Genomic DNA, 55,442 nt, shown 5'->3' with positions numbered 1-55,442 from the left:
CCAGCGGGTGGTCGTGCTGCCGTCGACGGCCTTCGCGCCGGTGTACGACGAGCTTTCGACGGTCGAGGTGGCAACGGGTTTTCCCTGCGACAGCAGGACATCGGCGGCCTGGGTGGTGGCGGCCGCGGCGATCGCGGACGGCAGCAGCACCACGGCGGCGAGCACGGGGGTGAAACGGGCTAAGGGACGTAGTCGGGTGGACGGCACGTCGCGCTCCTTACGGGCCTGGCGGTGGCTGGTGGGCTGCGGCGTCGGTGCAAACAGTTAGGAAAGTTTCCTAACTAAGCGGACTGTAACGAGAGGACGTTCCGGCTGACAAGACGTGTCTTGCCCTTGAATCGGTCAAGAGGGTGAGTTTTTCACCATTTCCCCTGCTCAGGGCATGTTCCGTTGAGCGGGCTACTGCCCCGCGCCCCGGGACCACCGCTGCTCAGCAGGGCCGCGGCGGCGCTTGAAGCCCTTCGAACACCGCGGCGATCAGCCGTCGTCCCTGGGCCGCACCTTCGTCGTTGTTCGCCACGCGCCACAGGAAGCTCATCAGCATGATGATGTCGGCGGGGTCGTGCCCCGGCGCGATGGTGCCTTCGGCCACGCACGCGTCGACGAGCTTCTTGACGGCCGCGGTGGTGGGCGCCCACGAAGCATCGATGAGCTCCTGGGCCGCGGCGCTGTGCAGGGCGTCCCCGAGGCCGTGCTTGATGCGGATGTAGGCCGAGAGCGTTTCGAACCACTCGACGAAGGCGGCCTTCGCCGAGGAATGCCGGGCCAGCACGTCGTCGGCGGTCGTCGTCAGGCGCTCGATGTCGTGCTGGTAGGCGGCGAGGATCAGGTCTTCGCGGGTCGGGAAGTGGCGGTAGAGGGTGCCGGCGCCGACCCCGGCGCGCTTGGCGACCTCGCTCAGCGGCACCAGCGGGTTCTGCGCGAACAGCTCGTGGGCGGCCTCGATGATCGCGACGCGGTTGCGCGCGGCGGCCTTGCGCTGGGTGCCATACGTCCCCTCGGTCATGCCCCGATCATGCCTCATCTTTGACATGCGGAGAATCCTCCGCTAGTTTCGGCGGCACATCCGGAGAATCCTCCGCGAGTTGCTTTCACCTGGAGAACACATGCGTTACGTGAAGCTGGGCGCCACCGGCCTGGACGTCTCCCCCGTCGCGATCGGTGCGATGTCCTACGGCGAACCCGACCGCGGCCACCCCGTCTGGTCCCTCGGCGAAGAGCAGGCCCGGCCCCTGATCCGGCACGCGCTCGAGGCCGGCATCAACTTCTTCGACACCGCGAACATGTACTCGAACGGGTCCAGCGAAGAGATCCTCGGCCGGGCGCTCAAGGACTTCGCCGACCGCGACGACGTCGTGATCGCCACCAAGCTCCGGCACCCGATGCGGCCCGGGCCGAACGGGCGCGGGCTGTCCCGCAAGGCGATCATGACCGAGGTCGGCCATTCGCTGCGGCGGCTGGGCACCGACTACATCGACCTCTACCAGATCCACCGCAACGACCACGAGACGCCGCTGGAGGAGACACTCGAGGCGCTCAGCGACCTGGTCAAGGCGGGCAAGGTGCGCTACCTGGGTGCGTCGTCGATGTTCGCGTGGGAGTTCGCCAAGGCCCTGCACCTGCAGAAGCAGCACGGCTGGGCGCGGTTCGTGTCCATGCAGGACCACTACAACCTGCTGGCCCGCGAGGAAGAACGCGAGATGATCCCGCTGTGCCTGGACGAGGGCGTCGGCACGATCGTCTGGAGCCCGCTGGCCCGCGGCCGGCTGGCCCGCGCCTGGGACGACGCGAAGTCGACCGCCCGCTCCAGCACCGACGGGGCCTACGCGGACCTGCTGTACACGCCCGCGGAAGAGGCGTCGAACCGCGCGATCGCGGAAGCGGTCGGGAAGGTGGCGGCCGCCCACGGGGTGAGCCGCGCGGCCATCGCCCTGGCGTGGCTGCACCGGCAGCCGGTCGTCACGGCTCCGCTGGTCGGCGCCGGTTCGGCCGGGCAGATCGACGATGCGGTGGCTTCGCTGGACGTTTCGCTCGGCGATGACGACGTCCGCGCTCTCACGGCGCCGTACACGCCGCGGTACGACTGGCAGGGCGTGTCCGACGAGGCGACCATGGCGGCGATCCGCGCCCGGGTCCCGGGCATGGCGCTCTGAGTTTCCCTTGCGGCACAACGAATCTGCGCTCTCCGGATGATCACCCGATTCAGCGATTCCGTTCGCACAGATGTTCGGTAGCTTGGGTCTATGGCTCCTTCGACCCGCCCCTTCGCCGTCCGGCGAAGACCCTCACCGCAGCAGTTTCCGGATCTCCGTCACGGCGGCCCGGCCCACCCGGTTGGCCCCGACCGTGCTCGCCGAAGGGCCGTAGCCCACCAGGTGCAGGCGCGGCTCGAGGACCACCCTGGTGCCGTCCATGCGGATGCCGCCACCGGGTTCGCGGACGTGCAGCGGCGCGAGGTGGTCGATCGCGGCGCGGAACCCGGTGGCCCAGAGGAGCACGTCGGCGTCGAACCGCTCGCCGCCGGGCCAGACGACGCCCTCGGGCGTGATCCGCTCGAACATCGGCCGCCGGTCGAGGATCCCGGCGGCGCGGGCGGCCCGCACCTCCGGCGTCACGGCCAGATCGGTCACGCTGACGACGCTTTCGGGCGGCAGCCCGGCCCGCACCCGTTCGTCGACCTTGGCGACGGCGTTGCGTCCCCAGTCCTCGCTGAAGGGCTCGTCACGCCAGACGGGCGGCCGGCGCGTCACCCAGGCGGTGGCGCGGGCGAGCGGGGCGAACTCCATGAGCAGCTGCACGGCGGAGGCACCCCCGCCGACCACGACCACCCGCCGGCCGCGGAAGTCCTCGGGTCCGGTGTAGTCGGCGGTGTGCAGCTGCCGGCCGGCGAAGGTCTCCTGGCCGGGGTAGCGAGGCCAGAAGGGACGGTCCCAGGTCCCGGTGGCGCTGACGACGGCCCGTGCGGCCCAGGACTCCGCCGGGCTGGCGACGACCAGCCGGTCCCCCGCCCGCGTCACGGACTGGACGTCGACGGGCCGCAGAACGGGAAGGTCGTAGACGCTTTCGAAGCGCGCGAAGTAGTCGGAGACGACCTCGGAGGCGGGCCGCGTCGGGTCCGGAGTACCGAACGCCATCCCGGGAAGGTCGTGAATGCCGTGCACTTTCCCGAGAACGAGCGACGGCCACCGGTACTGCCAGGCACCGCCGGCCCGTTTCCCGTGATCGAGAACGACGAACCCGCTCCGGTTGGCGAACCCGGCCCGCCGAAGGTGGTAGGCGGCGGACAACCCGGCCTGCCCGGCCCCGACGACCACAACATCCGTCTCGTGATCCGCGCCGCTCATACCGGTGTAAACGGCGCCGGCGCCGACGTATTTCGCGCCGTACATCACACCGATCGGCGCCGTCACACCGCGACGAGGGCCATCAGACACCCGCGTCAGCCACCTCGCGCCCGTACCTCACAACCTCAGCCCCGGCCAACCTCCTGCCGCCCGCCGACCAGCGCCGTTCCATCGCAGCCCGCACCATCACAGATACCTGCGTCAGCCTCGCAACCCGACCCCGGCCAACCTCCACCGCCCACGCCGGCCGACCCACTACCGCGGACCCACCTTCGCTGCCGTCACACCGCGACCCGGTTCCGGCCGGCCTCCTTGGCCCGGTACAGCGCCGCATCGGCGGTGCGGAGCACGTCATCGAGCAGCGGGCCCGCGTCGGGATACCGCGCGACCCCGATCGACACCGACAACCCGCTCACCCGCACGGTCCCGCCTCCCGTCGAGATCACCACGTTCAGCTCGCCCACCGCCACCCGCACCCGTTCGGCGACCGCCAGCACATCCGCGCGGCCGATGCCGGGCAGCAGCACCACGAACTCCTCACCGCCGAACCGGCCCACCGTGTCGCCCTGGCGTACCGAACCGGAGATCGCCACCGCGACCGCGGCCAGCACGTCGTCGCCGGTGAGGTGGCCGTACGTGTCGTTGATCCGCTTGAAGTGGTCCAGGTCGATCATCAGCACCGCGAAGCCCCCGACGGCGCCGCGGCGCTGGGCGCGGGCGTGCTCGCGTGTGGCGGAGTCGTGCCAGCCCGCGGTGTTGAGCAGCCCGGTCTTCTCGTCGGTGACGGCCGCGACCTGCAGCTGCTGCTTCAACAGCAGGTACCGGTGCAGCAACAGCAACGGCGCCACGACGAACACCACCAGCACCGGCTGCTCGACCAGCGCGAGGGCCGCGAGCCCGCCCAGGCAGAGGGTCGCCAGCTCGAACGCGTTGTCCTCCCACGTGCCGATCAGGTCGGCCGCCGAGCGCTGGCTGGTGTACAGGTAGATGCCGGCCGCCACCAGGCCGACGTTCACCAGCTCGAACACCGCGGCCGCCAGGCACAGCGCGAACAGGCCGCGCGGTGTCTGCAGCGGCGTCCCGTGCAACCCCAAGACAGCGAGAACGGAGGAAGCGGCAAAACACGAGAGCATCGCCCAAGCCGTGCTGGCCACGAACCGGTGCGCGGGGCGCGTGCGGACCTGTCGCCACACTCGCACCCACAGGTGCGTGTAGAGCACGACGGCCAGCAGCGCCACCCACGCCGGCGGGAGCAGGACGACACCGGCGAGGTACCAGACGGACGTGACGTTGATGTGCGTCTGCCCGCTCATCCACCGCCGCAACCGCTCGATGCGGCGCGACATCTCGGCCTGCGCCACCCCGAGCCCGACCAGCACGGCGAACCACCCGGGCCGCACCGGCCCACCGAACCCGGTGGCCAGCGCGGTCCCGGTCGCGACGACGGCGAGGAGTTCACAGCCGAGGGCGTAGGCGATCCAGCGGTTCTTCGCGCCACCCCACATCGCCCACCGCGCGGGCCACCCGGGCCAGGTCGAAAGCGCTCCCCGACGCACGGCGGCCTGCGCTCTCAAGAACCGAGGCCACAGACGTGACGAACCGCCATCGTGACGTACCCCTTGCGCGAAGTTCGGCCGACCAGGTAGCCCAGCGTAGCCGTTCCGGCGAGCCCCGTCGCCGGTCCGGGCGAATTGCGCCCGCCGCCAGCGTCAGAAGACCCGCGCAGGGTAGATCACCGCAGTTCAGCAGCCCACCGCCTGATCACCACCGGGGCACGCCGAGTCCTTCCCCCGCGCCGACCGACCAAAGCGGAGACTCACGCCCGCTGCCGTACCCGCCGAGGGCAGATCCGGCGCGTACCGGCCGCGGCCACCGCGACGCGGCGCCTCACTGGGGCCACCTCGAATGCGTCGCCTCGATGCGGTCAACTCGAATGCAAGTCAGCTCACTTGCGCAGTGCGCGGACGATCGCCACCAGGCCGAACACCGCGGCGATGCCCGCTAGCACCGGGACCACCCGCTTGAGCACCGACTGTCCCGCGTAGTCGAGCAGGTCGATGGCGTCCGTTTCCGGAGGTGCCGGGACGCTGTGCAGCGCCGGCCGGTCCGCCGCCTTGGGCTTCGGTTCCGTGTTGATCTCCGGCGTGGTCGGCGCAGCCTTGACCCCGGCCTGCGGCTTCGCAGCCGGTTGGGCCGCCGCAGCGGTCCCCTGCGCCGGGGCACTCCCGGGCGAGTCGTCCGCCGAACCTGCCTGTGCCGAAGTGCTCGCGGCCGAACCAGCGCTCCCGGCCGAGGCAGCCTGGGCCGATTCCTCTTGCGCCGAGATGCCCGCAGCCGAACCTGCCGCCGCCGCACCCGCCTGCGGCGATCCCTCCTGCGCCGAGGTGCCCCCAGCCGAACCCGCACCCGCCGAAGCCGCCTGCGACGCTCCCTCCTGCGCCGAGGTTTTCCCGGCGGCAGCTTGCGCCGAGGCCGAGCCCGCCTTCGCCGCAGTGCCCTCCGCCGAGCCGGCCTGAGCCGAACTCTCCTGCGCCGAGGCGCCGCCAGCCGAACCCGCCTGGGCCGAACCACTCCCCGCCGACTCAGTCTCTCCCCCGGGCGAGGCCAGCTTGCCCGACAGGCACCCGGCGAAAGTGTCCAGGATCTTCCCGCCCACCTCGCTGATCAGCCCCCGGCCGAACTGGGCCGGCTTGCCCGTGATCGACAGGTCCGTCGCCACCGCTCCGTGGGTTCCGCCGTCCGTCTCCGTCAACGTCAGCGTCACCGTGGCCGCCGCCGTGCCGGCTCCGCGGGAATCCTTGCCCGAGGCCTTGATCGTCACCTTGCGGGCGCTCTCGTCCTTATCGAGGAACTCGCCGTTCCCCTTGTACAGCAACGAAATCGGCCCCAGCTTGACCTTCACCGTTCCGCTGAACTTGTCGCCTTCGACCTTCGTCAGGGCCGCTCCGGGCATGCACGGAGCGACGCGCTCGGGGTCGACGACCGCCTGCCAGACCTCGCCGATCGGTGCCGGGACGGTGAATTCGTGGTCGAGCCGCACGGGCCGACCTCCTTCCTGAAGACGGACGGGTCCGGTGCCCACCCTAGCCGCCGCCGGGGCGACGGCCAGGGTGGCGAACCCGTGCGTCAGGCCCCGGCCGCCGCCGTGATCGCTCGGCCGGTCAGCACGCGGGCCAGGTGACGGCGGTATTCGACGTCGGCGTTGCTGTCGACCGGCGGATTCGTGCCCTCCGCCGCGTGCGACGCCGCCGCAGCGATCGAGTCCGCCGAAGCCTGGACGCCGACCAGGGCCGCCTCGACACCGGAGGCCCGGACCGGGGTCGAACCCATGTTCGTCAGGGCGACCCGGGCCTCCTCGATCACCCCCGCTTCGGTGCGGACGGTGACCGCGACCGCGACCATCGACCACGCCTGGGCGACGCGGTTGAACTTCTCGTAGTGCGCCCGCCACCCCGTGTGCTTGGGTACGCGGATCTCGACCAGGAGCTCGTCCGGGGCCAGCGCGGTGGTGAACAGGTCGCGGAAGAAGTCCGCGGCCGGCACCGTCCGGCGTCCCGACGGCCCGGCCACCACCAGCGACGCGTCCAGCGCGAGCACCGGCGCCAGCAGGTCGCCCGCCGGGTCGGCGTGCGCGATCGCGCCCCCGAGCGTGCCGCGGTGGCGGATCTGCGGGTCGGCCACCGTGTCGGTCGCCTCCTTGAGCAACGCCGCGTGCGAAGCGACCAGTGCGTCACGCTGCACGTCGTAGTGCGTCGTCATCGCGCCGATCACCAGCTCGTCGCCTTCCTCGCGGACGCCGCGCAGTTCCGCGACGCGCCCGAGGTCGACCAGCGTGGTCGGTGCGGCGAGCCGCATCCGCAGCACCGGCAGCAGGCTCTGGCCGCCCGCGAGGACCTTGGCGTCCTCGCCCGCCGCCGCCAGCGCCTGCACCGCTTCGTCCACTGTGGACGGGCGGACGTAGTCGAAGGGAGCCGGGATCACTGCGCACCTCCGGTGGCGTCGATCGAACCGAGGCCGCCACCGGCTTCGCCGCGGCCGGGGCCGCCCGCGTCGGTGGTGCCGTGCTGGATGGCGTGCCACACCCGCATCGGGGTCAACGGCATCTCGATGTCGTTCACACCGAACGACCGCACCGCGTCGACCACCGCGTTGACCACCGCCGGGGTGGACGCGATCGTGCCCGCCTCGCCGACGCCCTTGGCGCCGAGCGGGTTGGTCGTCGACGGCGTCTCGGTGCGGTCGGTGGTGAACGACGGCAGGTCGGCCGCCGACGGCAGCAGGTAGTCGGCGAACGTGCCGGTCGTCAGCGTGCCGCTCTCGTCGTGCTCGGTGCCTTCGAACAGCGCCTGCGCGATGCCCTGGGCGAGCCCGCCGTGCACCTGCCCTTCGACGATCAGCGGGTTCACCGCGACGCCGACGTCGTCGACGCAGACGTACGAGCGCAGCTTGATCCGGCCGGTCTCGGTGTCCACCTCGGCGGCGCACAGGTGCGTGCCGTGCGGGAACGAGAAGTTCTCCGGGTCGAACGTGGCGTCCGAGTCGAGCGACGGCTCCACGCCGTCGGGCAGGTTGTGCGCCGCGAACACCGCGAGCGCGACGTCGCCCATCGTCGTGGACGTGTCGGTGCCCTTCACGGTGAACTTGCCGCCCGCGAACTCGAGGTCGTCCTCGGCGCATTCGAGCAGGTGCGCCGCGATCGGCTTGGCCTTCGCGATCACCTTCTCCGCGGCCTTGACGACCGCGATGCCGCCGACGACCAGCGACCGCGAGCCGTAGGTGTCCAAGCCCTTGTGCGACGACTGCGTGTCCCCGTGCAGGATCTCGACGTCCTCGAACGCGACGCCCAGCTGGTCGGCGACGATCTGGCTCCACGCCGTCTCGTGGCCCTGGCCGTGCGCGGACGCACCGGTCGTGACTTCGACCTTGCCGGTGGGCAGCATCCGGATCGACGCGTACTCCCAGCCGCCGGCGCCGTAGTCCAGCGAACCGAGCACCCGCGACGGCGCCAGCCCGCACATTTCGGTGAACGTCGAGATGCCGATGCCGAGCTGGACCTTGTCCTTCGCCGCGCGGCGCTTCTCCTGCTCGGCGCGCAGGCCGTCGTAGTCGAAGAGCTGCTTGGCCTTCTGGGTGGCGGCCTCGTAGTTGCCGGAGTCGTAGGTCAGCCCGCACACCGTGGTGAACGGGAATTCCTCGTGCTTGATCCAGTTCTTCTCGCGCAGTTCCAGCGGATCCATGCCGAGCTCGACGGCGAGTTCGTCCATGATCCGCTCGATCGCGAACGTCGCCTCCGGGCGGCCGGCGCCGCGGTAGGCGTCGGTCAGCGTCGTCGTCGTGTACACGTTGGTGCACGCGAAGTGGTACGCCGGGATCTTGTAGATCGCGTTGAACATGAACGCGCCGAGGATCGGCACACCGGGGCCGACCAGGCCGTTGTACGCGCCGAGGTTGGCGAGCAGCTCGACCTTGAGGCCGGTGACCCGGCCGTCGCGGGTCGCCGAAATGGTGAGGTCCTGGATCTGGTCGCGGCCGTGGTGCGCGGCGAGCATCGTCTCCGACCGTGTTTCGTTCCACTTGACCGGCTTGCCGAGCTTCCGCGCGACCAGCAGCGCCATCATCTCTTCGGGCAGGACGCCGATCTTGCCGCCGAAGCCGCCGCCGACGTCCGGGGCGATGACGCGGATCTTGTGTTCGGGGATGCCGAGCGTCAGCGCCGACATCACGCGCAGGATGTGCGGGATCTGCGTGGCCGACCACATGGTGATCTGCGTGCTGGTCGGGTCGACGACGCAGGCGCGCGGCTCCATGAACGCCGGGACCAGGCGCTGTTGGCGGAAGCGGCGCTTGAGCACGACCTCCGAGGAGCTGATCGCGTCTTCGACGTTGCCGCCGGTGCCGGCCTCGGCCGAGTCGAACTTCCAGACCGCGCTCGTGTTGGTGCCGAGGTCCTCGTGGACGAGCGGGGCGCCCTCGGCGATCGCGGCTTCCATGTCGAGGACGACCGGCAGCTCGTCGTACTCGACGTCGATTTCCTCAAGCGCGTCGTGCGCTTCGGCGGACGAGCGCGCGACGACGACCGCGACGCCTTCCCCGGCGAAGTTGACCGTGCCGGCGGCGAGCACCGGACGGCGCGGGGCCTTCATGTCCGGCGTGATCGGCCACGCGCACGGCATGCCGATCGAGCCGTCGGGGTCGAGGTCCTCGGCGGTGTAGACGGCGATGACGCCGGGGGCGTCCTTCGCCGCCGACGTGTCGATCGAGACGATCTTGGCGTGCGCGAACGGGCTGCGCAGGACGGCCAGGTGCAGCAGGCCGGGCAGCGTGATGTTGTCGGTCCAGCGGGTGCGGCCGGTGATCAGCCGCTCGTCCTCCTTGCGGCGGCGGGACTTGCCGACTTCCGGTTCGATCGTCGCGGTCATCAGTCACCACCCACGCCGACGTGCTTGTTCTCGGCGATCCGCTCGGCTTCGGGCCCGGCGCCGGGACTCATGTGCTGCGCGGCGTCGCGGACCGCGCGGACGATGTTCTGGTAGCCGGTGCAGCGGCACAGGTTGCCTTCGAGCCCTTCGCGGACGGCCTGTTCGTCCGGGTCGGGGTTGTCGGCCAGCAGATCGATCGACTGCATGATCATCCCCGGCGTGCAGAACCCGCACTGCAGCGCGTGGTTGTCGTGGAACGCCTGCTGCACCGGGTGCAGCTTGCCGTCGCGGGCCAGGCCTTCGACGGTGGTGACCTCGCAGCCGTCGGCCTGCACGGCCAGCACGGAACAGGACTTCACGCTGTGCCCGTCGAGGTGGACGGTGCAGGCGCCGCAGTTGCTGGTGTCGCAGCCGACGACCGTGCCGACCTTCCCGAGTTTTTCCCGTAGGTGGCGCACGAGGAGGGTGCGGGGTTCGACTTCGTCGGTGTACTTCGTCCCGTCGACGGTGACGGTGATGCGCATCAGGCCTCCAAAAGCCGGCTCGGGAACGGCCTGCCCGACAGTGATCGGGCTCACAAACCCGAGCGTGCTACGCGACCTTCGCGTCGACAAGCCCTGATGTCACACGTTCAACTACCGGATCCGCAGATACGCCTCGACGCGGGAAAGCAACTCCGCACGTGCGGAAGTCCGGACGGGTGAACTTTGTCGGCCACCTGGATCAGTCAGCCGTGAATGCGTCCCGAGAGCTCGGCCAAGCGCTTGCCGCCGCCGCCCCACCGCAGCGCGATGATCTCCGCCGCGATGGACACCGCCGTCTCCTCCGGCGTGCGCGCGCCGAGGTCGAGGCCGATCGGCGACGACAGCCGTTCCAGCTCCACGTCCGTGATCCCGGCTTCGCGAAGGCGCGCGAACCGGTCGTCGTGGGTCTTGCGGGAACCCATCGCGCCGACGTAGCCGACGTCCAGGCGCAGCGCCACTTCCAGCAGCGGCACGTCGAACTTCGGGTCGTGGGTCAGCACCGCGATCGCCGTGCGCTGGTCGATGCGGCCCGCGTCGGCCTCGGCCTGCAGGTAGCGGTGCGGCCAGTCGACGACGACGTCGTGCGCGTCCGGGAACCGGCTGGCGGTGGCGAACACCGGCCGCGCGTCGCACACGGTGACCTGGTAGCCGAGGTAGGCGCCCATCCGGGCCATCGCGGCGGCGAAGTCGATCGCGCCGAAGACCAGCAGGCGGGGCGGCGGCTCGAAGGAGTTGACGAACACCGCCATCCCCTCACCGCGGCGCTGCCCGTCCGGGCCGTAGTGCAGGGTGCCGGTGCGGCCGCTGGCCAGCAGGCCGCGCGCGTCGTCGGCCACGGCGTCGTCCATCCGCGACGAGCCGAGCGAGCCCGCGGTGCGGTCCGGCCACACGATCATGTGCTCGCCGACCAGGCCCGCGCGCTCGTGCTCGATGATCGTGACGATCGCGACCGGCTCGCCGCCGCGCACCGACGCGACGACGTCGCCGAGCTCCGGCATCGACTCGCGGTCGACCGGCTCCACGTAGATGTCGATGATCCCGCCGCACGTCAGGCCGACCGCGAAAGCGTCGTCGTCGGTGACGCCGTAGCGCTGCAGCACCGGCCTGCGCCCGGCGACGACCTCCTGCGCGAGTTCGTAGACCGCGCCTTCGACGCAGCCGCCGGACACGCTGCCGGCGACCGTGCCGTCCGGGGCGACGACCATCGCGGCGCCGGGCGCCCGCGGCGCCGAGGAGAAGGTGGCGACCACGGTGCCGAGCCCGACCGTTTCCCCGTCGGACCAGCGGCGGAACACGTCGTCCAGTACGTCACGCATCGGAAATCTCCCCGAGCAGTCGTTCCAAGGTGGCCAGGGTGTGCCCGGCCAGGAGCCGGTCGATGTGGGGCAGCGCGGCCACGATGCCCGACTGGACCGGAGCGTACCCCGCGCGGCCGGCGTGCGGATTCACCCAGAATACGGCGTGCGCGAGCCGGCGCAGCCGCGCGAGCTGCTCGCCGAGCAGGCCGGTGTCGCCGCGCTCCCAGCCGTCGGAGAACACCGTGACCACCGCGCGACGAGCCACGCCGCGCCGGCCCCAGCGGTCGAGGAACGCCTGGAGCGTCTCGCCGAGCCGGGTCCCGCCCGCGAAGTCCGGCACCGCGGCGCCCGCCGCGAGCATCGCGCGCTCCGGGTCGCGCTGCCGAAGCTGGCGCGAAACGCGGGTGAGCCGCGTGCCGAGCGTGAACACCTCGACGGACGGCGGGGCGGACCGCGTGAGGACGTGGGCGAACCGCAGCAGGGCGTCCGCGTACGGGCTCATCGAGCCGGAGACGTCGATGAGCAGCACGACCCGCCGCGGCCGGCGGCCGCGCCGGGAGTGCACGAGTTTGACGGGTTCACCGCCGCCGGCCAGCATGGCGCGCAGTGTGCGCGAGGGATCGAGGCGGCCGCGCCGGGCGGGCGTCCGCCGCGCCGCCGGACGCTTCGGGAGCGCGGGCTTCAGGGTGGCCAGCAGTTCGCGGAGGTGTTCGCGTTCGGCGGTGGTCAGCTCGGCGAGGTCGCGGTGCCGCAGGACCTCCTGGGCGCTGGCGGCAACCTTCAGCTGGTCAGGACCTTCGCCGCCGTCGGCGTCCCCGCCCTCGGCCTGGCCCAGCGGGGCGATCCGCGCCTGCTTGGGCGCGGCGGCTTTCGCGCGCTGCGGAGTGCTGGTCTCGATCGAAAACCACTGGCTGAAGGCCTCTTCGTAGCACGGGAGGTCGTCCGGGCTCGAGCAGAGCGTCAGGCGCCCGGCCCAGTACAGCTGGGTGGGTTCGGCGACGTCGATCTCGGCGACGGCGGAGAGGTACGCCTGCACGCGGTGCGCGTCGCAGGCAACACCGGCTTCGCGCAGCGCGGCGGCGAACCCGGCGTAGCCCGCTACCGGATCGGAGACCGTGGTCATGTCTCCATTGTGCGCTTGGTTGGCGTCCCGGCGAGGAGTCGAACCTCGGACCTCGGCGTTCGTAGCGCCGCGCTCTGTCCTACTGAGCTACCGGGACGGGGCGGTCTGCGCGCAAGCCCCTCCCCGGGCAAGCACGCAGACCGCGCTCTTCGCGGCGGCCGACCCAAGGTAGCGGCGGGTGGGCGCGAAGAGCCTTCGGAAAGAAAAGGGAGTTTCAGCGGGCGACGCGGGAGATCGCGCCGCAGGGGTTCCGGTCTTGCCGTCGGGTCACGATCTCCTCCTCTCGGTGTGGCGTGCTGTGCTGAGGAAAAGAATGCCCGAGCCCGCCATGGAGTGGCAACGGAATTAACCGCCCCCCGATTGTCCTTTATGGACAGTCGTCAGGCGAAGAGGGCGTCGAGTTTCGCCCGGACTCGGTCGAGGTCTTCGCTGTACTTCAGGACGGCTCCGAGCGTCCGCGCCGCCGTCGCCGCGTCCAGCTCGTCGCGCTGCAGAGCGAGCAGAGCCCGCGCCCAGTCGAGCGATTCCGCCACTCCCGGCGGTTTGAGCAGGTCCATGGCGCGGAGCCGGTGCACTGCCTCGGCGATTTGCCGAGCCAGGACTTCGCTGGCCTGCGGGATCCTGCGGCGCAGGATCGCGACCTCCCGCACCAGGTCCGGGTGTTCGAGCCAGTGGTAGAGGCAGCGGCGTTTGAGGGCGTCGTGCACCTCGCGGGTCCGGTTGGAGGTCAGGACCACCAGCGGGGGTTGCTCGGCGCGGACTTCGCCGTACTCGGGGATGGTCACGGCGTGTTCGTCGAGCAGCTGCAGGAGGAAGGCCTCGAACTCGTCGTCGGCGCGGTCGATCTCGTCGATCAGCAGCACGCACGGGGCGTTGATCAGGGCCTGCAGCAGCGGCCGGGCCAGCAGGAACCGTTCGGTGTAGAGCGAGCGCTCCGCGGTTTCGACGTCGAGGTGCCCGTCCCCGGCGGCTTCGAGCGCGCGCAGGTGCAGGAGCTGGCGGGGGAAGTCCCATTCGTAGAGCGCCTGGGCGGCGTCGATGCCTTCGTGGCACTGGAGGCGCACGAGCGGGCGCTCGAGCGCGGCGGCCAGCGCCAGGGCGAGTGACGTCTTGCCGGTGCCGGGCTCGCCCTCGCAGAAGAGCGGGCGGCCCATCCGGAGGGCGAGGAAGCCGGCGGTGGCCAGCCCGTCATCGGCGAGGTAACCGGTCGCGTCGAGCGCGGCGGCGAGGTCTTCGGGCGAGTCCGTCACGCTCTCGATCGTAGGTGCTCACGCGGGACCCGCCAGATCAGCGGGCCGATCGACGTCCCGGCCGCTGCCGAGGTCACCGCACTCGACGAGGGTGAGGTCGTCGCGGGTGGCGAGCCAGTCGCGGGCGCCGCGGTCGCCCCGGGCGGTATCGGCGATCTCGCCCCACCACCGGCGCCCGAGCAGCACGGGGTGCCCGGGCACCCCGTCGTAGGCGGCGCGGGCGACGGTCCCGGAGGTGGCCCGGGCGGCGACGCGGGCGAGGATGTCCGGCCCGACCCAGGGAAGATCGACGAGGTGGACAAGCGCGGCGGCCCGATCGCTGCGCTCGAGGGCGCCCAGGCCGGCCCGGAGGGAAGCGCCCATGCCGCTCGCCCAATCGTCGGCCACCACGACTTGGCCGGGATCGGGCAGCAGGGCGCGGACTTCCCCGGCCGACGCACCGACGACAACCCGGACGGGATCACACCCAGCGGCGGCGAGGGTGCGGAGGGCACGGAGGACGAGAGGTTCCCCGTCGAGCTCGACGAGGGCTTTGGGCCCACCGAAGCGCCGGCCGGCCCCGGCGGCGAGAAGAAGCCCGGCGACGGGAGTGGTCATGGGACGAGTCTGCCGCGCGGATGAGCCCGACGGCCACGGGCATGGCCCGCGGCGGGCCCGGTGGTGCTCGGTCGGCTGCGACGGGTTGCGGGGCGGCGGCTCGGCTTGGGGCCCGGCGATGGCTACTCCGCGGCTGGAGATATCGGCTAGCCCGCGCTCGGGCGAGCGTGAGACAGCAGCTGGGCCTTCAGTGCCGCAGTCGGCGGCTCGGCCACCAGCGCCGGCCGGTCCGCGGCCGACGCCGTGCCGACCGCGCGCACGCTCGGGCGACCGGTTCGGGCCTCCGGTGCCGCAACCGGCCGCTGCACTGCGCTTGCCCTCGACCGCGGCATCCTCGGCTCGGCGGCGGGGCGGCCCTTGGGAGCGGCTCAGCCGCGGGCGTGGCTCGGGGCCGCGATGGCCAGGTCCGCTTCCATGGCCCGGGCCGTCTCCAGGAGCGGGGGGACCAAGTCCTTCCGCACCGACTCCGCGGTTGTGCGGCTGGCGTGGGTCGAAAGGTTCACCGCGGCCACCACGCGGCCCGTGCGGCCTCGGATCGGGGCGGCCACCGAACGCAACCCCTCCTCCAGTTCCTGGTCGACCATCGCCCAGCCCTGGGCGGCCACCTTGGCCAGTTCCGTGCGCAGGCGGTCGGGGGCGGTCAGCGTGTGCTGGGTGAGGCGGTCCAGCCTCGCCACCGCGAAGTACTCCTCCAGCTCCGCCTCGCTGAGCCCGGCCAGCAGGACGTGGCCCATCGATGTCGCGTACGCCGGGAAGCGGGTGCCCACGTTGATGCTCACCGTCATGATGCGGGAGACCGCCACCCGGGCCACGTACACGATGTCGGTGCCCTCCAGCACCGAGACCGAGCTCGACTCGTGCACGCTCGCGGACAGGTGCTCCAGGTGCGGCTGGGCCACCTCCGGCAACGTCATGCTGGACAGGTACGAATAGCCCAGCTCCAGCACGCGGGCCGTCAGGGAGAAGTACTTGCCGTCGGTGCGGACGTAGCCGAGGTCGGTCAGGGTCAGCAGGAACCTCCGCGCCGCCGCGCGGGTGAGGCCCGTGGCCCGGGCCACGTCGCTCAACGTCAGCTCGGACGCTCCCGCGTGGAACGCCTTGATCACGGCCAGGCCGCGCTCCAGCGACTGCACGTGGTGGGCACCACGGTGCGCGGGTTCGCTGTCCAGTTCGACTTCGAACTGCGGCCTCGTCGCGTCCATGCCCGGCACCCTATCCGGCGTCGGCGGGCCGGGCGCTCGGCTCGCCGAGCTCGGCCAGGGTGCGCTGCGCGATGGCGAACGCCGCGTTCGCCGCCGGGGCGCCGGCGTAGACCGCCGTGTGCAGCAGGACCTCGCCGATCTCCGCTGCCGTCAGGCCGTTGCGGACCGCCGCGCGGACGTGCATCGCCAGTTCGTTGTGCGCCTGCAGCGCCGTGAGGGCCGCCAGCGTCACGCAGCTGCGTGTGCGGCGGTCCAGGCCCTCGCGGGACCACACCGAACCCCACGCGCCTTCGGTGATGTAGTCCTGGAACGGGCGGCTGAAGTCCGTCGTGCCCGCGACCGCGCGGTCGACGTGCTCGTCGCCGAGCACCTCGCGCCGCACCTTCATGCCCTGCTCGTGGCGGTCCGTCACGCTCGCTCCAAGTGATCCAGGATCAGCCGGCCGAACCGGGCCGGCTGCTCGTAACTGCCCAGGTGCGCGGCGTCCGCCACGACCTCCAGCCGCGCGCCGGGGATGCCCTCGGCGATCGGCCGCGCGTGTTCCTCCGGCGAGGTGGCCGGGTCGTCCGCCCCCGCGATCACCAGTGTCGGCGCGGTGATCTTCGGGAGCAGGTCCAACAGGTCCATCCGCTCGATCACGCCGCAGCAGGCCGCGTAGCCCTCGGCCGGGACCGCCGCGATCATCGCCCGGAGGAACTCCGCCCGGTCCGGGTGCCGCTCGGCATACCCGGGGGTCAGCCAGCGGCTCACCCCGGCCGCGGCCACCGCCGCGGTGCCCTCGGCGCGGACCGTGCGGGCCCGCTCCGCCCACATCTCCGGCGGACCGAGCTTCGCCGACGTGCAGCAGAGCACCAGGCTCGCGACGCGGTCGGACGCGTGGACGCCGAGCCAGATCCCGGTCATGCCGCCGAGCGACAGGCCCACCAGATGCGCCCGCTCGACGTCGAGCTCGTCGAGGAGGGCGAGCACGTCGGCGCCCAGGTCCTCGAGCTCGTAGGGACCCGGCGGCACCGGCGACGCGCCGTGCCCGCGCGTGTCGTACCGGACCACCCGGAACCCGCGCTCCACCAGCGGCGCGACCTGGGGTTCCCACATCCGCAGGTCGCTGCCGAGCGACCCGCCGAGCACCACCACCGGCCCGTCCTCGGGTCCTTCGACGACCCGATGCAGCTTCACGGCACTCACGGCGTCACACCCGGAAGAAGACGGTCTCGCCGTCCCCCTGCAACCGCACGTCGAAGCGGTAGCCGTCGTCGGTCTTCGCGGCGATCAGGGTGCCGCGCCGGTCCTCCGGGACCGTCGCCAGCACCGGGTCTCCGGAGTTGTCCTGGTCCGCGAAGTAGATCCGCGTGACGACCCGGTTCAGCAGGCCGCGCGCGAACACCGAGACGTCGATGTGCCGCGCCTGCGTGGTGCCGCCCTCGCCGGGCACCACGCCCGGGAGCACGGTGTGGATGCCGTAGGTGCCGTCGGCCTCCGTCGGGCAGCGGCCGAAGCCGCGGAACTCCCCGTTCGCCGCGCCGCGCGGGTCGTCGGGGTGGCGGAAGCCGCCTTCCGGGTCGGCCTGCCAGGTCTCGATCATGGCGTCGGGGACCGGGTCGCCGTTGCCGTCGCGGACGGTCCCGCGGATCCAGAACGCCCCCGGCGTGCCCTCGGGCACGACGTGCGGGCCGTCGGGCCAGGGCAGCCCGATCGACAGGTACGGGCCGACGGTCTGCGACGGGGTGGGCAGCAGCTTGGTCATTCGTCCTCGTCCTCTTCCTCTTCCTCTTCGAAGACCGACGCGTCGCGCCCGCGCAGCACGATGTCGAACTGGAAGCCGAGCGCCCACTCGGCCTGCGTGATGGTGTGGTCGTACCGCGAAACCATTCGCTGCCGGGCCTTCTCGTCCGGGATCGAGTTGAAGATCGGGTCCTGGGAGAACAGCGGGTCGTCCGGGAAGTACATCTGGGTGACCAGGCGCTGGGTGAACGCCGAGCCGAACACCGAGAAGTGGATGTGCGCCGGGCGCCAGGCGTTGTCGTGGTTCTTCCACGGGTACGCGCCGGGCTTGATGGTGGTGAAGGTGTAGCGGCCGTCGCTGTCGGTCAGGGTGCGGCCGACACCGTCGAAGTTCGGGTCGAGCGGGGACGGCCAGCGGTCGCCGGTGTGCCGGTAGCGGCCGCCCGCGTTCGCCTGCCAGATCTCGACGAGCGAGTCGCGCACCGGGCGGCCGTCACCGTCGAGGAGCCGCCCGGTGACGATGATGCGCTGTCCCTGCGGCTCGCCGGCGTGCTGCCGGGTGAGGTCGTTGTCGTGCTCGCCGAGGCGGCCGGGGCCGAGCAGCGGGCCGGTGACCTCGGTCAGCATCTGCGGCAGGAGGACGAGGTCCTGCTTCGGGTGCCGCAGCGCCGTCGAGCGGTAGCCGGGGTAGCCCAGCGGCGGGTGCGTGCCTTCGGGGTCTTCCCCGTAGCGCGGCAGCCTGGATTCGGTCGGAGTGGCCACGTTTTCTCTCCCTTACCGGCCTTCGAGGACGACGGCCAGCCCCTGGCCGACGCCGATGCAGATGGCGGCGAGTCCCCAGCCACCGCCGCGGCGGTGCAGGTCGTGCGCCAGGGTGCCGAGGATCCGGCCGCCGGACGCGCCGAGCGGGTGCCCGATGGCGATGGCGCCGCCGTGGGTGTTCACGATCTCGGGGTCGACGTCCTTCCAGTCGCGCAGGCACGCGAGCGACTGCGCGGCGAAGGCCTCGTTGAGTTCGACCGCGGCCAGGTCGTCCCAGCCGATGCCGGCACGTTCGAGGGCGATCTCCGCCGCGCGGACCGGGCCGATGCCGAAGACGTCCGGGTCGACACCCGCCGCGCCGCGGCCGGCGATCCGGGCGAGCGGAGTGGCGTCGAGGCGGCTCGCGGCCGCTTCGTCGCCGAGCAGGAGAGCCGAGGCGCCGTCGTTCAGGGGGGAGGCGTTGCCCGCGGTGACGGTGCCGTTCTCCTTGCGGAACACGGGCTTCAGCTTGGCGAGCTTCTCGGGGCCGGAGTCCGGCCGGATGCCTTCGTCGCGGGCCAGGTCGACGCCCTCGACCGGGACGACGAGGTCGTCGTAGAAGCCCTCGTCCCAGGCCTTGGCGGCGTTGACGTGGCTGCGGGCGGCGAAGGCGTCCTGCTCGTCGCGGCCGATGCCGTAGCGCTCGGCGAGCTGTTCGGTGGACTCACCGAGGGAGATCGTCCACTGCGCCGGCATCGCCGGGTTCACCATCCGCCAGCCGAGGGCGGTGTTGTAGAGGGTCTGGTTGCCCGTGGGGAAGGCCTTCTCCGGCTTCGGCATGACCAGCGGGGAGCGCGTCATCGACTCGACACCGCCGGCGACGACCAGCGAGGCATCGCCGGTCTGGATCGCGCGGCTGGCCTGGATGGCCGCGTCGAGGCCGGAGCCGCAGAGGCGGTTGACCGTGCTGCCCGGGACGGTGGTGGGCCAGCCGGCGAGGAGGGCGGCCATGCGGGCGACGTTGCGGTTGTCCTCGCCCGCGCCGTTCGCGTCGCCGAGGGTGACTTCGTCCACTGTGGACGGATCGAGGTCGTTGCGCTGCTGGAGCGCCTTGAGGACCCCGGCGGCGAGGTCGTCCGGGCGGACACCGGCCAGTGCGCCGCCGTAACGGCCGAACGGGGTGCGGATCGCGTCGAGGATGTAGACGTCGGTCATGCGTTCGCCTTCCGGGGTGCCGGGGTGCTCGGGTGGGTCGGCTCGGTGGGGTTCGCTTGTGGCGGCACCCACCGGCTCGCGGGAGTGGTCATCGGCTCACCCTGCCACGCCTTCGGCCGCGCGGGGTGGTGATGCCCTCGCCTCCCGGGGTGGGTGGCCGTTGCGCGGCCGCGCGGTCGGAGCGGGAGCCGTCGGGTCATGCGCCGGCCTTTTCCAGGGTTCGCAGGACCGTCAGCTCCTGGTCGGTCGGGGCCGGGGTGGTCTTCACGTCGTCCGCGACCTTCAGCTTCCAGCCCGTTGCCGCCAGGACCTGGTCCAGGTCCACCCCCGGGTGCACCTCCGTCAGGGTCAGCTCGGCCGTCTCCGGATCCGGGCGGAGGAGGCCCAGGTCCGTCACCACCAGCGTCGGGCCCCGGCCGGGGAGGCCGAGCTTCTCGCGGTCGCCCTTGCCCGTTCCGTGGCCGAACGACGTCACGAAGTCCACCTTCTCCACGAACGCCCGCGGGTTCTGGCGCAGGACGATGAACACTTCGCCGCACGAGGCGGCGATTTCCGGGGCGCCGCCCGCACCCGGCAGGCGGACCTTCGGGTCCTGGTAGTCCGAGCCGATCACCGTCGTGTTGATGTTGCCGAACTTGTCGAGCTGGGCCGCGCCCAGGAAGCCCACGTCGATGCGGCCCGGCTGGAGCCAGTAGTTGAACACCTCGGGCACGCTGATCACCGCGTCCGCCGTGTCGGCCAGCTCGCCGTCGCCGATGGACAGCGGCAGTCGGGACGGCTTCGCGCCCAGGCAGCCGGATTCGTAGATGAGCGTCAGGTTCGGCGCGTGCGCGCGGCGGGCGAGGTTCGCCGCCTTGCTCGGAAGGCCGATCCCGACGAAGCAGGACATGCCGTCGCCGAGGGCGCGGGCGGCCGCGACGCTCATCATCTCGTCGGCCGTGTACCCCGCGCTCATGCCTTCACCCCGGTCAGCTCGTTCAGCCACTTCGTGAACTCCTCGCGGTCCCGCCCGACCTTGTCCCACGCCTGGTACGCCGCGTTGTCCCGCTCGTAGTACCCCGCCGCGTACGACGGCTTCGCGCCGCCGGGGACCTCGGCCACCGCCGTGACCACCCACGCCGGGAGCACGACCGCGCCCGGCCGGGGCTCCAGCTCGTCGACGATCTCCTCGACCGTCACCAACGACCGCTTCGCCGCCAGCACCGCTTCCTTCTGGACACCGGTGATGCCCCACATCTGGACGTTGCCCGCGCGATCGGCGCGCTGCGCGTGGACGATCGAGACGTCCGGGTTCAGCGCCGGCACCGCCGTCAGCCGTTCGCCGGTGAACGGGCAGGTGATCGGTTTGATCGTGTCCGTCTGGGCCGGGAGGTCCGTGCCCGTGTAACCGCGCAGCACCGCGAACGGCAGCCCGGAGGCGCCGGCGACGTACCGGTTCGCCATGCCCGCGTGGCTGTGTTCCTCGATCTCCAGTGGCACCGGCCAGTCGTGCTGGACGGCGTCGCGGAACCGGTGCAGCGAGCCGACGCCCGGGTTGCCGCCCCAGGAAAAGATCAGCTTGCGGGCACACCCGGCGCCGATGAGCTGGTCGTACACGATGTCCGGCGTCATCCGCACCAGCGTGAGATCCCGGCGCCGCTGCCGGATGATCTCGTGTCCGGCCGCGACCGGGATGAGGTGCGTGAACCCTTCGAGCGCGACGGTGTCGCCGTCGTGCACCAGCCGGGCCACGGCCTCCTCCAGCGACAGCAGCTCCGCCATCACACCCTCCGCACTGTTCGCATGACGCACACTCGTTCTGCCACCGAACATAGCACGGTGCGCCGCCACCCGACCAGACGTCTTCCACCCATCGGATGACGCACGCACGTCGAAGGGCCCGCCAGTCGATCCGGAGTAGGCGCGAGCTCAGGTCCCGGCGACGAAAAGGCTCTGGACGGCCACGGCGGCCGCGCCCCGCGCCCACTGCTCGAACGGCAGCGGCCGGATCACCAGGCCGCACCGGGCGGCGCTGCCGAACGCCTGGACCGCGAAGGTCCGGCGGATCTGTTCCTCGAACAGGTCGTAGGCGGCGACACCCTCGCCCGAGACGACCACGCGTTCCGGGCCGAACAGGTTGACCAGCGCGGCCAGCCCCAGCCCGATCGCGTGGCCCGCCCCGGCGAAGACCTCCCGAAGCGGTTCGTCGCCGCTACGGGCGCGCGCCACGGCGTCGGCCATGGACAGCTCCGGCTCCCCCGCGACCTGCCGCGCGCGCGTCAGGATCGCTTCGGTGGACGCGATCGCCTCGACGCAGCCCCGGCCGCCGCAGTGGCAGGCGGGGCCGCCGTCGACGACCGGGACGTGCCCGAGTTCGCCGGCGACCCCGTGCACGCCGCGGACCAGCGCACCGTTGACGACCAGCGCGCTGCCGATCCCGGTTCCCACCGTGACCAGCGCGAACGATGACGCCCCGACCCCTTCCCCGAACCACTGCTCGGCGACGGCGAGGGCCTTGACGTCGTTTTCGAGGGTCACGGTCAGCCCGGTGGCCTCCGCGAGGAGCGCGGCCAGGGGGACGTCCCGCCAGCCGAGGAACGGGGAGTACCGGACGACGCCGGACGCGCGGTCGACGTCGCCGGAGACCGCGACACCCAGGCAGTGGGCGCGCTCGCGGAGGTGGCCGGAGAGCAACTGTCCGACCAGATCGGCCAGCGCACCGACGACGTGGTCGACGTCGTGGCTCGTCAGGGCGTGGCAGGCGCCGGTCCGGACGTCGGCACGCAGGTCGGTGACCACGCCGATCAGGTCGTCGCCGGTGATCTTGACGCCGACGAAGTACTCGCGGTCCGGCCGGATGGCCAGGGGGTTCGCCGGGCGGCCGGCCCCGGGGCCGGTGCGGCCTGCGGAAGCGAGTTCTTCGAGGTAGCCGGCTTCGATGAAGGGCCGGGCGGCCTTGGTGACCGCGGCCGAGGAGAGCCCGGTGCGGCGGGCGACGTCCACGCGGGACACCGGCCCTTCGGTCAGGACCGTGGTGAACACGGTCGCGGCCGCGGGGCTGGTGATCGGCGCCCTTGCCGGGGCACTGCGAGGCATGGCCGGAAGGGTAGAGAAATATAATTAACTTCGTCAAGAATTTATTTATCCGCTGGTCAGCCTTACGCTGTCCCGCATGCCGCTCGTCGAACACGACCCCGCACACCGGCTCTGGCTGCTGCGCACCCCCGAGAGCTCCTACGCCTTCCGGCTGGACGCCGACGACCGGCCGCGGCACGTCCACTGGGGCCCGCCGCTGACGCTGGCCCAGGCCACGCAGGTCACCGCGCGGCGCAACCCGGCCGACAGCAGCTTCGACGAGCCCGGCGACGAGCGGCAGGAACTCCCGGCCGAGGGCGGCGCGTTCTTCGGCGTCGCGGCGCTGGCCGTGCGGTACGCGGACGGGACTTCGGCGCTCGAGTGGCGTTACGACGGCTTCGCGCTCGAAGACGGCGCACTCGTCGTGCGGCTCGCCGACCGGCACTACCCCCTGCGGCTGTCCCTGCACTACCGCGTCCGCGGCGACGTCGTCGAACGCTGGACGTCGCTGCGGCACACCGGTTCCGGCGAGCCCATCGCCCTGCTGCGCACGGATTCCGCGTCCTGGACGCTCCCCCGGCGCGACGGCGCGCGGCTGAGCCGGACGTCCGGGGCGTGGAGCGCCGAGTACGGCGTCCTGCGCGAGCCGCTGCCGGTGGGCGAGACCACGCTCACCAGCCGCCGCGGCACCTCCAGTCACCAGGTCGACCCGTGGGTCATGCTCGACGCGAGTGACGCGACGGAGACCGCCGGCGAGGTCTGGAGCAGTGCGCTGGCGTGGAGCGGGAGCTGGCGGATCACCGTGGAACACACGCACACCGGCCGCGTCACGTGGACCGGCGGGTTCGGCCACGAGCACGTCGCGTGGCGGCTGCAACCGGGCGAGACGTGGGAGACGCCGGTGTTCGCCGGGCTCTACGCGGCCGACGGCTTCGGCGGGACCAGCCGTCGCTGGCACGCCTACGTCCGCGAGTTCGTCCAGCCGCACCCGGACGAGCTGCGGCCGGTCGTCTACAACTCCTGGGAGGCGACCGGCTGGGACGTCGACGAAAAGACGGAGACCGAGCTCGCCGCGGCGGCCGCCCGGCTGGGGGCGGAACTGTTCGTCATGGACGACGGCTGGTTCGGCGCCCGCACCGGCGATTCGGCCGGGCTCGGCGACTGGGTCGCCAACGAACAGCGCTTCCCGGCCGGGCTGCGGCCGCTCGTCGACGCCGTGCACGCGCACGGCATGCGGTTCGGGCTGTGGGTCGAGCCGGAGATGGTCAACCCGGACAGCGACCTCCACCGCGCGCACCCGGACTGGGTGCTGCACATGGCCCACCGCTCGCGGACGACGTTGCGCAACCAGCTCGTGCTGAACTTCGCGCGGCCGGACGTGGCGGACTGGGCGCACGAGTGGCTCGACCGGCTGGTCGGCGAGCATGGCATCGACTACCTCAAGTGGGACATGAACCGCGCGTTCACCGAAGCCGGCTGGCCCGAGGCGGGTCCGGACGCGCAGCGGCTGTGGGTCGGCCACATCCGGGCGGTGTACGCGATCCTCGACCGGCTGCGCGCCGACCACCCGAACCTGCGGATCCAGGGCTGCGCGGGCGGCGGCGGACGCACCGATCTCGGCATCCTCGCGCGCACCGACGAGATCTGGGCGTCGGACAACACCGACGCCGCCGACCGGATCACCATCCAGCACGGCTACGGCCAGCTCTACCCGCCGGGCACGATGTCGGCCTGGGTGACCGACAGCCCGAACCCGGCGACGCGGCGGGAAGCGCCGCTCGGCTTCCGGTTCCACGTGGCGATGGCGGGCGTGCTCGGCCTGGGCGGCGATCTGCCGCGCTGGACGCCGGACGAACTGGCCGAAGCGGCGTCGCTCGTGGCGCTGTACAAGGAGATCCGGCCCGTGGTGCAGCACGGCACGCTGTACCGGCTGGCGGATCCGGCGACCTCGGCGCTGACGGCGGTGCAGTACGTGCTCGGCGATTCCGTCGTGGTCTTCTGCTGGCGGCGGCCCGCGGAGTTCGCGCGGCCGTTCACCCCGCCGCGGCTCACCGGGCTGGATCCGGCGGGGCAGTACCGCGATCAGGACGGCGTCGTGCACCACGGGGCGGTGTTGCTGAGCCACGGTCTGGCCGTCGACTTCCCCGGCAGCGGGTACGCGAGCGCGGTGGTCCGGCTGACGCGCGTGGGCTGAATCGTCGGTGGCTTGGCCTAGGCTGTCGTCGTGGCCAAGATCGCGGTGACCCGGTGGATTCCCGACGACGCGGTGCAGCTCCTCGCCGAGGCAGGCGACGTGGCGGTGTCCCCCGCCGACCGTCCGCTGACGCCCGCGGAACTGCACGAGTTCGTGGCCGGGGCGTCGGCGGTGGTCGGGATGCTGCACGACCGGCTCGACGGCGCGCTGGCCGACGCCGCCGGTCCGGGGCTGAAGGTGGTCGCGAACGTCGCCGTCGGGTACGACAACGTCGACGTCCCGGCGCTGGCTTCGCGCGGCGTCGTCGTCACCAACACCCCAAGCGTGCTCACCGACGCGACCGCCGACCTCGCCTTCGGGTTGCTGCTCGCCGTCACGCGGCGCCTCGGCGAGGGCGAACGGCTGCTGCGCTCGCGCACGCCGTGGTCGTTCCACCTCGGCTTCCTGCTCGGCTCCGGGCTGCAGGGCAAGACGCTGGGGATCGTCGGGTTCGGGCAGATCGGCCGGGCGGTGGCCCGCCGGGCGACGGCGTTCGGGATGACGGTCGTCTACTCCGGACGGTCCAAACAGGACACCGAAGCCGAGTGTGTGCCGTTCGGGGAGCTGCTGGCGCGTTCGGACGTCGTCTCGCTGCACTGCCCCCTGACGCCCGAGACGCGGCACCTGATCGACGCCGCCGCGCTGCGGGCCATGAAACCCGGCGCGTACCTGGTGAACACGACCCGTGGGCCGGTCGTCGACGAGGCCGCGCTGGCCGACGCGCTGGAGGCCGGGGAGATCGCCGGCGCGGCGCTCGACGTGTTCGAAAAGGAACCCGAGGTCGAACCGCGGCTGCTCGGCCGGGACGACGTCGTGCTCAGCCCGCACCTGGGTTCGGCGACGGTCGAGACCCGCACCGCGATGGCCGTGCTGGCCGCGCGCAACGTCGCGGCGGTGCTCGCCGGGCGTCCCCCGCTGACGGAGGTGAAGCCGTGACCCGTGTCGTCATCGCGCCCGACAAGTTCAAGGGCAGTCTCACGGCGGTCGAGGCCGCGGAGGCGATCGCGCTCGGCGTGCGGGATGCCCTTCCGGACGCGGAAATCGTCACGTGCCCGGTCGCCGACGGCGGCGAAGGCACCCTCGACGTGCTGGAAGCGGCGGGCGCGCGGATCGTGCGGCTGACGGTCCGCGGCCCACTGGACGAGCCGGTCAAAGCGCGCTACGCGGTGCTGGACGGCACGGCGTACATCGAGTCGGCGCGCGCGTGCGGCATCGAATTCGTCGAACCCTCGCCGTCGACGGCGCTGGCCGCGCACACCTGGGGCGTCGGCGAACTGCTGGCGGACGCGCTGGTCCACGGCGCGCGGCGGCTCGTGCTCACGGTCGGCGGCACGGCGAGCACCGACGGCGGGGCCGGGATGCTGGGTGCGCTGGGCGCCGGCGTGCTCGACGCGTTCGGCGCGCCGGTCGGCCTGGGCGGCGGGACGCTGACCCGGGTGGCTTCGACGGAGCTGACCCCGGTGCGGGAACGGCTGGACGGCGTGCGCGTGGCGGTCGCGACGGACGTGACGAACCCGTTGCTGGGGCCCGAAGGCGCGGCCGCGGTGTTCGGGCCGCAGAAGGGCGCGGGGCCGTCGGAGGTCGCGGTGCTCGACGAGGGCCTGACGCGGTGGGCGCACGCGCTGCAGGTGGGCGGCGCCCCGGACGTCACGCGGGTGCCGGGATCGGGCGCGGGCGGCGGGGTGGCGGCGGCCGCGATCGCGCTCGGGGCGAGCGTCGAGTCCGGGTTCGACCTCATCGCCGGGCTGACCGGGGTCGATCAGGCGCTCGGCGGGGCGGATCTGGTGATCACGGGCGAGGGATCGCTGGACGAGCAGAGCCTGAACGGCAAGGCCCCCGCGGGGATCGCCGAGCGGGCGCGCGGGATTCCGCTGCTGGCGCTGGCGGGCCGCATCCGGCTGGACGCGGCGGGGCTGGCGCGGTTGGGGGTGGTGGGGAGCAGCGCGTTGATCGACCACGCGCCTTCGCTGGACCACGCCCGGATCCATGCGGCGGAGTTGCTGCGGGAACGGGCCGCGGAGCTGGTTCGCGCTTGGCGGGAGGGGTAGCGAGGGAAGAAGTTCCGGGAGAAGGAAGCTTCCCGGAGCCGGCGCCGGAGCCGCCCGCGAAGGCGGAGACGCGAGGGCGGCCGGGCCTTTCGCACCCCATGAGGCGAAAGGCCCGGCCGCCGCGTCTCAGCTCGTGTGCTGGGGCAGCACGGCGAACGCCACGCCGCCCGCTTCGTCCTCCTGGACGTCGAGCACCTTGTCGTCGAGCAGGGCGGCTGCCTGGGGCTCGAGGAAGACCTTCGGGCCTTCCGCCTCCCCCAGCACGCTGTCGCCTTCTGCCGGTTCCGGGGCCACCGACAGCGCCAGCTGGGCGCTTTCTTCGTCGGCGTTCTGGACCGCCAGGCGGAGCCCGGACTCGCCTTGCCCGTCGTTGGTCAGGGCGGTGATCGCCTCGGCGGCGGCTTCGGTCACGGTCAGCATCTTCGGCCTTCCCTTCGTCGCGGTCCGAACAGCCCCACGCTGGGGGCGCCGGAACGGGCGTGCAGGCTGAGCGGATCAGCCCTCGCGGGCGGCGCGGATGGCGTCCGCCACCGATTCGCCCGCGTAATCCGTCGTTTCCCGGCGGCCCTGGTTGGAGTTGCGGCGCGGCATCGTCTCTTCCGGAGCCACCGGCTCGAAGTCCGGGGGCGCGTCCTCGATCGACTCGTCGAGCTCCGCCGCCGGCGTCGCCGCGAGCGGGCGCTCCGGGACGGGCTCCGGCTCGATGTCCGGCACCTCTTCGGCCAGACGCTGGTCCATCGGCTCGCCTTCGCGGATCTCCCGGGGTGTGGTGCCGAACCGGTCGGCCGCACTCCAGTGCTCGGGCGGCTCGATGCCCTCCTCGAGCGAATCCACGCGCAGCTCATCCTCGTCCAGCGCCTCGCTGGGGCTCAAGCTCTGGGGTTCGGCCGAGTCTCGGTCACTCACTGGCCCTCCTGGCGCGTCGGGAACTGTCTTCACCGCCTGACCTACCCCGGCCGGCGGGCCCGCGAAACCCCGCGGTGTCGCCGGGATCACAAATCTTCAACGGGTTTAACACATTCACAAGTTTGTGAACGCGAGGTAGGTTGGGATCATGGCCACCACCAGGTGCGCACCGGAGCACCGGCTGCTCGCCACCGATCCGGACCGCCACCACGAGCTCGGCACGCACGCGGCGTGGTACGTCGTGGCCGGCGTGATCACCACCGGCCTGCAGGCCGTCCTGTTCCTCGTGCTGCACGACGAGCTCGGCTCGCAGGTGGCGAACCTCGTGGCGATCGCCCTCACCACGGTCGGCAACACCGAGTTCCACCGCCGCGTCACCTTCGCCGGGCGGCCCAGCAACGCCGGGAAGCGGCACCTGCAGGACCTGCTCACCTTCGGCTTCTACGCCCTGTACGGCTCGGCCGTGCTGGCCCTGCTCGACGTGTTCGTCGACCGGCCGACGTCGTGGGAGGAAACCGGCACGCTGCTGCTGGCCAGCCTGGTCGGCGGGTTCGTGCGGTTCGCCGTGCTCCGCTGGTGGGTCTTCGCGCACCGCGCCGAACCGGCCACGGCCGCGCACACCGGCTAGCGTCTGCGGACGTGGCGTCGGACGACATCAAGCGGGACGACCCCAAGCGGGACGACCCCATGCGGGACGACATCGGGCCCCACGCGGGCGGCACCGAACCGGACTACCGCTTCACGCTGGCCAACGAACGCACCTTCCTCGCCTGGCTCCGCACGGCCCTCGGCCTGTTTGCGGGCGGGGTGGCGGTGCACCAGCTGGTGCCCTCGCCCGCCGCGGCGAGCACGGTGCTCGCCGGCCTGTGCGTCGCGCTGTCCGCCGTGCTCGCCGCGACCGCGTACCCGCGCTGGCGGCGGGTCCAGATCGCGATGCGGGCCGGCGAGCCGCTGCCGCGCAGCTGGATGATCCTCGTCCTGCCCGGCGGTCTGCTGGTCCTCATCGCCGCCGCGGCCGTGCTGCTGGTGGTCTCGTGAGTGACACGGAAGGCAGCGGACGGTGACGGCCGGGAAAAACCGCCCGGGCGGCGGACCTTCGCGGCGAGCCGGCCGGCCGGGGGCCGACGAACACGGCCGCGGGACGCGAATACCGCCGGTTCGCGATTATCGTGACGTCAAAAGTACCGACACGCCGTTCGGGACCGGGTCGTGACCTCGCGAAACGGGGCGCAGGCCCAGCGCACCGGGCTGGCCTGGCGGCGAACCGCGCTGGCGGCCGCCGCCTGCACGGTACTGCTCCTGCACTCCGCCGCCCAGCGCCATTGGGGTGGCGCCGTGGTCCCGGTTTTGCTCGCCGCGGGGACATCTGCCCTGCTGGCGGCCATCGGGATGCACCGCGAACGGGCCTTGCGCGCGGCCGAACCGGGACCGCCGAGCCGGCTGCTGCCCGCCATCGCGTCGCTCGCCGTGACCGCGACGGCCACTTCCGTGGTCGTCTTCCACTGACGAGTGAAGTCGGCACATCCTGAAACCGATTAATCGCAATGTGCGGGCGCGGGTCGCGGGAACATCACGGTCCCTACTGCTAACGGGGTATTGGTCGTTGAAATCTGGACTGACCCGCCTGGACGTGTTTACGATTACCCTGCGTCGCACGGACCGCAGATCCGCCCCGATTCGCCGGAGCCTCTGCGATGGATCAGTTACGGAGTGTTGAACCCCCGGCAGCGACGGTCGAGGGTCGGCCGGGGAGACGACCATGACGGCACCGCCGAGGACCACCGAAGAATCCGCTTCCAGCGTTCGCGATTATCGCACCCCCGAGTCATTGCCCCGCCCGGGCGGACGGCTCACCAAGGAGGACCTGGACCCGCTCGTCAAGGACGCGGGCGAGGGCAACCCGGCGGCGATCCACTCGCTGCTGCAGATGATCGAGCCGGTGGTGGTCCGCTACTGCCGCGCACGCATGGGCGGGCGCGACCTGTCCTACCTGTCGGCCGACGACGTCGCCCAGGAAGTCTGCCTCGCCGTGCTCAAGGCCCTGCCCGACTACCAGGACCGCGGCGGCTCCTTCCTCTACCTGGTGCACGCGATCGCGGCCAACAAGGTTGCCGACGCCTACCGCGCCGTCGCCCGCGACCGCTCCGAGCCCGTCCCCGAGCTCCCCGAGCGCCCGCTGGTCGCCGGCAACGAGCCCGAGTCCCACGCGCTGCACCTGGACCTCGGGGCGCGTCTCGGCCGGCTGCTCGCCGCCCTGCCCCGGGTGCAGCAGGAGATCCTGACCCTGCGCATCGCCGTCGGCTTCTCGGCGACCGAGACCGCCGAAGCGCTCGGGATCTCCCCGGGCAACGTCCGCGTGACGCAGCACCGGGCCCTGACCCGGCTGCGCGGCATGATCCGCGACGACGACTTCTGAGACCACATCGCGGGCGGGCGGGGCGACCTCTTCTACCCCCTGGAGGAGGTCGCCCCGCTCGCGTCCAGCCCGTACACCGCGCGGGCGTTGTGCTCGAACACGCCCAGCCGTTCGGCGTCCGACAGCGAGCCCGTGAGGGCGATCGCCGCGTCGAGGACCAGCTCGTAGGACGCCGCCAGTTCGCAGACCGGCCAGTCGGAGCCGAACAGCAGGCGCTGGGGACCGAACACGTCGAGCACGTGGTCGACGTACCGGCGCAGGTGCCCGACCTCCCACCCGGACCACTCCGCCTCGGTGACCAGCCCGGACAGCTTGCACACGACGTTCTCGCGCGCCGCCAGCGCGGCCACGCCGGACGCCCACGGCTCCCACTCCCCCGCCGCGATCGGGGGCTTCGCCGCGTGGTCCAGGACCAGGCGCAGCCCCGGCAGCCGCAACGCGACTTCGGTCGCCGCGGGCAGCTGGGCCGGGCGGACCAGCAGGTCGTAGGCCAGGCCCGCGGCGGCCACCGCGCTCAGCCCGGCCACCACCTCGGGACGCAGCAGCCAGTCGTCGTCCGGCTCGGCCTCCACCTGGTGTCGGACGCCGACCAGCGGGCCGTCGAGCGCGGCCAGCCGGTCGGCGACGTCCGGGGCCGTCAGGTCCACCCAGCCGACCACGCCCGCGATCACCGGCTCCGCGGCCGCCGTCGCGAGGAACTCCGCCGTCTCCTCCGCCGAGGACACCGTCTGGACCAGGACGGTGGCGTGCACGCCCGCCGCCTTCGTCACCGCGCGCAGGTCGTCGACGGTGTACGGGCGGCGGATCGGGTCGAGGGCCGCCCCCGCCAGCCACGGGTACTCGCGCCGCCCCGGGTCCCACAGGTGGTGGTGGGCGTCGATCACGGGACTCCTCCGTCGATGACTACGTCGGCGCGCAGCAGGCCCGCGTCGATCAGCTCGGTCCACAGGGCAGGCGGGACGGCCGCGCGCGCCCGCCGCGCGTTCACCGCGACCTGGTCCGGATCATGCGCGCCGACGACCACCGACGCCACCGCGGGATGCGCCATCGGCAGCGCCAGCGCGGCCTCCGGCAGCTCGACGCCGTGCCGTGCGCAGATCTGGGCGATCCGCCCCGCCCGCTCGACCAGCTCCGCGGGCGCTTCGGCGTAGTCGTAGACCCGCCCCGGCTCCGCGGTCGCCAGTATCCCGCCGTTGAACGCCCCGCCGACCACCACGCGGACGCCCCGCGCGGCGCACAACGGGAACAGCTCGTCCAGCGCGGGCTGGTCGAGCAGCGTGTAGCGGCCGGCCACCAGCAGCACGTCCAGGTCGGTGCGGCGGACGAACTCGGCCAGCATCGGCGCCTGGTTCATCCCGGCACCGAACGCTCGAACGACCCCCTGGTCCCGCAGTTCGCGCAACGCCGGGAACGCCCCCGAAACCGCCTCCTCGAAGTGGTCGTCGGGGTCGTGGACGTAGACGACGTCGACGCGGTCGAGCCCCAGCCGCGTCAGGCTGTCCTCCAGGGACCGCAGGACGCCGTCGCGGCTGAAGTCCCATCGGCGCCGGTACGCGGCCGGGACGGCGAAGCCCTGGTCGTCCCGCTGGCCGGCGCCGTCCGGGTTGGGCTCCAGCACGCGGCCGACCTTCGTCGAAAGCACGTACTCCGCCCGCGGGTACTCGCGCAGCGCGGCGCCGAGCCGGGTCTCGGACAGGCCGAGGCCGTAGTGCGGGGCGGTGTCGAAGTAGCGGATGCCCTCGTCCCACGCGCGCCGGACGGTCGCGGCCGCCGTCTCGTCGCTGATCGCGTGGTACAGGTTGCCCAGCTGCGCGCAGCCCAGGCCGAGCGGGGACAGGGAGAGTTCCAACGCGGTCACTCCTTCTCCGGGCGTTCCCGGGCCGGACCGAGGCCGGTGTCTTCGAGGACGTGGCGGGGCCCGGGACTGTTACGCCCGGGTTCGAGCCGGGTGGGCGGGGCCGGGCGGGCGGGGACCACCCTTTGCGGTGGGCGCTGGTGGGTCATCACCACTCCTTCACCGGGACGTGGCACGCTGGGGAGCACCACCGAAACATCCGAGGTTTGTTGCAGGGAGGGCGGACGCGATGCCCGTCACCGATGTCGCGATCGACAAGATCAAGGACATGATCATCTCCGGCGAGCTGGCGCCGGGTGACCGGCTGCCGAAGGAGGCCGAGCTGGCCCAGCGGCTCGGGCTTTCGCGCAGTTCCCTGCGGGAAGCCGTGAAGGCCCTGTGCCTGATCCGGGTGCTCGACGTCCGCCAGGGCGACGGCACCTACGTCACCAGCCTCGAGCCCAACCTGCTGCTCGACGCCATGACGTTCGTGGTCGACTTCCACCGCGACGACACCGTCCTCGACTTCCTGGCCGTCCGCCGGATCCTGGAACCGGCCGCGACCGCGCTGGCCGCGCTGCACATGAGCGACGACGACATCACCGACCTCGGCCGGCTGCTCGGCGAGCTGGAGGACTCGCCGACCGTCGAGTCGCTGGTCGCCAACGACCTGCAGTTCCACCGCAAGATCGCCGACGGCTCCGGCAACCCCGTGCTCTGCTCGCTGCTCGACAGCCTCTCCGGGCCGACGGCCCGCGCCCGGATCTGGCGCGGGCTCACCCAGGAGGGCGCGGTCGCGAAGACCCGGGAGCAGCACACGGCGATCTACGAGGCCATCGCGGCGCGCGAGCCGGAACTCGCGCGCTCGTGGGCGACCGTGCACGTCGCCGGGGTCGAGCAGTGGCTGCGCAACGCCCTGGGCACCGCGGACGACCCGACGGTGCCCGAGCCGGCCGCGGAAGCCTCCTGACAGTGATCCGATGATCACCGGCTGACCATCACGTCTGGGGCTTTCCACCCGCGTACCGGGCGATGATCAGCGCGATCAGGATGATGGCGCCGTAGATCGCGCCCTGCCACTCCGCCGTGACGTGCGCGTAGTTGAGCAGGCTGGACACCGACGACAGCAGCAGGACGCCGGTGAGGGCGCCGACCAGGGTGCCCTTGCCGCCGTCGAGCGAGACACCGCCGATCACCGCCGCCGCGAACACCTGCAGGATCATGCCGGATCCCTGGTTCGCGCCCAAGGCCCCGACGTACCCGGTGTAGGCCAGACCGCCGATCGCCGCGAGGACCCCGGCGACGACGAACACCGCCCACGCGATCCGGTCGACGCGCACGCCGGCCGCCCGCGCGGCCTGGCGGTTGCCGCCGATCGCGTACAGCGCGCGACCGACGCGGTGGTAGCGCAGCACCCAGCCCGCCACGGCGAACAGCAGTGCGGCCAGCCACACCGACATCGGCAGCCCGGCGAACGTCGTCGTCGCCAGGTTCGTGAACGAGTCGGGCAGGTTGAACAGCGTCTTGCCCTTCGTCGAACCGACCTGCACCCCGCGCAGCACGGTGAGCATCGCCAGCGTCACGATGAAGGCGTTCAGCTTCAGCTTCACGATCAGGAAGCCGTTGACGAACCCGACCAGCGCCCCGCACAGCGGGATCACCAGCAGCCCGATCGCGGCCGGCAGCTCGACGCCGAAGCCCGCGGACGCCGCCGGGATCACGACCATCGCCCCGAGCGCCGGGGCCAGGCCCATCGTCGATTCCAGCGACAGGTCGAACTTGCCGGTGATCAGCACCAGCGACTCGCCGAGCACGACCAGCGAGAGCGCCGCCGACGCGGTCAGGATGCTGACGATGTTGCTCCAGCCGACGAACGTGTCGTCGACCAGGCCGCCGATGACGAACACGACGACCAGGGCGGGCAACAGCGCGAGTTCACGCAGCCAGACGGCCTTGCGCCGCCGGGGAGGCGCGGGCAGCTGCGCCGTGGGGGAGGTCATCACGTCGGTCACGAAAGCTCGACTCCTTCGATGTCGGCCACGAGGTCGCCGTCGGACCACCCGGCCTGGTGTTCGGCGACGACGGCCCCGGCGCGCAGCACCAGGACCCGGTCGCTCAGGCGCAGGTCGTCGAGCTCGTCGCTGACGATCAGCACCGCCTTGCCCTCGGCGCGCACCCGGTCGACGACCGCGAGCAGCGCCTCCTTCGACTTCACGTCCACCCCGGCGGTCGGGTTGATCAGCACGACCACCCGCGGGTCACCGATCAGGGCCCGCGCCAGCACGACTTTCTGCTGGTTGCCGCCGGACAGGTCCGACACGGGCTGCTCGGCGCTCGCGGCCACGACGTCGTAGTCCCGCAGAGCTTGCAACGCCCGCGCGAACCGGGTGCGCGGCGACGCGATCCCGCCGCGTCCCAGTCTGTCCAAAATAGACAATGTGGCGTTGTCGGCGATCGAGTGCTCCAGGACGAGACCTTCGTGGTGCCGGTCGCGCGGCACGCACCCGATGCCCGCCCGGATCGCCGCCGGGATGTCGCCCGGCCGCAGCGGCGAGCCGTCGACCCGGATCGTGCCCGCCGACGGCGTCCGCAGGCCGTAGACCGTCTCGGCGACCTGGTGCTTGCCGCTGGCGTTGCTGCCCGCGAGGCCGACGACCTCGCCGCGGCGGAGCCGGAGGGAGACGTCCCGGAAGCCGTCGCCGGACAATCCCGCCACCGAAAGGATCTCGGTGGCGTCCGCGTCGAGGGCCTCGCGGGAGGCGGCGTCGCGGACCGAAAGGCCGCCCGGCTCGCCGGTCATCGCGTCGACCAGTTCCGCGCGGCCCACCTCGGCGACCGGCGCGGTGAGGACGTGCTTCGCGTCGCGCAGCACGGTCACCGCCTGGCAGACCTCGTACACCTCGTGCAGGTGGTGGGAGATGAACAGGAACGTCACCCCGCCCGCCTGCATCTGGCGCATCCGGTCGAAGAGCCGCTCGATGGCCTGGCTGTCCAGCTGCGCGGTCGGCTCGTCGAGCACGATGAACCGGGCGCCGTAGGACAGCGCGCGGGCGATCTCGACGAACTGCCGGTCCTCGACCGACAGGTCACCGGCCGCGGTGTCGACGTCGACGTGCACGTCCCACGAGTCGAGCAGGTCACGCGCCTTGCGGCGCAACGACTTCCAGCCGATTGCGAACCCGCCACCCGCCTGCCGGTTCAGGAACAGGTTCTCGGCCACGGTGAGCTGCGGGACGACCATCGCGTGCTGGTACACGCAGGCGACGCGCGCCTTCCAGTCGTCCTGCCGGGACGGGGGCGGGGCCGGCTCGCCCCCGAACTCGACGTGCCCGGTGTCCGTGGCGGAGAGACCGGTGAGGATGGAGACGAGTGTCGACTTGCCGGCCCCGTTGCGCCCGACGAGCGCGTGCGACTCGCCGGGGTGCACGGTGAGGCTGACGTCGTGCAGCGCCACGGTCGGGCCGTAGCGCTTTCCGACGCCGTGCGCGCTGACCACCGGAACGGCGGATTCGCCGGCGGGCAGCGCGGTCACAGGTTGTTCCCCCAGAGGGCCTTGTCGTCCACGTTGGCCTTCGTGATGACGGGGGCGGGCAGCTGGTCCTCGAGGATGCCGGGGCTGATCTCGACGATCGTGCTGCCGTGGTCGGTCGGCCCGGCCTTGAACGTCTCGCCCGCCATGGCCTTCTTCAGCCAGTACAGGCCGTACTTCGCGTACGCGTCGGCCGGCTGGGACACGGTGGCGTCCAGCTCGCCGGCGCGGATCGCGGCCAGCTCCTGCGGGATGCCGTCGTTGGACACGAGCACGATGTGCTTCGGGTCCCCGACCGGGAAGAACAGGTTCTTGCGCTTGAGGGCCTGCTCGGTCGGGGCCAGGTAGACGCCGCCGGCCTGCATGTAGACGCCCTTGATGTCCGGGTTCGCGGTGAGCATGCTGTCCAGGCCGGAGGACGCCTTGTCGGCCTTCCACTCCGCCGGGATCTCCAGCACCTGGATGCCCGGGTACTTCGCCTTCATGCAGTCGCGGAAGGCCTCCGAGCGGTCGCGGCCGTTGACCGAGGCCAGATCGCCCATGATCTGCACGACCTTGCCGGACTTGACCTTCTCGCCGATCGCGTCGCAGGCCTTGGTGCCGTAGGCCTTGTTGTCGGCCCGCACCACCATGGCGACCTTGCCGCTCTCGGGGGCGACGTCGACCGCGACGACCGGCACGCCCTTGTTCTCGGCCTGCTTGAGCCCGGCGACGACGGCCGCCGAGTCCAGCGGCGTCACGACCAGGCCCTTGACGCCCTGGTTGAGGAAGGTGCCGATGTCGGTGATCAGCTTCGCGGGGTCGCTGTCGGCGTTGACCGTCGGGAGGACGTCGACCCCCTCCTCCTGGGCCATCTTCGGCACGTAGTTGTTGTAGGCCTGCCAGAACGGCGAGGTCAGCAGGGGCAGCGTGGCGCCGACCTTGCCGCCGGCACCACCGCCGGCCGCGGGCGCCGCGGCGTTGTCCTTCGTGGACCCGCACGCGGCCAGCACCAGGCCGCAGACGGCGGCCGTGGCGGCCACCTGGATCACCCTATTGCGCACCGCATCCTCCTTGATGACAGCGGAAATCAGTCGTGGTGAACGGGTCCGCGCGGGCGGAGACCGTACATGCCGCCGTCGACCGCCAGCGCGGTGCCGGTGGTCGAGGCGGAAAGCGGGCCGGCGAGGTAGCCGATGGCGTTCGCGACCTCGTCGGCGGTGACCAGCCGGCCCATCGGCTGGCGGGCCGCGAGGGCCGCGCGTTCGGCCGCCGGGTCGTCGGCGGCGTCGAGGAGCCGGCCCACCCACGGCGTGTCCGCCGTGCCCGGGCACACGCAGTTGACGCGGATGCGGTCGGGCAGGTGGTCGGTCGCCATGGCCAGGGTCAGCGAGAGCACCGCGCCCTTGCTGGCCGAGTAGAGCGCGCGGTCGGGCAGGCCGGCCCAGGCCGCGATGGAGCAGGTGTTGACGATCGCCGCGGACGGCGAGTTCTTCAGGTGCGGCAGCGCGGCGCGGGCGACCCGGACCATGCCGACGACGTTGACGTCGAACACGCGGTGCCACTCGTCGTCGTCGTTGGCCGTGACGTCGCCCTGCGCGCCGATCCCGGCGTTGTTGACGAGGATGTCGAGGCGTCCGAAGCGCTCTACGACGGCATCGATCGCTTCGCGGACTTCCCGATCGGAAGAGACGTCGCAGCGGAAGCCGCCGTCGCCCGGTTTCAGGTCCAGCACGGCGACTTGCGCGCCGCGCCCGGCCAGCAGCGTGGCGACGGCTTTGCCGATGCCCGAGGCGCCTCCGGTGACGGCGGCCACCAGGCCCTCGAATTCACTCACGTGCGGTCTCCGTCCACTCGGGACCGTCCGGGAACCGGAACCGGCGCAGCGTGGCGTCGTGCATGCGCGCGGAGAACCCGGGTGCGGTCGGGGCGAGGTACCGGCCGCGCTCGACGACGGCCGGGTCGGTGAAGTGCTCGTGCAGGTGGTCGACCCACTCGATCGAGCGGTCCGCGTCGGTGCCGGACACCGCCACGAAGTCGAACATCGACAGGTGCCGGACGAGCTCGCAGAGCCCGACGCCACCGGCGTGCGGGCACACCGGGACGCCGAACTTGGCCGCCAGCAGCAGGATCGCCAGGTTTTCGTTGAAGCCGCCGACGCGGGCGGCGTCCAGCTGCAGGACCGAGATCGCGTCCGCCTGCAGCAGCTGCTTGAAGACCACGCGGTTCTGGACGTGCTCGCCGGTGGCGACCCGGATCGGCGCAAGCGCTTTCGCGATGGCCGCGTGGCCCAGGACGTCGTCCGGGGACGTGGGTTCCTCGATCCAGTACGGGTCGTACGGCGCCAGCGCGGTCATCCAGGTGACCGCGGCCGAGACGTCCCAGCGCTGGTTGGCGTCGACGGCGATCCGGACGCCGGTGCCGACCGTCTCGCGGGCGAGTTTCATCCGCCGGACGTCGTCCTCGAGGTTGCCGCCGACCTTGAGCTTGATCATCCCGAAGCCGTCGGCGACGGCCTGCTCGGCCAGCCGCACGAGCTTGGCGTCCGCGTACCCCAGCCAGCCGGGTGAGGTGCTGTAGGCGCGGTAGCCGTTCGCCTGGAGCTGCTTCTCGCGCTCGGCCCGGCCGGGCTCGGCGGTGCGCAGGATCTCCAGGGCCTCGGCCTCGGTGAGCGCGTCGGTGAGGTACCGGAAGTCCACGAGCGACACGAGTTCTTCGGGCGTCATCCGCGCGGCGAACTGCCAGACCGGCAGGCCGGCGCGGCGCGCGGCGAGGTCCCACGCGGCGTTGACCACCGCCCCGACGGCCATGTGCGCGACCCCCTTTTCCGGGCCCAGCCAGCGGAACTGCGAGTCGCCGACGAGCGTGCGCGAAAGGTCGCCCAGCGCGGCCGCGTCCTCGGGGACGTCCCGGCCGACGACGTGCGGGGCGAGCGCGCGGATCGCGGCGGCCTGGACGTCGTTGCCGCGGCCGATGGTGAACGCGAGGCCGTAGCCGTCCGGGCCGCCGTCGGCGTGCAGCACGACGTACGCGGCGGAGTAGTCGGGATCGGGGTTCATCGCGTCCGAGCCGTCCAGCTCCCGCGACGTCGGGAACCGGACGTCGAGGACCTCCATGCCGATGATCTTCGCCATGGTCAGGCCCGCCGCGCGGTCTGGCGCTGGCGCCCGAGGCCGTCGATCTCGAGCTTGATCACGTCGCCGTCACGCAGGTAGGGCTTCGGGTCGGGCTGCCCGAGCGCGACGCCTTCCGGGGTGCCGGTGTTGATCAGGTCGCCGGGCCGCAGCACCATCACCTGGGACAGGTGGTGGACGATCTCGGCCACGGAGAAGATCATGTCCCTGGTCGAGGAGTCCTGCTTCTTCTCGCCGTTGACCCACAGCCGCAGGCCGAGGTCCTGCGGGTCGGCCACTTCGCTCGCCGGGACCAGCGCCGGGCCGAGCGGGTTGAAGTTCTCGCAGGACTTGCCCTTGTCCCACTGGCCGGTGCGGAACTGGAGCTCGCGCTCGGATACGTCGTTCGAGACGACGTACCCGGCGACGTGGTCCAGGGCTTCGTCGACGCTGTCGAGGTAGCGGGCGGTCTTGCCGATGACGACGCCGAGCTCGACCTCCCAGTCGGTGCTCACCGACCCGCGCGGGATGAGGACGTCGTCGGCCGGGCCGACCACGACGTCCGGCGCCTTCATGAAGACGACGGGCTCGGTCGGCGGCGTCGCGCCGGTCTCTTCGGCGTGGCGCCGGTAGTTCATGCCGATGCAGACGACCTTGCCGGGCTGGGCGATCGGCGAGCCGGCGCGCAGGCCCTCGACGTCCGCTCGCGGCAGCTCCCCGGCGGCGAGCGCGGCGGCGATGCGCGCGATCCCGTCCGCGGCGAGGAAGCCGCCGTCGATGTCGGCGGTCAGGCCGCCCAGCTCGTAGGTCGTGCCGTCGTCGGCCCGCACGAACGGACGCTCACTTCCCGGCTCCCCGAGGCGCACAAGCTGCACGGATATTCCCTTCACCCACATCGACTAGACATCCGATGTATATCGCAGTCGCGGCCGTCGATCCAGAGCCATCGCCGAAAGGAGGCAAAATTGATCGGATCAGTGTCGGTGCAGGGCCGGGTGACCACGGCGTGTCACCGGTCACAGCCGGAATAGCGCCGGCGGCCGCCCCGCTGGTCAGGGGTGAGGAGCGAAAGGACGTGCATGACCACCACGGCGGAACCTACCGCGCCGAGCCGGCGGGCGCAGCTGAAGTTCGTCCTCGTCCTGGGCGGCCTGACGGCGTTCGGACCGCTGTCGATCGACATGTACCTGCCGGCGCTCCCGCGGATGGCAGCCGACCTGCACGCGGCGGACAGCACGGTGCAGCTGACGCTCAGCGCGTTCATCGTCGGGCTCGCCCTGGGCCAGCTGGTGCTCGGGCCGCTGTCGGACGCCGTCGGCCGCCGCCGTCCGCTGCTGGTGGGGCTGGCGCTGTACGTCGTGGGCTCGGTGCTGTGCGCGGTGAGCCCGGACGCGTGGCTGCTGGTCGCGGCGCGGCTCGTGCAGTCCCTCGGGGCCGCCGCCGGGATCGTGATCGCGCGCGCCACCGTGCGGGACCTGTTCTCCGGCACCGCGATGACGAAGTTCTTCTCGACGTTGATGCTGGTCAGCGGCCTGGCCCCGATCCTGGCCCCGCTGATCGGCGGCCAGCTGCTCACCTGGACGTCGTGGCGCGGGGTGTTCGTCGTGCTGACGGCGTTCGGCGCGCTGCTGCTGGCCGTGGTGGTGTTCTTCCTGCCGGAGCCGTCCCCGGTGCGGTCCCCGCTGCGGCTCGGCCGGGTGATGCGGACCTACGGGCGGCTGGCGCTGGACCGTTCGTTCGCCGGGTACGCGCTGGCGTCAGGGCTGCTGTTCGCGTCGATGTTCGCCTACATCTCGGGCTCGTCGTTCGCGTTGCAGGGCGTGTACGGCCTCAGCCCGCAGGCCTACAGCGTGGTGTTCGGCGCGAACGGCGTCGGCATCGTGCTGGCGGGCCAGCTCAACGGCCGCCTGGTGGGCCGGGTTCGCGAGCGCGCCCTGCTCCTCGCCGGCTTGCTCCTCGGCGTGACGGGCGGCGCCTTGGTGCTGGCTTCGACGCTCTTCCGGGCGCCGCTGGCGCTGCTGCTCGTGTCGCTGTTCGTGCTCGTGTCGAGCATCGGCTTGGTGATGCCGAACGCGAGTTCGCTGGCCCTGGCGGCGCAGGCCCGCTCGGCCGGGGCCGCTTCGGCGTTGCTGGGGGTGCTGCAGTTCGTGGTGGGCGCGGCGGCGACCCCGCTGGTCGGCCTGGGCGGCCCGGGGACGGCGGTGCCGATGGCCGCGACCATGGCGGGCTTCGCGGCGCTGGCACTGGTCGCCTACCTGGCCCTGACGCGGCCCGCGGTCACCGCCTGAGCAGGCGTTCCAGCTCGTCGCCGGCCGGTTCGTGGCCGGCGTCGGCGATGCGCTGCAGCGCCAGGAGGTCTTCGGCGGCCACCGCGCGCCGGGTGAGCAGTGCTCCGGCGTGGTCGCAGCCTTCGTCCAGCAGCTCGCTCAGCTCCTCGACGTCCCCGCGGGCGTCGGCGAGGTCGGCCAGCCGGTCGAGCGCGGTTTCGTTGCCCTCGTCGGCCAGCGCGCGCAGGGTCTCGTGGTCGGTCATGCGGCCAGCATGCAACGTTGCCCCTGGGGCAAGGTCAAGTGCGAGGATGGCGGGGTGCTCACCATCGGACAGCTCGCCGGGTACGTCGGGGTGACGACCAAGACGATCCGCGTCTACCACGCGAAGGGCCTGCTCCCCGAGCCGGAGCGCGACGCGTCGGGCTACCGCCGCTACCGCGCGGCCGACGCGGCCGAGCTGATCAGGATCCGCACGCTCGCCGAGGCCGGCGTCCCGCTGGCCCGCATCCGCGAACTGCGTTCCGGCGACGGGCTCGCTCCGGCGCTGCGGCAGATCGACGAGGACCTCACCGCCCGGATCGCCGACCTGCAGGCCACTCGCGAACGCCTGCACCGGCTGGCGTCCGGCCGGTTGTCGCCCCTGCCGGACGAGGTGGCGGCGTACCTGGCCCGGCTGCCCGGCCTCGGGTTCGGCGATCGCTGGGTGGCGCTGCAGAACGACTTGTGGCTGCTGGTGTTCGCCACCCACCCCGAAACGGCACACCGCAACTTCCGCGACCAGGCGGCGATGCTGGCCGACCCGGCGCTGCTCGCGCTGGTCCTCGAGTACGACCGGGTGCACGACCTCGACCCGCACGACCCGCGCGTCGACGCACTGGCCGCGAAGCTCGTTGCGGCCACCCGAGCGCGTTACGGCGCGGAACTGCCTGCGTACGACCAGGGTTCGGCGATCCCGGCGCTGGTGCAGGGCGCGGTCAACGCGTCGTCACCCGCTTGGCGGCGGCTCGACGCGCTGATCCGCGCACACCTCACACCAGGGAAGCCAGGTCCGCGGTCTTGAGCTGCTCCGCCGTCACCTTCCGGCGTCCGTCGACCAGCGCGCCGAGTGCGTCCCCGTCGTCCCACATGTTCACGTTCATCGCCGCCGCCACTTCGCCGTCGCGCAGCCAGAACGCCGTGAACTCGCGGGCGGCCAGGTCGCCGCGGACCACCAGTTCGTCCGCGGCCGGGTCCGCCAGGCCGCGGTACTCGCAGCCCAGGTCGTACTGGTCGGTGAAGAAGTACGGCGAGGCCAGGAACGGCTCGTTCGCCCCCAGCAGGTTCTGCGCCACGTGCGTGCCCTGGTCCTTCGCGTTCGCCCAGTGCTCGACCCGGATCCGGCGGTCGTAACGCGGGTGGAAGTGGGCCGCGATGTCGCCGACCGCGTACACGTCCTCGGCCGAGGTGCGCAGGGCCGCGTCCACCGCCACGCCGCCGTTGTCCGACAGTTCCAGGCCCGCTTCCCGGGCCAGCTCGACCCGCGGGGCCGCGCCCACCGCGACCAGGACCACGTCCGCCGTAAGCTCGTCGCCGTTGCCGAGGCGGACGCCGCGGACGCCGTCCGGGCCGCCGGTGATCTCGGCGACCTGCTCGCCCAGGCGGTAGTGGACGCCGTTCGCCACGTGCAGGTCGCGGAACACCCCGCCGATCGTCTCGCCGACCACGTTCGCCAGCGGCACCGGGACCGGGTCGACGACCGTCACCTCCGCGTGGTGCGTCCGGGCCGCCGCGGCCGCTTCGGAGCCGAGCCAGCCCGCGCCGACGATCACCACACGCTCCGCCGCCGTGAACGCCGAACGGAGCTTGAGGGCGTCGTCGAGGGTGCGCAGCGTGTACAGGCCGGGCAGGTCGCCGCCGGGTACCGGCAGGCGGCGCGGTTCGGAACCGGTCGCCAGCACCAGGCGGTCGTAGCCGTGCTCGCCGCCGGTGTCGTCCACCACCAGCCGGGCGCCGAGGTCGATCCGGGTCGCCGTGACACCGGCGCCGAAGCGGATGTCCTTCTCGGCGTAGAACTTCTCTTCGTGCACCCAGTCGGGTTCGTCGGCGTTGCCCAGCAGCACGCCCTTGGACAGCGCCGGCAGCTCGTACGGGCGGCGCGGATCCGAGCCCAGCAACACGATTTCGCCGCCGTAACCGCGTTCTCGCACCGCAGCCGCCGCGGATGCCCCACCGAGGCCCGCACCGACGATGACGATCTTCCGCGGTTCCGACATCCATACCTCCCACAAGACGGCTGCCGGACGGACGCTACTCCCGGACCCGCCGCGCCACGACCGGGGGCTACGCCGAAAACCCCGGAAACGCAAGACAAAACGCGCGAGTAGGCAGATCGGGTGAACCGGCGTCATAGCTCCGCCGGGGTCCGCTCCCACCCTCGCACGGAGCACGACCACCACAGGGAAGCGAGGGCGGCGGCCATGAGTCGGGGCGAGTGGTCGATCGGCTGCCGGGATCTGGCCGGCCGGCGCAGGGACGTGACGGTGTTCGTCAGCAACGACAAGGTGGTGCTCGTCGCGCCACCGGGTGAAGCGGCGGTGCTCGGGCCGCTCGACGTCGGACGGCTGCGGGCCGCCCTGCGGGACGCCGTCGTCGCGACGGCGGACGAAGAAACTCCCGAACCACACTGACAACTACCGTTCCTACTTTCCAGTAGGTTAGAGTCGGTCCGACTGAAGGGACCGGCCATGACGACCTACTTCGTGACGGGCGCGACGGGCTTCATCGGGAAACGCCTGGTCGCCCGGCTGCTGCGGCGGCCCGGGACCTCCGCCGTGTACGCACTGGTGCGGGAGACCTCCCGCGAGCGCCTGGCCACCACGGCCCGGGAGTGGGCGGGCGCGGACAAGCTGCACGCGGTGGTCGGCGACCTCGCCGAACCCCGGCTCGGGATCGACTCCGCGGACCTTCCCCGCCTCGACCACGTCGACCACGTCGTCCACCTGGGGGCGATCTACGACCTGACGGCCGGCGAGGAAGCCAACCGGCGCGCCAACGTCGACGGCACCCGGCACCTGCTCGCCTTCGCCGCCGCGGCGCGGGCCGGGCTGGTGCACCACGTGTCGTCGATCGCCGTCGCCGGGGACCACGCCGGGCGGTTCACCGAAGCCGACTTCGACCTCGGCCAGCGCTTCGGCTCGCCGTACCACGCGACGAAGTTCCAGGCCGAGCGGCTCGTCCGCGAGCAGTCCCTGCCCTTCCGCGTCTACCGGCCCTCGGCCGTCGTCGGCGATTCGCGCACCGGCGAGATGGCCAAGGTCGACGGGCCCTACTTCTTCCTGCCGGCCATCTCGCGGCTGGCCGCGCTGCCGCGGCGCCTCCCGCTGGCCGCGCCCGACCTGGGCGCGACGAACCTGGTGCCGGTCGACTACGTCGTCGAAGCGATGGAGTACCTGATGCACCGGGACGCGCCGTCCGGCACGACGTACCACCTCGCCGCCGCGCGCCCGCAGCCGCTGAACTCCGTCTACAACGCCTTCGCGCGCGCCGCGGGCGGGCCGGTGGTGAAGGCCGTGCTGCCCGCCGGCCCGTCGCGCGCGCTGCGGCGCGCGGGCGGCCGGCTGGCGCACGCGGCCGCGGCCGGGATCGACCGCGTGCCCGGTGGCCGGGGTGCCCGCGCGGCCGTTCTCGACGAACTGGGCATCCCCCTGGCCGTGCTGCCGCACCTGGCCACGGACGTCGTCTTCGACACCGCGCGCACCACGACGGCGCTGTTCGGCAGCGGCATCGAACTGCCCGAGCTGCGGGACTACGCGGCGCCGCTCTACCGGTACTGGCAGGCGTACCTCGACCCCGACCGCGCGCGTCGCACCCACGGCCTGGCCGGGCGGACGGTGCTGGTCACCGGCGCGTCGTCCGGGATCGGCCGGGCGTCCGCGCTCGCCGTGGCGCGCAAGGGCGCGAAGGTGATCCTCGTGGCCCGCCGCGCTTCGGAACTCGAGGAGGTGCGGGCGGAGATCCTCGCGGCCGGCGGCACCGCGGCGGCGTACCCCTGCGACCTGACCGACGGCGACGCCGTCGACGCGCTGGTCAAGGACGTGCTCGGCGACCACGGCGCGGTGGACGTGCTGGTGAACAACGCCGGCCGGTCGATCCGGCGCTCGGTGGTGCTGTCCACGCAGCGGTTCCACGACTTCGAGCGCACGATGGCGATCAACTACTTCGGTCCCGTGCGGCTCATCCTCGGGTTCCTGCCGTCGATGGCGCAGCGGCGGTTCGGCCACGTCGTCAACGTGACGACCCAGGGCCTGCAGACCGACACCCCGCGCTTTTCCGCCTACCTGGCCTCGAAGGCGGCGCTGGAGGAGCTCGGGCTCACGGCCGGGCGGGAGACGCTCTCGGACGGTGTCACCTTCACGTCCGTGCGGATGCCGCTGGTGCGGACGCCGATGATCGCGCCGACCGGCTACCGCGGCATCCCCGCCAGCAGCCCGGAACGCGCGGCGGCGCTGGTGGTCAAGGCGTGCGAGGAGCGGCCGGAGATCCTCAGCCTCCCGGAAGGCCGCGCGGCCGAACTGGCGGCGCTCGCCGCGCCGCGGGTCGCCCGCTTCGCCGCGCACCTGGCCTACCGGGCGATGCCGGAGTCCGCGCCGGAAGCCCGCGGTCTGCCCGCCCGGTCCGCGCCGGCGTCGGTCGCGGCGGCGGTGACCCGCCTCATCTGGCGCCGCCGCGCCTGATTTCCGCGAATTCCGCCGAAACGGTGGCACGCACGCGACGGTACTTCTACCCTCGCGCGAGTCCCGTGCACCCGCACGGGCTTCGACTGGGGAGTACGAAATGCCGGAATTCAGTACTGGACAACGCCGCGCCGCGACGGACGAAGCGGCCGTGATCGGCACCGCGAGGCGCACCCACGGGTGACGCAGGGGGTGAGCGCCACCTCGCCGACCGTCGGGACCACCGAGGTGGCGCTCACCCCGGCCGCTACCATCGCCTGCGGGTGTGATCGGGAGCGGAAGGCGGGCACGGCGTGGACGTGGCGAGTCCGGCACAGGTCGCCACGGCACCGCCGCCCGGCAGACCGGCCCGGCCGCTGCTGCGCTGGGGCCTGCACGCCGGCTGGGTGCTGCTGCTCGCGCTGGCCACCGAATTCCGCGTCGGCCGCTTCGGTTTCCACCCCACCGACCAGGGTTTCATCCTCGCCCAGGCGTGGCGGGTGCTGCACGGCGAAGTCCCGCACGCCGACATCATCTCCGCCCGCCCGCTGGGGTCCGCGGTGCTGCACGTCGCCGACTACGCGCTGCCGATGCCGCTGTTCTTCGGCTCCAGTTTCCTGTCCATGATCGAAATCGTGGTGGCCACGATCGCGTTCGCGACGCTGGTCACCCGGCGCCGGGTGCTCGAATGGGGCCCGGGGATGACGGCGATGGTCGCGGCCGCGTCGCTGATCAACCTCAACGCCTTCCCGCTGATGGCCTGGCACACGGTCGACGGCATCGCGCTCACCGCGGGCGGCGCCTGGGCGCTCGACGCGGGCTTGGGCAACGGCCGCGCGCTCGCCCGCCGCGGTGGGCTGGTGCTGCTCGGCTGCGCGGTGCTGGTCAAGCAGAGTTTCGCGCCGGCCGCGGTGATCGGCGTGCTGTGGCTGCTGCTGCACCCGGCGACGCGGGCGGGTTCGCTGCGCACGGCGGGCTGGTGGCGGCGGCTGGTCCTCGACCTCCTCGCGCTCGGCGGCCCCGGGCTGGCGTACGTGACGTGGGTGAGCCTCGGCGGCGGCTTCACCGAAATGGTCGAGCAGCTCACCGGCGGCGTGCCCGCGTACGGCGAGCGATTGCTCGGGCTGTGGCTCGACGACCCGGAAGTGCTGACCAAGGCCCCCGTGCGGGAGCTGGGCTTCTTCGCCGCGATCGCCGTGGTGCTGCTGGCCGTCCGGCTGTCCGGCGACCGGCTCGGCGCGGCCGGGCGGGCCGCGTCCTGGGTGCTGGTGCTCGCCGGCGCCACGGCGGTGGTCTGGACCGTCGTCGACGGCCGGTTCACCGGCTCCTCGCGCTGGGCCGACGTCCTGTGGTGGATCGTCGCGGTCAGCGTGCCGGTGAACGCGGCCGTGCGGCGGAAGGTGCCCTGGGCCGGGCTGCTCGTGCTCGCCACCGGGTTCATGACCAGCCTGTCCTGGGGCAACGACACCCCGACGCTGCTCACCGGCACCCTGGCCCTGACGGCCTTGCTGCTGCTGAGCCACCTGGTCCCGCCCCGGCCGCGCCCGGCCCGGCGCTGGGTGACCGCCACGGCCGGGCTGACGGCGGTCGCGGTCTGCGGCTGGGTCGTCGTCGCCCGCCACGACCAAGCGGGCTACTTCGACGTCGGCCACGACCGGCTGACCGAGGACCTCGGCGCGGTCACCCCGGCGATGGCCGGGATCCGCACGAACCCGTCGACGTTCACCTTCGTGCGGCAGATCCGCGGCTGCCTGGACCGCTTCCCGGCGGCGCGGACGGCGATCCTGCCGGACAGCCCGTTCGCCTACCCGGCGTTCGGCCTGCGCAACCCGTTCCCCCTCGAGTGGCCGCTGCCGCTGGAGATCGTCGGCAGCGCGCCCGAGCGCATGCTCGCGACGGCCGACCGGCTGAACCGCGAAGGCGGCTACCTGGTCCTGTTCGAGACGGAGTCGTTCCGGATGCTCGCCACGGGCGGCCCGATCCCGGCGTCGGTCCCGCCCGGCACACCGGTGTTCGACTACCTCGGCCTGGAGAAGGCGATCCAGGCCCGGCTCACCGGCCGCGTCGTGACCTGCGGCAGCTTCGTGGGCAAGTACGCGCCCTGACTTCAGGACGTCTGCTCGCGGCCGTGCAGCAGGTCGAACAGCGCCTGCGGGACCTCGCCGTCCCCGAACAGGCTCTCGAGCAGCACAGCCTCGTCGACCGGGTTCGCGCTGCGCGTGAACATGGCCTCCTCGTACCGGGCGAGCGCCGCTTCGACGTCCCCGCGGTGCGCGGCGAGGGCCTGACCGAGTTCGGCGCCGTCGAGCATGGCGAGGTTGGCGCCTTCGCCGTTCGGCGCGGCGAGGTGGGCGGCGTCGCCGACGAGGGTCACGCCCGGCACGCGGTCCCAGCGCAGCCCGATCGGCAGGGCGTGGTGCAGGCGCAGGACCGGGGCGGTGTCGGCGTCGGTGATCAGCGCGGTGAGTTCCGGGGCCCAGCCGTCGAACTCCGCCGCGATCCGCGCCGCGGCCGCCGCGGGATCGGTGAAGTCGACGGCGGCGAACCAGTCGAGCGGGCGGGTGAGCACCACGTAGGCGTGCAGGGTGTCGCCGCTTTCCCGGTGCGCGTTGATCGCCTCGTCCGGCGTGGCGCCGTTGGCGGCCATCGAGCCGCCGCCGACCGCCTTCGCCGTGGCCGGGTGCCGGGTGTCGGCGTCGAAGAGGTAGGTCTCGACGAACGCCGTGCCCTCGTACTCCGGCACGGCGTCGGTGAGCAGCGGCCGGATCTTCGACCAGGCCCCGTCGGCGCCCACCAGGACGTCCGCGACGACGGTGTGCCCGCCGGCGAAGGTGACCTCGTGGCGCCCGTCGGGCAGCGTGCGGGCCGCGGTCGCCTTGTGTCCCCAGTGGACGGTGCCGGCCGGGAGCGCGTCGAGCAGCATCCGCCGCAGGTCGGCGCGCAGCACCTCCGGGCGGCCCCCGGTGCCGTCGTCGGTCTTCTCGAACAGCAGGGTGCCGCGGCGGTCGAGGATCCGCATCGCCTGCCGGCCTTCGAGGACCAGGCCGCGGAACTCCTCCGTCAGCCCGGTCGCCTCGACGGCGAGCTGCCCGTTGTAGTCGTGGATGTCGAGCATCCCGCCCTGCGCCCGTGCTTCCGGGGAGGCTTCGGCTTCGTGGAGCGCGGCCGGGATGCCGTGGACGTGCAGGACGCGGGCGAGGGTCAGGCCGCCGAGGCCGGCACCGATGATCGTGACGGGCATGCGTGCTCCTTCGGTTCGTTGCGACCCCCGAAGGGTGGCGGCGCTCGCTGGCGAACGGCGCACACGCCGCTGGTACGCCCTGGCACGGGCCGGCACCCGCGGTCAGTCGGTCACCAGGTCGTCCGGGCTGCCGCCGGCCAGCCCCGCCAGGACGTCGAGCGCCGCGGCGAGCGTCGCCACCGGCGGAGCCGACACCGCGAGCCGGACCGCGTTCGGGGCGTGGCCCGGGAGCACCGCGAACGCCGCCGCCGGGGACAGCGCGATCCCGTGGCGGGCCGCCGCCGCGACGAACGTCTCCGCGCGCCACTGTTCCGGCAGTTCCCACCAGCGGTGGTACGACGCCGGATCGCCGCGCAGGCCCGGCAGTTTCTCCGCCACCACCGACGCGCGGGCGGCCGCGTCACGGCGTTTCGCCGCTTCGATCTCGGCCAGGGTGCCCGTCACGATCCACTGCGTCGCCGCTTCGACGGCGAAGCGCGACGCGGCCCAGGCCCCCGAACGCACCGACGACGCCAGCCGCGCGGTCCAGGACGGCGGCGAGACGAGAAAGCCCGCCGTCAACCCGGGCGCGACGCGCTTGGACAGGCTGTCGACGAACACCGTGCGCTCCGGCGCGTACGCGGCGAACGGACGGACGTCGTCGCGCAGGAACGTGTAGATGCCGTCCTCGATCACCGGCAGGTCGAGGCGGGCCACGACTTCGGCGAGCTCGGCCCGGCGCCGCGGCGGCATCGTCGTGCCGAGCGGGTTGTGCAGCGTCGGCTGGACGTAGAGCGCGCGCACCGGGCCGGCCGCGGCGAGCGCCGCCGGCACCAGCCCGGACTCGTCGGTTTCGATCGGCACGAGGTCGACGCCGAGCCTCCCCGCCAGGCCCTTCACCACCGGGTACGTCAGGGACTCCACCGCGAGCCGCTCCCCCACCGGCACGAACGCGGCGATCGAGGCCGCGAGGGCCTGCCTGCCGGTGCCGGTGAACAGCACCGTCGCCGGGTCGGGCCGCCAGTCGCCGCGGGCGAGCAGCCCGGCCGCCGCTTCGCGGGCCACCGGGGTCCCCGCGGCGCCGATCGGGTGCAGGGCCGCGGTCAGGACGTCGGCGCGCAGCAGCGGTTCCAGCGCGCGGGCCAGCCGCGCGGATTCCTCCGGCAGGACGGCGAAGTTGAGCTCGAGGTCGACGCGGGCGCCGCCGGGCTCGGCGAGCGCGGGTTCGGGCGGCGGCTTCGCCGCGCGGACGAAGGTGCCGCGGCCGACCTCGCCGACGGCCAGGCCGCGCCGGACGAGCTCGCCGTAGACGCGGGCCGCGGTGGAGCCGGCGATGCCGCGCTGCCGCGCGAAGCGGCGCTGGGGCGGCAGCCGGTCGCCGGGCCGGAGCCGGCCGGCCGCGATGTCGGCGGCGATGGCGTCCGCGACGACGCGGTAGTCGTCCATGCCTGCCTCCCCGCCGGAAAACGCCTCGGCGGCCATGATCCCATCCGGGCTAGATTGGCTGCGGAGGTGCCATGACCGACCAGACCTGGACCCAGATCGACGACTACCTCGCCGGCGCGCTGCTCGCCCCCGACCCGGTGCTCGACGCCGCGCTGGCCGACGCCGACGCCGCCGGGCTGCCGCCCATCGCCGTCGCGCCCAACCAGGGCAAGCTGCTCCACCTGCTGGCCCGGCTCGCCGGCGCGCGCACGATCCTGGAGATCGGCACGCTCGGCGGGTACAGCACGATCTGGCTCGCCCGCGCCCTTCCGGCCGGCGGCAAGCTGGTGACCTGCGAGTACGAGCCGAAGCACGCTGAAGTCGCGAGGGCCAACCTGGCGCGCGCGGGCTTCGGCGAAGACGTCGTCGACATCCGGGTCGGCGCGGCGCTCGACACGCTGCCGCAGCTGACCGGGCCGTTCGACTTCGTGTTCATCGACGCGGACAAGGTCAACCTGGCCAACTACGTCCGCGCCGGCCTCGAGCTCGCCCGGCCGGGCACGGCGATCGTCGTCGACAACGTCGTCCGCCAGGGCCGGGTGACCGACGCGAGCAGCGACGACCCGAACGTCCGCGGCGCGCGCGAGATGTTCGAGGTGCTCGCGGCCGAGGACCGCATCGACGCGACCGCGGTGCAGACGGTCGGCGGCAAGGGCCACGACGGGTTCGTGCTGGGCGTCGTGCGGTGAGTCAGCGCGGCCGGGCCGCCGCGGTGACCGTGCGCCAGACGTCGGCCGGGACGCCGTCGCCGGTCAGTTTCCGGCCGCTCGCGTCCTTGAGCCGCCGCTCGTCGTCGGAGCCGATCCAGACCGCCGTCACCAGCTGCGGGGTGTAGCCGACGGCCCAGGCGTCCTGGTAGTCCGGGCTGTTGCCGTGTTCGGCCTCGCCGGTGCGCAGCGCCGGTCCGCCGTCGCCGCGCAGGGCCGCGGTGACCTCGACGGCGATGCGGCGGCTCTCGTCGCCGAACGCCGGGCTCGAGGCGTCCGGGTGCGTCCAGACGACCGAGCCGCTTTCGTCGCGCACCCTGGCCACCAGGTGCGGGGTGGCGCGCCGGCCGTCGGCGGCGAAGGTCCCGTAGGCGCCCGCGACGTCCAACGGCCGCAGCGGGTACCGGCCGATCGCGATGCCCGGCCCGATGAGGAAGCCGTCCTTCTCGCGCAGGGTCGGCGTTCCGTCGACGGCGTCCGGGATGCCGGCCTGCCGCGCGGTGTCGCTCAGTGCGTCCGGGCCGAGTTTCTTCGCCAGCCCGACGAAGGCGCCTTCGGCGTGCTTCGCCAGCGCTGTGCGGAGGGTGCACCGCGGGCCGCAGCCGTCCGGGTACTGGAAGGTTTCGCCGAGGAAGTCGAGCTTCGCCGGCGTCGGGATCGGCTGGTCCGGACCGTAGCCGGCGCGCAGCGCCGCGGCGTAGGTGAACGGGTGGAACGCCGTGCCGAGCGCGTGCGGGGTGCTCGCGTAGTCGCGGACGCCCTGGTCGCCGCCCTGGTAGGCGCGCACGGCCCCGGTCTTCGGGTCGAGGGCGACGACGGCGCCGCGGAACTCCGGCGGCTCGCCGGCGAGCCGGTTCCGCAGGGCGTTCTTGGCCGCGTCCTGCAGGCCGCGGTCCAGGGTCGTCTCGACCGTCATGTTGCCCTGCTGGAGCCGGCCGAGCGGGAAGCCGTCCTGCTCCAGCTCGGCCAGGACCTGCTGCTTGACGTGGAACTGGTCGTAGGTGAGCCGGCCCGCGCGGGTTTCCGAAGGGGGCTGGATTTCGCCGCCGGGGTAGGCCATCGGTTCGTCGCCCTTGACGTATCCGCGGCTGACGAGCTTGTCGCGGACGTACTGCCAGCGCCGCGTGGCGTGCAGGTCGCCGGACGCGGCGGGGTCGTGCACCGACGGCGACTGGATCATCCCGGCGAGGAAGGCGGCTTCGCTCCAGGTGATCGAGTCGTCGAGCTTCTTGCCGAAGTAGGCGTTCATCGCCGCGGCGGGCCCGAACGTGCCGCGGCCGAAGGAGATGATGTTGACGTAGCTTTCGAAGATCTGTTCCTTGCTCTGCTCCTGGGTGATCTTCGTGGCCAGCACGAGCTCGGCGAACTTGCGCCCGAGGGTGGCGTCTTCGTCGCCGGTGGACTTCTTGATGTACTGCTGGGTGATCCCGGAGCCGCCGCCGACGCCGGTGAGGAACGCGCGGCCGATCCCGGTCGGGTCGAAGCCCTGGTTGTCCCAGAAGGTCGGGTCCTCGGTGGCGATGATGGCGTCCCGCAGCTTCGCGGGCACCCGGGCGTAGGGCACGAACGTCCGGTCGCCGTCGGCCGGAACCACCTTGAGCAGCTCGGAACCGTCCGCGTACTGCAGGACGACGGTCTTGTCGAGCCCGGCCAGGACGTCCTGCGGGCTGCGGACGTCGAGCACGAGGTAGGCCACCCAGAAGGCGATCAGCGGACCGCCGATGAGGACGCCGAGCGTCCGGCCCGCGATCCGCCGGGCGCGGCGCCACTTCGGTTTGCGGGGCTTCTCGTCTTCCTCGGTCGCCAAGGTCACGAACGGATGACGGCCGGACGGGTGAAAAGGTTCTCCGTCGACTTGTTCGAATCTCGTGAAGAAGTCTCAGGAGAGGAACGCGCGCAGCAGCGACGCGGTGCCCTCGATGTGTTCCGCCATTGCGCGGCGCGCGGCGGGCGCGTCCCCGGCCAGTATCGCGTCGACGATCGCCTCGTGCTGGGCGTTCGAGTGCTCGAGGTTGGGCGGCAGCAGGGGGATTCGGTCGAGCAGCTGGTTGACGCGGGTGCGGGCGTCGGCCATGGCCGTGGTCAGCGAACCGGACGCGGTCACCTCGGCGATGGCCAGGTGCAGCCGGGAGTCCTTGCGGCGGTAGTCGTCGAGGTCCGCCCCGGCGGCCTCGGCGAGCGTGCCGGTGAGGTGCTGCCGGTCGGCCGGGCTCAGCGACCGCGCGGCGGCCATCTCGGCGGCGCCGGTCTCGAGGACGTAGCGGAGGCTCAGCGCGTCTTCGAGCGCGACGGCGTCGACCTTGCCGTCGGGTTCGGGCGGCCCGGGCAGGGTTTCGTTCACGAACGTGCCGCCGTACCGCCCCCGGCGTGACTCCACGTAACCGGCGTCGGACAGGGCCCGGATGGCTTCGCGGAGCGTGACGCGGCTGACGCCGAGCCGGTCGGCGAGCTCGCGCTCGGACGGCAACCGTTCCCCCGCACCGACGACGCCCAGCCGGATGGCCTGCAGCAGCCGCTCGACGGTCTCCTCGAAGGCGTTGCCCGCGCGGACCGGCCGGAACAGCGCTTCGCCGGCGTTCGCCACCGAGGTCGACTCCATCCCGCGAGTTTAGGCCGCACCTTCGCCGGTGGCCGCGTCCGGTCGCTGTCGGTGACCCCGGCGTTCGCGGTGCGGAAAACCGGTGGAACCGGACGGGCACCGTGAGCGACGATGCGGGGGACGACACCGAACATCGACGCAGGGGGCGATCCGGTGCACTTCTTGATGGCCGAGGACCTGGTCCACGAGCGGGAGAACGAGCTGCGCCACGGCGTGCGCAACCGCCCGCCGGGGCGCGCGACGCCGAGCCGTCACCCGGGAACGCGGAAGCAGCAGCTGGGCTGGCGCCTGGTCGAAGTCGGCCTGAAGCTGGCCGTGGAGCCGGAGGACCGCCGGAACTGACGCCGGCGCGGAGCTTTCCGGGGGTAGCTCCGCGCCGAAGCCGGCCCTTCCGCGGGGGAAGTGCGCGTCAGCACTCGATGACGTTCACCGCCAGGCCGCCGCGGGCCGTCTCCTTGTACTTCACGCTCATGTCCGCGCCCGTCTCGCGCATCGTCTTGATCGCCTTGTCCAGGGTCACCACGTGGCTCCCGTCGCCGCGCATGGCCATGCGTGCCGCGTGGATCGCCTTCGACGCGCCCACCGCGTTGCGCTCGATGCACGGGATCTGGACCAGGCCGCCGACCGGGTCGCACGTCAGGCCCAGGTGGTGCTCCACGCCGATCTCCGCCGCGTTCTCCACCTGCGCCGGGGTGCCGCCCAGCACCTCCGTCAGGCCCGCGGCCGCCATCGCCGAGGCCGAACCGACCTCGCCCTGGCAGCCGACCTCGGCGCCCGAGATCGAGCCCGTCTGCTTCAGGATCGAGCCGATCGCGCCCGCCGTGAGCAGGAACGTCACGATGCCGTCGTCGGAGGAGTGCCGGATGAACCGCTGGTAGTAGTGCAGCACCGCGGGGATGATCCCGGCCGCGCCGTTGGTCGGGGCCGTCACCACCCGGCCGCCCGCCGCGTTCTCCTCGTTGACCGCCAGCGCGTACAGGCTCACCCAGTCCATCGCGTACAGCGGGTCGTCCGCGCCGTCCTCGGCCAGGAGCTTCTCGTGCAGTGCCTTCGCCCGGCGCGGGACCTTCAGCCCGCCCGGCAGGACCCCATCGTGGGTGCAGCCGTTGCGGACGCACTCCGCCATGACGGCCCAGATCTCCAGCAGCCCGGCCCGGACCTCGGCGCGCGACCGCCAGGCGAGCTCGTTCGCCAGCATGATCTCGCTGATCGGCAGCCCGGTCGCCGCGCAGTGCCCGAGGAGGTCCGCGCCGGTGCGGAACGGGTACGGCACCGGCGTCGAGTCCTCGACGAACACCGTGTCCGTCTCGTACGACTCGTCGCGGACGAACCCGCCGCCCACCGAGTAGTACGTGCGCTCCCGCAGCAGCTCGCCGTCGGCGCCGAACGCGCGGAAGACCATGCCGTTCGGGTGCGCGGGCAGCGACTTGCGCCGGTGCATGGTGAGGTCGGTGTCCTCGTCGAACGCGATTTTGTGCGTACCGGCCAGGAGCAGCCGGCCGGACTCGCGGATCGCCGCGATGCGACCGGGCACGGTGTCGGTGTCGATCTCTTCGGGCCGCTCACCCGACAGCCCGAGCAGCACGGCCTTGTCGCTGCCGTGGCCGAACCCGGTCGCGCCGAGGGAGCCGAACAGTTCCGCCTGGACGCGGGACACGGAGGTGAGTTCCGCGCCGAGTCCGTCCACGAAGGTCCGTGCCGCCCGCATCGGCCCGACGGTGTGGGAGCTCGACGGGCCGATGCCGATGGAAAACAGGTCGAAGACGCTGATCGCCATTGATCCGCCCCTTCCTTATCGGGCCAGCAGTGAGCTGGCCTCTTGCGAAGCCGGGCCCTGCTCGGCGAGGTGGGCCAGGTTCTCCGGCAGCACCTCGCCGCGGTGGGCCTTGGTCTGGGCGTACAGCCGCCCCGCGCGATACGACG

General features: G+C 72.5%; 53 protein-coding genes, 1 tRNA gene and 2 pseudogenes (1 of these 56 running past the window's edge). 16 read left to right on the top strand and 40 right to left on the bottom strand.

Features of this window, described 5'->3' with window-relative positions; translation table 11 throughout:
• Together ACLJOU_RS29060 and ACLJOU_RS29055 are read right to left on the bottom strand one after the other, a co-directional pair.
• Window positions 1-165, bottom strand: the 5' portion of a protein-coding gene (locus tag ACLJOU_RS29060) for a discoidin domain-containing protein (protein WP_410572026.1). The gene continues 1,389 nt to the left of window position 1, outside the view; 165 of the gene's 1,554 nt are visible here — the first part of the coding sequence; it begins with the start codon at window positions 163-165; its stop codon lies beyond the left edge, outside the window.
• Between the two features lie 265 nt (window positions 166-430).
• Window positions 431-1,006, bottom strand: a complete 576-nt coding sequence (locus ACLJOU_RS29055) for a TetR/AcrR family transcriptional regulator (RefSeq protein WP_410571652.1) — start codon at window positions 1,004-1,006, stop codon at window positions 431-433.
• Between the two features lie 100 nt (window positions 1,007-1,106).
• Here ACLJOU_RS29055 and ACLJOU_RS29050 point away from each other — a divergent pair, with 100 nt between their 5' ends.
• Complete coding sequence (locus tag ACLJOU_RS29050; RefSeq protein WP_410571650.1) at window positions 1,107-2,153, top strand: aldo/keto reductase; 1,047 nt, start codon at window positions 1,107-1,109, stop codon at window positions 2,151-2,153.
• Window positions 2,154-2,285: 132 nt separating this feature from the next.
• Here the strand turns inward: ACLJOU_RS29050 and ACLJOU_RS29045 are convergent, their stop codons facing one another.
• From ACLJOU_RS29045 to ACLJOU_RS28950, 20 genes and pseudogenes are all read right to left on the bottom strand, one after another.
• A complete protein-coding gene (locus tag ACLJOU_RS29045; protein ID WP_410572024.1) occupies window positions 2,286-3,344 on the bottom strand; it encodes an NAD(P)-binding domain-containing protein in 1,059 nt (352 codons plus the stop codon).
• Between the two features lie 281 nt (window positions 3,345-3,625).
• Window positions 3,626-4,849 carry a diguanylate cyclase gene (locus tag ACLJOU_RS29040; protein WP_410572023.1) on the bottom strand — a complete coding sequence of 408 codons (1,224 nt, stop codon included), beginning with the start codon at window positions 4,847-4,849 and terminating at the stop codon, window positions 3,626-3,628.
• Window positions 4,850-5,960: 1,111 nt separating this feature from the next.
• A pseudogene (locus tag ACLJOU_RS29035) lies at window positions 5,961-6,384 on the bottom strand (SRPBCC family protein); the annotation flags it as partial.
• Window positions 6,385-6,470: 86 nt separating this feature from the next.
• Window positions 6,471-7,325 carry an FAD binding domain-containing protein gene (locus ACLJOU_RS29030; RefSeq protein WP_410571649.1) on the bottom strand — a complete coding sequence of 285 codons (855 nt, stop codon included), beginning with the start codon at window positions 7,323-7,325 and terminating at the stop codon, window positions 6,471-6,473.
• Window positions 7,322-9,763, bottom strand: a complete 2,442-nt coding sequence (locus ACLJOU_RS29025) for a xanthine dehydrogenase family protein molybdopterin-binding subunit (protein WP_410571647.1) — start codon at window positions 9,761-9,763, stop codon at window positions 7,322-7,324. The genes ACLJOU_RS29030 and ACLJOU_RS29025 overlap by 4 nt, the downstream gene beginning before the upstream one ends.
• The gene (locus ACLJOU_RS29020) at window positions 9,763-10,287 is read right to left on the bottom strand and encodes a (2Fe-2S)-binding protein (RefSeq protein ID WP_410571645.1); all 525 of its coding nucleotides are present in this window, start codon (window positions 10,285-10,287) and stop codon (window positions 9,763-9,765) included. Before ACLJOU_RS29020 ends, ACLJOU_RS29025 begins: the two co-directional genes overlap by 1 nt.
• A 203-nt stretch (window positions 10,288-10,490) precedes the next feature.
• Window positions 10,491-11,603: an XdhC family protein gene (locus tag ACLJOU_RS29015; protein WP_410571643.1), complete on the bottom strand. Its 1,113-nt coding sequence runs from the start codon at window positions 11,601-11,603 to the stop codon at window positions 10,491-10,493.
• Window positions 11,596-12,708: a vWA domain-containing protein gene (locus ACLJOU_RS29010; RefSeq protein ID WP_410571641.1), complete on the bottom strand. Its 1,113-nt coding sequence runs from the start codon at window positions 12,706-12,708 to the stop codon at window positions 11,596-11,598. Before ACLJOU_RS29010 ends, ACLJOU_RS29015 begins: the two co-directional genes overlap by 8 nt.
• A gap of 20 nt (window positions 12,709-12,728) precedes the next feature.
• A tRNA-Arg gene (locus tag ACLJOU_RS29005) sits at window positions 12,729-12,805 on the bottom strand.
• 283 nt (window positions 12,806-13,088) lie between these two features.
• A complete protein-coding gene (locus ACLJOU_RS29000) occupies window positions 13,089-13,958 on the bottom strand; it encodes an AAA family ATPase (RefSeq protein ID WP_410571639.1) in 870 nt (289 codons plus the stop codon).
• 18 nt (window positions 13,959-13,976) lie between these two features.
• Window positions 13,977-14,555: an NTP transferase domain-containing protein gene (locus tag ACLJOU_RS28995; protein WP_410571637.1), complete on the bottom strand. Its 579-nt coding sequence runs from the start codon at window positions 14,553-14,555 to the stop codon at window positions 13,977-13,979.
• A 368-nt stretch (window positions 14,556-14,923) separates the two neighbouring features.
• On the bottom strand, window positions 14,924-15,757 hold the full coding sequence (locus ACLJOU_RS28990; RefSeq protein WP_410571636.1) for an IclR family transcriptional regulator C-terminal domain-containing protein: 834 nt from the start codon (window positions 15,755-15,757) through the stop codon (window positions 14,924-14,926).
• Between the two features lie 10 nt (window positions 15,758-15,767).
• Window positions 15,768-16,169 (bottom strand): 4-carboxymuconolactone decarboxylase, encoded by a 402-nt coding sequence (pcaC, locus tag ACLJOU_RS28985; RefSeq protein WP_410571635.1) that lies wholly within the window; start codon window positions 16,167-16,169, stop codon window positions 15,768-15,770.
• Window positions 16,166-16,942, bottom strand: a complete 777-nt coding sequence (gene pcaD / locus ACLJOU_RS28980; RefSeq protein WP_410571633.1) for a 3-oxoadipate enol-lactonase — start codon at window positions 16,940-16,942, stop codon at window positions 16,166-16,168. Before pcaD ends, pcaC begins: the two co-directional genes overlap by 4 nt.
• 4 nt (window positions 16,943-16,946) lie before the next feature.
• On the bottom strand, window positions 16,947-17,501 hold the full coding sequence (gene pcaG, locus ACLJOU_RS28975) for a protocatechuate 3,4-dioxygenase subunit alpha (protein WP_410571631.1): 555 nt from the start codon (window positions 17,499-17,501) through the stop codon (window positions 16,947-16,949).
• Complete coding sequence (pcaH, locus tag ACLJOU_RS28970) at window positions 17,498-18,241, bottom strand: protocatechuate 3,4-dioxygenase subunit beta (protein WP_410571630.1); 744 nt, start codon at window positions 18,239-18,241, stop codon at window positions 17,498-17,500. The genes pcaG and pcaH overlap by 4 nt, the downstream gene beginning before the upstream one ends.
• 12 nt (window positions 18,242-18,253) lie before the next feature.
• A complete protein-coding gene (locus ACLJOU_RS28965) occupies window positions 18,254-19,435 on the bottom strand; it encodes a thiolase family protein (protein ID WP_410571628.1) in 1,182 nt (393 codons plus the stop codon).
• 196 nt (window positions 19,436-19,631) lie between these two features.
• A complete protein-coding gene (locus ACLJOU_RS28960; RefSeq protein ID WP_410571627.1) occupies window positions 19,632-20,390 on the bottom strand; it encodes a CoA-transferase subunit beta in 759 nt (252 codons plus the stop codon).
• The gene (locus ACLJOU_RS28955) at window positions 20,387-21,196 is read right to left on the bottom strand and encodes a CoA transferase subunit A (RefSeq protein WP_410571625.1); all 810 of its coding nucleotides are present in this window, start codon (window positions 21,194-21,196) and stop codon (window positions 20,387-20,389) included. The genes ACLJOU_RS28960 and ACLJOU_RS28955 overlap by 4 nt, the downstream gene beginning before the upstream one ends.
• Before the next feature lie 147 nt (window positions 21,197-21,343).
• Complete coding sequence (locus tag ACLJOU_RS28950; protein ID WP_410571623.1) at window positions 21,344-22,510, bottom strand: ROK family protein; 1,167 nt, start codon at window positions 22,508-22,510, stop codon at window positions 21,344-21,346.
• Between the two features lie 76 nt (window positions 22,511-22,586).
• Here ACLJOU_RS28950 and ACLJOU_RS28945 point away from each other — a divergent pair, with 76 nt between their 5' ends.
• From ACLJOU_RS28945 to ACLJOU_RS28935, 3 genes are read left to right on the top strand one after another with little or no spacing between them, the layout of a single operon-like run.
• Complete coding sequence (locus tag ACLJOU_RS28945; RefSeq protein ID WP_410571622.1) at window positions 22,587-24,683, top strand: alpha-galactosidase; 2,097 nt, start codon at window positions 22,587-22,589, stop codon at window positions 24,681-24,683.
• Window positions 24,684-24,713: 30 nt separating this feature from the next.
• On the top strand, window positions 24,714-25,658 hold the full coding sequence (locus tag ACLJOU_RS28940) for a 2-hydroxyacid dehydrogenase (RefSeq protein WP_410571621.1): 945 nt from the start codon (window positions 24,714-24,716) through the stop codon (window positions 25,656-25,658).
• Window positions 25,655-26,770 (top strand): glycerate kinase, encoded by a 1,116-nt coding sequence (locus tag ACLJOU_RS28935; protein ID WP_410571619.1) that lies wholly within the window; start codon window positions 25,655-25,657, stop codon window positions 26,768-26,770. Before ACLJOU_RS28940 ends, ACLJOU_RS28935 begins: the two co-directional genes overlap by 4 nt.
• A 126-nt stretch (window positions 26,771-26,896) precedes the next feature.
• Here the strand turns inward: ACLJOU_RS28935 and ACLJOU_RS28930 are convergent, their stop codons facing one another.
• Together ACLJOU_RS28930 and ACLJOU_RS28925 are read right to left on the bottom strand one after the other, a co-directional pair.
• Complete coding sequence (locus ACLJOU_RS28930) at window positions 26,897-27,190, bottom strand: iron-sulfur cluster biosynthesis family protein (protein ID WP_410571617.1); 294 nt, start codon at window positions 27,188-27,190, stop codon at window positions 26,897-26,899.
• 75 nt (window positions 27,191-27,265) lie between these two features.
• Window positions 27,266-27,676, bottom strand: coding sequence for a hypothetical protein (locus ACLJOU_RS28925; RefSeq protein ID WP_410571615.1), 411 nt, complete (start codon window positions 27,674-27,676; stop codon window positions 27,266-27,268).
• Window positions 27,677-27,824: 148 nt separating this feature from the next.
• Between ACLJOU_RS28925 and ACLJOU_RS28920 the strand changes: the two genes are divergently transcribed.
• From ACLJOU_RS28920 to shbA, 4 genes are all read left to right on the top strand, one after another.
• Window positions 27,825-28,304 carry a GtrA family protein gene (locus ACLJOU_RS28920; RefSeq protein WP_410571614.1) on the top strand — a complete coding sequence of 160 codons (480 nt, stop codon included), beginning with the start codon at window positions 27,825-27,827 and terminating at the stop codon, window positions 28,302-28,304.
• A gap of 59 nt (window positions 28,305-28,363) precedes the next feature.
• A complete protein-coding gene (locus tag ACLJOU_RS28915) occupies window positions 28,364-28,714 on the top strand; it encodes a YidH family protein (protein ID WP_410572022.1) in 351 nt (116 codons plus the stop codon).
• Between the two features lie 171 nt (window positions 28,715-28,885).
• Window positions 28,886-29,182: a DUF202 domain-containing protein gene (locus ACLJOU_RS28910; protein ID WP_410571612.1), complete on the top strand. Its 297-nt coding sequence runs from the start codon at window positions 28,886-28,888 to the stop codon at window positions 29,180-29,182.
• A 253-nt stretch (window positions 29,183-29,435) separates the two neighbouring features.
• Window positions 29,436-30,092, top strand: a complete 657-nt coding sequence (gene shbA / locus ACLJOU_RS28905) for an RNA polymerase sigma factor ShbA (RefSeq protein WP_410571610.1) — start codon at window positions 29,436-29,438, stop codon at window positions 30,090-30,092.
• 32 nt (window positions 30,093-30,124) lie between these two features.
• On the opposite strand, the gene ACLJOU_RS28900 is transcribed toward shbA, so the two are convergent.
• Together ACLJOU_RS28900 and ACLJOU_RS28895 are read right to left on the bottom strand one after the other, a co-directional pair.
• Window positions 30,125-30,976, bottom strand: a complete 852-nt coding sequence (locus tag ACLJOU_RS28900; RefSeq protein ID WP_410571609.1) for an amidohydrolase family protein — start codon at window positions 30,974-30,976, stop codon at window positions 30,125-30,127.
• Window positions 30,973-31,941, bottom strand: coding sequence for an aldo/keto reductase (locus ACLJOU_RS28895; protein WP_410572021.1), 969 nt, complete (start codon window positions 31,939-31,941; stop codon window positions 30,973-30,975). The genes ACLJOU_RS28900 and ACLJOU_RS28895 overlap by 4 nt, the downstream gene beginning before the upstream one ends.
• A gap of 235 nt (window positions 31,942-32,176) precedes the next feature.
• Here ACLJOU_RS28895 and ACLJOU_RS28890 point away from each other — a divergent pair, with 235 nt between their 5' ends.
• Window positions 32,177-32,896, top strand: a complete 720-nt coding sequence (locus ACLJOU_RS28890) for a FadR/GntR family transcriptional regulator (protein ID WP_410571607.1) — start codon at window positions 32,177-32,179, stop codon at window positions 32,894-32,896.
• Between the two features lie 28 nt (window positions 32,897-32,924).
• Here the strand turns inward: ACLJOU_RS28890 and ACLJOU_RS28885 are convergent, their stop codons facing one another.
• From ACLJOU_RS28885 to ACLJOU_RS28860, 6 genes are read right to left on the bottom strand one after another with little or no spacing between them, the layout of a single operon-like run.
• Window positions 32,925-33,938, bottom strand: coding sequence for an ABC transporter permease (locus ACLJOU_RS28885; RefSeq protein ID WP_410571605.1), 1,014 nt, complete (start codon window positions 33,936-33,938; stop codon window positions 32,925-32,927).
• Entirely contained in the window at window positions 33,935-35,458 is a 1,524-nt protein-coding gene (locus ACLJOU_RS28880) for a sugar ABC transporter ATP-binding protein (protein WP_410571603.1), read from the bottom strand. The genes ACLJOU_RS28885 and ACLJOU_RS28880 overlap by 4 nt, the downstream gene beginning before the upstream one ends.
• Entirely contained in the window at window positions 35,455-36,486 is a 1,032-nt protein-coding gene (locus ACLJOU_RS28875; RefSeq protein WP_410572019.1) for a sugar ABC transporter substrate-binding protein, read from the bottom strand. Before ACLJOU_RS28875 ends, ACLJOU_RS28880 begins: the two co-directional genes overlap by 4 nt.
• Before the next feature lie 38 nt (window positions 36,487-36,524).
• Complete coding sequence (locus ACLJOU_RS28870) at window positions 36,525-37,271, bottom strand: SDR family NAD(P)-dependent oxidoreductase (protein ID WP_410571601.1); 747 nt, start codon at window positions 37,269-37,271, stop codon at window positions 36,525-36,527.
• Window positions 37,264-38,568, bottom strand: a complete 1,305-nt coding sequence (locus ACLJOU_RS28865; protein WP_410571600.1) for an enolase C-terminal domain-like protein — start codon at window positions 38,566-38,568, stop codon at window positions 37,264-37,266. The genes ACLJOU_RS28870 and ACLJOU_RS28865 overlap by 8 nt, the downstream gene beginning before the upstream one ends.
• Window positions 38,569-38,570: 2 nt before the next feature.
• The gene (locus tag ACLJOU_RS28860) at window positions 38,571-39,422 is read right to left on the bottom strand and encodes a fumarylacetoacetate hydrolase family protein (protein ID WP_410571598.1); all 852 of its coding nucleotides are present in this window, start codon (window positions 39,420-39,422) and stop codon (window positions 38,571-38,573) included.
• A gap of 204 nt (window positions 39,423-39,626) precedes the next feature.
• Here ACLJOU_RS28860 and ACLJOU_RS28855 point away from each other — a divergent pair, with 204 nt between their 5' ends.
• The gene (locus ACLJOU_RS28855) at window positions 39,627-40,835 is read left to right on the top strand and encodes a multidrug effflux MFS transporter (RefSeq protein ID WP_410571597.1); all 1,209 of its coding nucleotides are present in this window, start codon (window positions 39,627-39,629) and stop codon (window positions 40,833-40,835) included.
• On the opposite strand, the gene ACLJOU_RS28850 is transcribed toward ACLJOU_RS28855, so the two are convergent.
• The gene (locus ACLJOU_RS28850) at window positions 40,825-41,079 is read right to left on the bottom strand and encodes a hypothetical protein (protein ID WP_410571596.1); all 255 of its coding nucleotides are present in this window, start codon (window positions 41,077-41,079) and stop codon (window positions 40,825-40,827) included. The genes ACLJOU_RS28855 and ACLJOU_RS28850 overlap by 11 nt on opposite strands.
• A 54-nt stretch (window positions 41,080-41,133) precedes the next feature.
• Here ACLJOU_RS28850 and ACLJOU_RS28845 point away from each other — a divergent pair, with 54 nt between their 5' ends.
• Window positions 41,134-41,877 carry a MerR family transcriptional regulator gene (locus tag ACLJOU_RS28845; RefSeq protein ID WP_410571594.1) on the top strand — a complete coding sequence of 248 codons (744 nt, stop codon included), beginning with the start codon at window positions 41,134-41,136 and terminating at the stop codon, window positions 41,875-41,877.
• Here the strand turns inward: ACLJOU_RS28845 and ACLJOU_RS28840 are convergent.
• The gene (locus ACLJOU_RS28840) at window positions 41,846-43,069 is read right to left on the bottom strand and encodes an NAD(P)/FAD-dependent oxidoreductase (protein WP_410571593.1); all 1,224 of its coding nucleotides are present in this window, start codon (window positions 43,067-43,069) and stop codon (window positions 41,846-41,848) included. The genes ACLJOU_RS28845 and ACLJOU_RS28840 overlap by 32 nt on opposite strands.
• Window positions 43,070-43,273: 204 nt before the next feature.
• On the opposite strand from ACLJOU_RS28840, the gene ACLJOU_RS28835 reads away from it, so the two are divergent.
• The 3 genes from ACLJOU_RS28835 to ACLJOU_RS28825 all read left to right on the top strand — a co-directional run bounded on the left by ACLJOU_RS28835 (window position 43,274) and on the right by ACLJOU_RS28825 (window position 47,613).
• Window positions 43,274-43,483, top strand: a complete 210-nt coding sequence (locus ACLJOU_RS28835; protein WP_410571591.1) for a hypothetical protein — start codon at window positions 43,274-43,276, stop codon at window positions 43,481-43,483.
• Between the two features lie 57 nt (window positions 43,484-43,540).
• The gene (locus tag ACLJOU_RS28830; RefSeq protein ID WP_410571589.1) at window positions 43,541-45,529 is read left to right on the top strand and encodes an SDR family oxidoreductase; all 1,989 of its coding nucleotides are present in this window, start codon (window positions 43,541-43,543) and stop codon (window positions 45,527-45,529) included.
• Window positions 45,530-45,822: 293 nt separating this feature from the next.
• Window positions 45,823-47,613 carry a hypothetical protein gene (locus ACLJOU_RS28825; RefSeq protein ID WP_410571587.1) on the top strand — a complete coding sequence of 597 codons (1,791 nt, stop codon included), beginning with the start codon at window positions 45,823-45,825 and terminating at the stop codon, window positions 47,611-47,613.
• A gap of 2 nt (window positions 47,614-47,615) precedes the next feature.
• Here ACLJOU_RS28825 and ACLJOU_RS28820 read toward each other — a convergent pair whose 3' ends face one another.
• Window positions 47,616-48,749: an FAD-dependent oxidoreductase gene (locus tag ACLJOU_RS28820; protein ID WP_410571586.1), complete on the bottom strand. Its 1,134-nt coding sequence runs from the start codon at window positions 48,747-48,749 to the stop codon at window positions 47,616-47,618.
• A gap of 102 nt (window positions 48,750-48,851) precedes the next feature.
• The gene (locus tag ACLJOU_RS28815; protein ID WP_410571584.1) at window positions 48,852-50,174 is read right to left on the bottom strand and encodes a PLP-dependent aminotransferase family protein; all 1,323 of its coding nucleotides are present in this window, start codon (window positions 50,172-50,174) and stop codon (window positions 48,852-48,854) included.
• Window positions 50,175-50,245: 71 nt separating this feature from the next.
• On the opposite strand from ACLJOU_RS28815, the gene ACLJOU_RS28810 reads away from it, so the two are divergent.
• Entirely contained in the window at window positions 50,246-50,902 is a 657-nt protein-coding gene (locus ACLJOU_RS28810) for an O-methyltransferase (protein ID WP_410571582.1), read from the top strand.
• Between the two features lies 1 nt (window position 50,903).
• Here ACLJOU_RS28810 and ACLJOU_RS28805 read toward each other — a convergent pair whose 3' ends face one another.
• Both ACLJOU_RS28805 and ACLJOU_RS28800 read right to left on the bottom strand, forming a co-directional pair.
• The gene (locus ACLJOU_RS28805; protein WP_410571581.1) at window positions 50,904-52,733 is read right to left on the bottom strand and encodes a transglycosylase domain-containing protein; all 1,830 of its coding nucleotides are present in this window, start codon (window positions 52,731-52,733) and stop codon (window positions 50,904-50,906) included.
• Between the two features lie 66 nt (window positions 52,734-52,799).
• Window positions 52,800-53,519 (bottom strand): FadR/GntR family transcriptional regulator, encoded by a 720-nt coding sequence (locus tag ACLJOU_RS28800; RefSeq protein ID WP_410571579.1) that lies wholly within the window; start codon window positions 53,517-53,519, stop codon window positions 52,800-52,802.
• A 111-nt stretch (window positions 53,520-53,630) separates the two neighbouring features.
• On the opposite strand from ACLJOU_RS28800, the gene ACLJOU_RS28795 reads away from it, so the two are divergent.
• Window positions 53,631-53,861 carry a hypothetical protein gene (locus ACLJOU_RS28795; RefSeq protein ID WP_410571576.1) on the top strand — a complete coding sequence of 77 codons (231 nt, stop codon included), beginning with the start codon at window positions 53,631-53,633 and terminating at the stop codon, window positions 53,859-53,861.
• 67 nt (window positions 53,862-53,928) lie between these two features.
• On the opposite strand, the gene ACLJOU_RS28790 is transcribed toward ACLJOU_RS28795, so the two are convergent.
• Together ACLJOU_RS28790 and ACLJOU_RS28785 are read right to left on the bottom strand one after the other, a co-directional pair.
• Window positions 53,929-55,296, bottom strand: a complete 1,368-nt coding sequence (locus ACLJOU_RS28790) for an L-serine ammonia-lyase (protein ID WP_410571575.1) — start codon at window positions 55,294-55,296, stop codon at window positions 53,929-53,931.
• Between the two features lie 15 nt (window positions 55,297-55,311).
• A pseudogene (locus tag ACLJOU_RS28785) lies at window positions 55,312-55,442 on the bottom strand (lipoyl synthase); the annotation flags it as partial.

The organism is Amycolatopsis sp. cmx-4-61, assembly GCF_046548775.1.
GTDB lineage: Bacteria > Actinomycetota > Actinomycetes > Mycobacteriales > Pseudonocardiaceae > Amycolatopsis.
The sequence above is the reverse complement of the archived record's forward strand: the minus strand, read 5'-3'. Positions and strand labels throughout refer to the sequence as shown.

What these genes read in the sequence shown, in the direction of transcription:
- ACLJOU_RS29055 (WP_410571652.1), bottom strand. Translation starts at nt 1,006, where the DNA reads ATGACCGAGGGGACGTATGGCACCCAGCGCAAGGCCGCCGCGCGCAAC.
- ACLJOU_RS29050 (WP_410571650.1), top strand. Translation starts at nt 1,107, where the DNA reads ATGCGTTACGTGAAGCTGGGCGCCACCGGCCTGGACGTCTCCCCCGTC.
- ACLJOU_RS29045 (WP_410572024.1), bottom strand. Translation starts at nt 3,344, where the DNA reads ATGAGCGGCGCGGATCACGAGACGGATGTTGTGGTCGTCGGGGCCGGG.
- ACLJOU_RS29040 (WP_410572023.1), bottom strand. Translation starts at nt 4,849, where the DNA reads ATGTGGGGTGGCGCGAAGAACCGCTGGATCGCCTACGCCCTCGGCTGT.
- ACLJOU_RS29025 (WP_410571647.1), bottom strand. Translation starts at nt 9,763, where the DNA reads ATGACCGCGACGATCGAACCGGAAGTCGGCAAGTCCCGCCGCCGCAAG.
- ACLJOU_RS29020 (WP_410571645.1), bottom strand. Translation starts at nt 10,287, where the DNA reads ATGCGCATCACCGTCACCGTCGACGGGACGAAGTACACCGACGAAGTC.
- ACLJOU_RS29015 (WP_410571643.1), bottom strand. Translation starts at nt 11,603, where the DNA reads ATGCGTGACGTACTGGACGACGTGTTCCGCCGCTGGTCCGACGGGGAA.
- ACLJOU_RS29010 (WP_410571641.1), bottom strand. Translation starts at nt 12,708, where the DNA reads ATGACCACGGTCTCCGATCCGGTAGCGGGCTACGCCGGGTTCGCCGCC.
- ACLJOU_RS28995 (WP_410571637.1), bottom strand. Translation starts at nt 14,555, where the DNA reads ATGACCACTCCCGTCGCCGGGCTTCTTCTCGCCGCCGGGGCCGGCCGG.
- ACLJOU_RS28990 (WP_410571636.1), bottom strand. Translation starts at nt 15,757, where the DNA reads ATGGACGCGACGAGGCCGCAGTTCGAAGTCGAACTGGACAGCGAACCC.
- pcaG (WP_410571631.1), bottom strand. Translation starts at nt 17,501, where the DNA reads ATGACCAAGCTGCTGCCCACCCCGTCGCAGACCGTCGGCCCGTACCTG.
- ACLJOU_RS28965 (WP_410571628.1), bottom strand. Translation starts at nt 19,435, where the DNA reads ATGACCGACGTCTACATCCTCGACGCGATCCGCACCCCGTTCGGCCGT.
- ACLJOU_RS28960 (WP_410571627.1), bottom strand. Translation starts at nt 20,390, where the DNA reads ATGAGCGCGGGGTACACGGCCGACGAGATGATGAGCGTCGCGGCCGCC.
- ACLJOU_RS28955 (WP_410571625.1), bottom strand. Translation starts at nt 21,196, where the DNA reads ATGGCGGAGCTGCTGTCGCTGGAGGAGGCCGTGGCCCGGCTGGTGCAC.
- ACLJOU_RS28950 (WP_410571623.1), bottom strand. Translation starts at nt 22,510, where the DNA reads ATGCCTCGCAGTGCCCCGGCAAGGGCGCCGATCACCAGCCCCGCGGCC.
- ACLJOU_RS28945 (WP_410571622.1), top strand. Translation starts at nt 22,587, where the DNA reads ATGCCGCTCGTCGAACACGACCCCGCACACCGGCTCTGGCTGCTGCGC.
- ACLJOU_RS28930 (WP_410571617.1), bottom strand. Translation starts at nt 27,190, where the DNA reads ATGCTGACCGTGACCGAAGCCGCCGCCGAGGCGATCACCGCCCTGACC.
- ACLJOU_RS28920 (WP_410571614.1), top strand. Translation starts at nt 27,825, where the DNA reads ATGGCCACCACCAGGTGCGCACCGGAGCACCGGCTGCTCGCCACCGAT.
- ACLJOU_RS28915 (WP_410572022.1), top strand. Translation starts at nt 28,364, where the DNA reads ATGCGGGACGACATCGGGCCCCACGCGGGCGGCACCGAACCGGACTAC.
- shbA (WP_410571610.1), top strand. Translation starts at nt 29,436, where the DNA reads ATGACGGCACCGCCGAGGACCACCGAAGAATCCGCTTCCAGCGTTCGC.
- ACLJOU_RS28890 (WP_410571607.1), top strand. Translation starts at nt 32,177, where the DNA reads ATGCCCGTCACCGATGTCGCGATCGACAAGATCAAGGACATGATCATC.
- ACLJOU_RS28865 (WP_410571600.1), bottom strand. Translation starts at nt 38,568, where the DNA reads ATGGCGAAGATCATCGGCATGGAGGTCCTCGACGTCCGGTTCCCGACG.
- ACLJOU_RS28855 (WP_410571597.1), top strand. Translation starts at nt 39,627, where the DNA reads ATGACCACCACGGCGGAACCTACCGCGCCGAGCCGGCGGGCGCAGCTG.
- ACLJOU_RS28850 (WP_410571596.1), bottom strand. Translation starts at nt 41,079, where the DNA reads ATGACCGACCACGAGACCCTGCGCGCGCTGGCCGACGAGGGCAACGAA.
- ACLJOU_RS28840 (WP_410571593.1), bottom strand. Translation starts at nt 43,069, where the DNA reads ATGTCGGAACCGCGGAAGATCGTCATCGTCGGTGCGGGCCTCGGTGGG.
- ACLJOU_RS28835 (WP_410571591.1), top strand. Translation starts at nt 43,274, where the DNA reads ATGAGTCGGGGCGAGTGGTCGATCGGCTGCCGGGATCTGGCCGGCCGG.
- ACLJOU_RS28830 (WP_410571589.1), top strand. Translation starts at nt 43,541, where the DNA reads ATGACGACCTACTTCGTGACGGGCGCGACGGGCTTCATCGGGAAACGC.
- ACLJOU_RS28820 (WP_410571586.1), bottom strand. Translation starts at nt 48,749, where the DNA reads ATGCCCGTCACGATCATCGGTGCCGGCCTCGGCGGCCTGACCCTCGCC.
- ACLJOU_RS28815 (WP_410571584.1), bottom strand. Translation starts at nt 50,174, where the DNA reads ATGGACGACTACCGCGTCGTCGCGGACGCCATCGCCGCCGACATCGCG.
- ACLJOU_RS28810 (WP_410571582.1), top strand. Translation starts at nt 50,246, where the DNA reads ATGACCGACCAGACCTGGACCCAGATCGACGACTACCTCGCCGGCGCG.
- ACLJOU_RS28800 (WP_410571579.1), bottom strand. Translation starts at nt 53,519, where the DNA reads ATGGAGTCGACCTCGGTGGCGAACGCCGGCGAAGCGCTGTTCCGGCCG.
- ACLJOU_RS28795 (WP_410571576.1), top strand. Translation starts at nt 53,631, where the DNA reads ATGCGGGGGACGACACCGAACATCGACGCAGGGGGCGATCCGGTGCAC.
- ACLJOU_RS28790 (WP_410571575.1), bottom strand. Translation starts at nt 55,296, where the DNA reads ATGGCGATCAGCGTCTTCGACCTGTTTTCCATCGGCATCGGCCCGTCG.